Source organism: Paenibacillus sp. MMO-58 (assembly GCF_037146255.1).
In the GTDB taxonomy this organism is placed as follows: domain Bacteria; phylum Bacillota; class Bacilli; order Paenibacillales; family Paenibacillaceae; genus Pristimantibacillus.
The window spans coordinates 921,447-978,245 of the sequence record NZ_JBBCVY010000001.1; the positions used below are offsets into that span (position 1 = coordinate 921,447).

A 56,799-nucleotide genomic window follows, 5' to 3' on the forward strand; every position below is an offset into this window, starting at 1 on the left:
ATCGATTATAAGGCGATGAACAAAAAGGCGCCGGAGCTGCGCAGCGATTATTCCTTCCAGACGATTGCGGCAATTATGGACGAGTCCGGCCGCGTGTATACGGATTACGGGATCGACATTATGCAAGCCATGCAAAAGAAGGGCGATACGGGCATTGCGGCAGACACCGATCTGCGTACCGTTCTGGTTGACTCCGATATGTTTGTACCGGTCAAGGCGCCGGTCTATCACTGGGTGAATAAAGAACCGCAGGCCGTTTCGGAGCAAGGCAAATAAGCGGAAAACACGAATCCTCATTACCATCCTATACGGACCGGTAGTGAGGATTTTTTGGTATAGAAATCTTTACATCTTCATATAACTCAATCTTGGAAGGGCAAGAGCGTGACTGACTTAAGGGAAAAATTGTGAAAGGAATCGGAATATTCGGTAGGCTAGGACAATATGATATTACTAGTCCAACAAGCTGTACGAGTTGCGTCGCTGGCCTGCCCTCTGAGTCCGGTGGAAGGCGGCGAACCGGAAAATCAATTGGGAGGGGATATTCAGTGGAGAAAGTGGACATTTTCAAGGATATAGCCGAACGTACCGGCGGGGATATTTACCTCGGGGTAGTAGGGGCTGTCCGTACGGGCAAATCAACGTTTATCAAGCGGTTTATGGAAACGGTTGTGCTTCCGAATATTGCAAGCGAAGCCGAGCGTGTGAGAGCCGTTGATGAACTTCCTCAAAGCGCCGCGGGTAAAACAATCATGACAACTGAACCGAAGTTTGTACCGAATCAAGCGGTACAATTACGCGTCAGTGAAGGACTTGATGTAAACGTCAGGCTTGTGGACTGCGTTGGTTACGCCGTCGAAGGGGCGAAAGGTTATGAGGATGAGAACGGCCCTCGCATGATTACTACGCCTTGGTTCGACGAACCGATCCCATTCCAAGAGGCGGCGGAGATCGGCACCAGAAAAGTGATTCAAGAGCATTCGACTCTTGGCGTTGTAGTGACAACGGATGGCTCCATCGCCGAAATCCCGCGCGCATCCTATGTAGAGGCAGAAGAGCGCGTGATCGGCGAATTGAAGGAAGTCGGCAAACCGTTCGTACTTATCATTAACTCCACACGTCCTCGCAGTGAAGAAGCGATTCAGCTTCGCGGGGAGCTGCAGGCCAAATACGATATTCCGGTAATTACGATGAGCGTAGCGACTATGGGCGAAGAAGAAGTGATGTCCGTCCTGCGCGAAGTGCTCTACGAGTTCCCGGTTCACGAAGTCAACGTTAATCTGCCAAGCTGGGTAATGGTTCTGAACGAGAACCACTGGCTGCGCAGCAACTACGAAAATTCCGTACGCGATACCGTGAAAGATATTCGCAGACTGAGAGACGTCGATCGCGTTGTCTCGCAATTCTCCGATTATGATTTCATTGCCAGAGCCGGCCTCAGCGGCATGAACATGGGCCAAGGCGTAGCGGAGATCGATCTCTTCGCGCCGGATGAACTGTATGACCGCATCCTGATGGAAGTGGTCGGAGTTGAGATCCGCGGCAAGGATCATCTGCTCCAGCTGATGCAGGAGTTCTCGCATGCGAAGCGGGAATACGACCGATTCGCGGAAGCGCTTGAGATGGTTAAGGCTACAGGCTACGGGATTGCGGCACCTACGCTTGCGGAGATGGCTCTGGATGAGCCGGAACTCATCCGTCAGGGCTCCCGCTTTGGCGTTAGGCTGAAAGCGACTGCGCCTTCGATTCACATGATCCGCGTCGACGTCGAGTCCGAATTCGCGCCAATCATCGGGTCGGAGAAGCAGACCGAAGAGCTGGTCCGTTATTTGATGCAGGACTTCGAGGCAGATCCGATCAAGATCTGGGAGTCCGACATTTTCGGAAGATCGCTCCATTCCTTAGTGCGTGAAGGCATCCAGGGCAAAATCGCCATGATGCCGGACAATGCACGCTACAAGCTGCAGGAGACCCTCGGAAGAATTATTAACGAAGGTTCCGGAGGACTCATTGCCATTATCCTTTAAAGCTAGATTAAGAGGACGGTTGAACCGGTGTAACGCCGGATCAGCCGTTCTTTTTGCGCTGTGCGGCATTCCGTCGATGCTGTAACAAATTATTCATTGCAATTATTCGTTGTGGTTAATATAATGGCAATTGTTGAACGTTTCGATCTTTTTCGACATTTTCGTTCGTGTTTGTCGATCTTTTCCCATTTTTGTGAAAGTAATACTTAAATTCCGATTGACATACTTGGTAAAAATGATATGATTACAAATAGATCATTTCATCTATCATTTTGGTTAGATAAAAAGGGAGAGAAGAACATGAAAAAATGGGGTAAACTTTCTTTAACGCTGCTTGTTGCTATCGTTCTTGTCATTGCATCGGCATGCGGCAACAGCAAAAACAACAACAACTCTGCTAATTCCGAAGCTAGCAGCAATGCTGCGGCTAACGCATCGGAAGCGCCTGCGGCATCGGGCAACAGCGAGCTTGACGCACTGAAAGGCAAGAAAGTAGCACTCGTAATGCAGTTCAACACAGGCACATTTTCTTCGCAATACGTAGAAGGCGTGAAAGAGCAAGTTGAGAAGTTCGGCGGCTCTGTTCAAGTTTTCGCTTCCGATAATGACCTGGCTAAAATGTCTTCCAACCTTGACGCAGCTGTCAACCAAGGCTTCGACGGTATCCTGATCGACCACGGACAAGCTGGCGCTCTGGAACAAGGAATCAAGAAAGCACAAGAAAAAGGCATCAAAGTTGTCGTATTCGACGCAGACGTAAAAGTAGACGGCGTGCCTGTTCTGCAACAGGATGACCAATCGATGGCGAATCTTACGCTCGAGCAGTTGGCTAAAGACGCAGGCGGCAAAGGCAACATCGTTAAAGTATGGGTAGCTGGCTTTGCTCCAATGGAACGCCGCCAAGTGGCTTATAAAGCATTCCAAGAGAAATATCCTGACATCAAAGAAATCGCTGCATTCGGTAACGCTAACAACCCAGCAATGGACACGCAAGCGCAAATGGAAGCGATTCTGAAGCAATATCCGAACAAAGGCGACATTACGGCTGTATGGGCGGCATGGGATGAATTCGCAAAAGGCGCTGCACGCGCAATTCAGCAAGCAGGCCGTACTGAAATCAAAGTTTACGGCATCGATATGAGTGACGAGGATCTTCAAATGATCCAAGACAAGAACAGCCCTTGGATTGCTTCGGCTGCCGTAGATCCGAAAGATATCGGCCGCGTTCAAGTTCGCACCCTGTACAAAGAGTTTAAAGGCGAGGCAAACGATCCAATTACCGTGCTTAACGCCGTATACGTAAGCCGCGACGAGCTGCCAGCCGATAAAGTAAGCACGACTCAACTGTCCCAATATATCAATGGTTGGGGAAGCAGCACGCAAAACTATGAAGACTGGATGAAAGAGCTGGAAGGCTCGAAGTAATCTGGAGGCATAATGCTTACGAAGCTAGAATGGCTTCGCAATTCGTTTTAGCCTTTAACGAAACGCTGGAGAGGTGCACAACATGAGTGTTGCAAAGCAATTGCAAATGAAGGGGATCCGGAAAGCTTTTTCCGGCGTCCCCGCCCTCCGCGACGTCGAATTTAACCTGCTAAGCGGCGAGGTTCATGCGCTGCTTGGTGCCAACGGAGCAGGAAAGAGTACCCTGATGAAAATTTTATCGGGTGCTTACAGCCAGGACGAAGGCACGATTACAATCGACGGGCGGCAAGTTCATATTGGTTCACCTGGGGATGCCAAACATTTGGGCATCCATTGTGTTTATCAGGAAGTTGACACGGCTCTTGTTCCGCAGCTGAGCGTGGCGGAGAACGTTATGCTTGACAGCATTTCCAGCAAAGGCAGCAGCCTATGGCTGAACTGGCGCAAGCTGGAGAAGCAGGCGGAAGCAACACTGGCGCGGCTTGGCGCATCGATTCCGGTCAAGAAGAAGGCAGGGGAGCTGACGCTCGCCGAGAAGCAGCTTGTACTTATTGCCAGACTGCTGACGGAGAAAGCAAAATACGTTATTTTTGACGAACCGACCGCACCGCTGAGCCTAGAAGAAGCGGAGCGGTTATTCCGTGTTATCGGGCAGCTCAAAGAGGAAGGAATCGGAATCGTATTTATTTCCCACCGGCTTCCGGAAGTATTCCAGCTCTGCGATCGCATTACGGTTATGCGCGACGGTGAGCGCGTGTTGACCGAGTCCACATCATCGTTAACGATTGACGACGTTGTACAAGCTATGCTGGGCCGGGTATTCGAGGAAGAATTTCCGAAAACGGAGGTTCCGATCGGTGATCCGCTTCTTGAGGTGTCCGGGGTTACGCGCGGACATCATGTCCGCAATGTAAGCTTTAATGCCCGCAGCGGTGAAGTCGTTGCCATTGTTGGTCTGGTCGGAGCCGGCAAGACAGAGCTTTCCAGAGTTTTGTTCGGCGCCGATAAGGCAGAGACGGGTAAAGTGACCATCGCCAAGAGAGCGGTTAACAACAGCGAACCGGCGGATGCCATAGCCGGCGGCATTGTGCTGGTGCCGGAGGAACGGCGTAAGCAGGGCATTCTTGTAGGAGAATCGGTTCAGAACAACTTAAGCCTGCCGATTCTGAAGCTGCTGACGAGAAGCGGCTTCCTGTCAGGAAAGAAAGAGTCGAACAACGCTGCCGCGATTATCGGGAAGCTGGGGATCAAGACCTCCTCTCCCAATCAGAAAACCGGTCAGCTGAGCGGTGGCAACCAACAGAAGGTATCCATCGGTAAGTGGCTTCCAACCGGAGCGGAGGTCTACCTGTTCGATGAGCCGACAAAAGGCGTGGATATCGGCGCAAAAAGCGATATTTTCCGGATTATCGGATCGCTCGCCGAGCAAGGGAAAGTAATTGTTTACTTAACATGTGAATTTGCAGAAGCGATGGGCATCGCCGACCGAATCCTCGTCATGTGCGACGGCGCACTAGTGAAGGAATTTGGCCGGGGCGAAGCCACGCAGGAGCTGCTGATGCTTTACGCAAGCGGCGGCAAGGAGGAGCAGGCATGAGAGAGAAGTCACTAGATTTCATTTTTAAATTCGGATCATTACTTGTTATTGCCTTAGTCATCCTATTCTTCTCGATGTGGGATGAGCATTTCTTTACGTACGCGAATTTATCGGATATTTTGCGGTCTATTTCGATTACGACCTTTGTTGCGATTGGCGTAACCTTCTCTCTGACGGTTGACGGCTTCGACTTGTCGGTAGGCTCTACCGTATCGTTAACGACGGTTGTCACGGCCGCATTCATGGTCTGGTACGAGCAGCCGGTTGTCGTCGTTATCATTGTTGCTCTATTGATTGGCGCATTGGTAGGTTTGTTGAACGCGCTTCTGATCGTCAAAGTCCGCATTCCGGACATGCTGGCCACATTGGCGGTCATGTACATCGTTGGCGGTATCCATAAGACCTATACAAAAGGTTATTCGATCTACAACAACATGCCGATGCCTGACGGATCTACCGCTCCGGGCAAGTTCAGCGATTCGTTCCTGTGGCTTGGCCAAGGCAAGCTGCTTGGCATCCCGGTTCCGGTGGTGCTCATGATCATTGCTGTTATCGCGGTGCACCTGTTCTTCAAATACACCCGCTGGGGACGCCAGATGTATACAACGGGCGGCAACGAAGAGGCTGCGCGGCTGTCGGGCGTTCGTGTGCGCCGTATCCGTACGTTTGCTTACATCGCTTCCGGTATTTTTGCGGCTATCGGCGGTATTCTGTATGCGGCGCGTGTCGGAACGGGCCAGATTGATGCCGGCGCTCCAATGATGATGGAATCGGTCGCTGCCGTCTTTATCGGTTATTCCGTGCTTGGCGCGGGACGCCCTAACGTAATCGGTACGTTCTTTGGCGCGATCCTGATCGGCGTGCTCCTGAACGGCATGACGATGATGAAAGTGCAGTACTATGCCAACGACATTGTCAAGGGCGTTGTCCTTGTCCTCGCGCTTGCCGTTACTTTCATTCATTTGTCCAGAAGACGAAGCGGATAAAATGAAAAATTGATGAAAGTACGCGGAACCTCTATAGGCCACTTGAAATTGGAAATCGGCTGTATTACTATAAGTTTGTTTGAGGTCGAGGTATATTTTTCAAGTTTTCAGTAAATAAGAGGGATAAGATGACTCTTCATTTACCTTTAGGGGAGGTGAAACAAATGAACAAAACCGATTTGATTAACAAAGTGGCTGAACTGTCCGATCTGTCGAAAAAGGATGCAACGAAAGCGGTTGATGCTGTATTCGAAGCCATTTCCGATGCCCTTCAAAGCGGAGACAAAGTACAACTAGTTGGCTTCGGTAACTTTGAAGTTCGCGAACGCCAAGCCCGTAAAGGACGCAATCCGCAAACAGGCGAAGAGATTGATATCGCTGCAAGCAAAATGCCTGCATTCAAGCCTGGCAAATCTCTTAAAGACCTCGTTTCCAATTAATTGCTTTTGTATAGCGCCCGAACGCCAACGCGTTCGGGCGCTTTCGTTTTCGGTCGTGCTGCCAAGTCTTGCATGTCAGAGCCGGTCTATAGTATAATCGAGCCCGATGCTAGAGCAGTCATCGTGCTGCGAGGCGAGTGCTTACGAAGTAAGAATTACCACAATTGGCTGAAAGACGGCCTATTGTGTGACAATTCTTTTTAGGAGGGTTAAGATGGAGCCGAATCAAGGCGATTACATCGTTATCAAAGCGAAGGATCAAGGCGTTCAGGTGATCGGCCTCACGCGTGGTCAGGATACCAAGTTCCATCATACGGAGAAGCTGGACAAGAATGAAATCTTGGTTGTTCAATTTACGGATCATACATCGGCAGTCAAAATCCGCGGCAAAGCTTCCGTCATGACCAAGCACGGTACGGTGGATACAGACCAGTAAAACATTGTTCGGACAAACTCCCTCACGCAGAATATGCGTGTTGGGAGTTTTTTTGTGCATAGCTTGGCATCATCGGTTGTAAAATGGGATATAAGGGATTTTTGGAGCGTTTACTAGGATCGGAGGGAACCCGTTATGCGAAAGGCCTATTTGACGGCGCTGGGAGCGGCGCTTGCGGTAACGGCGGTAATTGGCCTAATGCCTCATTCCGGAATCGGTAAGGGGAAAGGCGAGGTGGCCGTCTTTCATCCCTCCGAGATGAAAAGGCTGACAAGCAGTAATCTGGTTGATGCCATCGTTGGCCTGCAGCTGACTGGAAGAGTAGGCAAAGTGCAGTGGACCCAGGCAGTGCTAACCGTTGAAATGCGCGCAGACGACGAGAAGCAGACGGAGCGTTGGTATAGGGATATGGAGAAACTGATCAGACTGTCATTCACCCAGATGGAAAATGTAAATCGGCTGCTGATCCGCTACGTCGACGCCAAATCGGACGGCCAGCTGCTGTTTGCGGCAGATGTCCGCAGAAATGACAATTGGCTTGGCGAGGACTTTAACGAGTTAAGCGACGCCGATCCTCTGCATGACGAGCTGTGGAGGAAGCGGCTGAGAATCGCGTATACCTCCTTGCTCGAAGAGAGGTTGGGACCAATTGATACCTATTCTGCCGAGCCCCTTCCATCTTCCTGACGCAGTTGTAGCTAAATCATGAACAATTTGACCTTGGCGGCTTGTTTCGTATGCTCATGACCTAAAGTTGTGCTATAATAGTTTAGATTATTTAGCGGCAATATCTGTTCGGAGGCTTACCCCATGAAACCTTATCGTATCAACGAACTCGCATCCAAGTATGTCGAGTATGACATGATTCAAACTTACACCGAGCTGCCTGCTTTCCCCGACCCGAGGCTAAGGCTGCTTCATGCCGTGTTAAGCGAGCATGAAAACCTTGAGCCGAAGAGCGAGCTCTACTCGCTGGTTGTATCGCTGGTGCAGCTGGGTATGGATACGCATGACCTGATAGACACGGAGGAGACCCGGCGCTCAGAGGACGAGATGAGGTCAAGGCAGCTGAAGGTACTGGCCGGCGATTATTTCAGCAGCCGTTTCTATCAGCTATTGTCTCAAGCCGGGCAGATCGGCATGGTATCCAAGATCAGCGCTGCGGTATGCGAAGTAAACCGATTGAAGATGGATCTTTATATCAAAATGCAGCAATCCCAGTTGAAGGCCGAAGAGTATTTGAACAGACTGACGGAGCTCAAGAGCGAGATGTTCCAGCTGTTTAGCGGCATGATGGAAGGCGCGTTCGCGAAGCTTTGGCCGGAGTTGCTGCAGGATGTGAGCCGTTGCGAGACGGTCTTGGATGAAATGAATCGCTTTGATTCGCCATCCCGGTTTTATCAAAGCTGGGCTTATTGGCATGTCATGCAGGAAGGCACGCCGGAAGAACAGCAAAGCCTCTCCCGGAAGACGGAGCATTCCTTTATTTATGACCTGCGGGGCAAATACGAGCTTCAAAGCAGCCTTGTCTCCAAGCTGAAAGCCGCTTCTGACAGTTTGCGAAGTACGGCAGCAAAGCTGGAGTCCGACCGGCTGAAGAACGTCATTCAGGAATTGGCGGATTCCTTCCTGGAGAAGATGGCAGCCCACACCAGGGCTTAACGAAACGAGGGATATGACAGATGAATGCAAACACAGGCTCTGAATCAAGTTCAGGCTCCAGCTCGAAAGAACATGTGCATGCGCTATTCGAGAACATAGCGCCGAAATACGATATGATGAACGATCTGCTCAGCTTCCGCAGACATAAGGCGTGGCGGAAATTTACGATGCGCAAGATGAGCGTGCAGCAAGGTCAAACCGCATTGGATTTGTGCTGCGGTACTTGCGACTGGACGATAGCGCTTGCGAAAGCAAGCGGTACCGGTCAGGTTACGGGACTCGACTTCAGCCAGAACATGCTGGACGTTGGTGCCGTCAAGGTGAAGGACGAAGGCTTGAATAAGCAGATCACCCTTGTGCAGGGCAACGCGATGGAGCTGCCTTTTGCCGATAATTCCTTCGACTTTGTTACGATCGGTTTTGGACTGCGCAACGTTCCGGATTACCTGCAGGTGCTTAAGGAAATGGAACGGGTCGTGAAGCCGGGCGGCAAGGTGGTATGCCTCGAGCTTTCCAAACCATTGTGGCAGCCATTCAAAGGCATGTATTATCTATACTTTGAACGGATGCTGCCGATGATCGGCAAATGGGTGGCGAAGCGCTTTGACGAATACAAGTGGCTTCCGGATTCCTTGAAGCTGTTCCCCGACGCTAACCAGTTATCCGAACTATTCCGGCAAGCCGGGCTTCGTGAAGTACAAGCTTATCCGCTTACGGGCGGGATTGCGGCACTTCACATCGGTACAAAGGAGAAATCGCAGCAATGATTCGCAAACTACGCATTATTTTGGAAATGATAAAATTTGAACATTCCGTATTTGCTCTACCATTCGCCTTTTTGGGAGCTGTTCTCGGTACGTTAGCAGTTGAGAAGCGGTTGCCTTCCTGGGGCGAGATTGGCTGGATTGCACTTGCGATGGTTGGTGCCCGCAGCGCGGCCATGAGCCTGAACAGGGTTATCGACAAAGCGATCGACAAAGCCAACCCAAGAACGGCGCAGCGGGCATTGCCGGCAGGCTTATTGAAATCGTTCGAGGTCATCTTATTTATTATCGTCTCCTTTGCTTTGTTGTTTATAGCAGCGGCAAACCTGGATCCCATTGCAATGAAGCTGATGCCAATTGCGGTTGTGATGCTGGTTCTGTATTCTTATATGAAAAGAGTGACCTGGCTCTGCCATGTATTCCTTGGCCTTACGATCGGCTTGTCTCCGCTTGGAGGCTGGGTTGCAGTAACGGGGTCGCTGAATGCCGCGGCATGGGTGCTGTATTTCACCGTTGCCCTTTGGATCGCGGGCTTCGATATCGTATACGCAACGCAGGATTACGAATATGACCGGGATAGCGGACTTCATTCGATTCCTGCGCGCTTTGGTCTCTCCGGTGCTTTGTGGATCGCTAGAGGCTTCCATGTAATAACGGCAATAGGGTTCTTCGCTTTGTTCTGGATGACGGAATTGAGCTGGGTGTACCTCATTGGCACGATCGCATCGATTCTGATGCTCTTCTATCAGCACTGGCTGGTAAGACCAAATGATCTCTCCCGCGTGCAAATTGCCTTCTTCGGCATGAACGGAACGCTTAGCGTTGTGTTGTTCGTATTTGCGATGTTTGATCTGCTGGTGGTGCACCAATGGTAGAAGCAAGCGGTGCAACAAGACCAAAACGCTGGGTAGTCGGAATTACCGGGGCTAGCGGGGCTATCTACGGAATCCGGTTGATCGAAGAACTGCTTCAGGCTGATTACCTGGTTCATGTCGTCGTGACGGAAGCGGGATGGCGGGTATTGAAAGAAGAACTTGGCTGGGATACATCTCGCCGTCAAGCTGCATTGGAGCAGCGGTTCGGTGAAGCCGTAACGGCAGGCAGGCTGGTCTTCCATCCGAATGCCGATATCGGCGCCAGCATCGCAAGCGGCTCCTTCCAGGTTGAAGGCATGGCGATTGTGCCTTGCTCGATGGGCTCACTCGCCTCGATGGCGCGAGGAATTTCGGACGACTTGCTGACACGCGCGGCGGATGTCATGTTGAAGGAAGGGCGCAAGCTTATTATTGTTCCGCGCGAGACACCTCTGCATGCTATACATTTGGAGAACATGCTTACACTAGCTCGGCTTGGGGTAAGAATCATTCCGGCAATGCCGGCGTTTTATTATAAACCGCAATCGATGGATGAAATGATTAATTTCCTTGTCGGCAAAGTGCTCGATAGCATGTCGATCGAGCATCAATTATTCAGAAGATGGGGAGATGACCTTACATGACGGGCAGACTGAATCCGATTCGCGTCGGCCGGATTGATTATGCGAACGCATGGCCGCTTTTTCACTATTTAGAGGATTATACAGAGCAATCCGGCATTGATATCGTGCTGAAGGTGCCGGCTGAACTTAACCGGTTGTTGCGTGAAGGGGAGATACAAGTTGCGGCTGTATCTTCCTTTGCTTACGGGATGAACGACAAGGATTATGTCCTTCTCCCGCATTTATCGGTAGGGTCGGAGGGAAAAGTAAACTCAATCCTTCTATTCCTTAAACAACCGATCGAGCAGTCGTCCCCGCAGCGAATTGCTGTTACGACAACGTCGGCAACGTCGGTTAACCTGCTTAAAATATTAATGAAAAAGTATTACGAGCTTGATCCGGTATACGAGCCGGCCGAGCCGGATCTTGACCGGATGCTGGAACAGGCCGATGGCGCTCTTCTGATCGGCGATCCTGCCATCCGGGAATCTTGGGAAGACAAAGGCTTGACCGTTATTGATCTCGGTGAAGTGTGGAATCAGTGGACGGGTCTGGCAATGACTTACGCCGTTGTAGCTGCGCGCAAGGAAGCGGTGGAACAGTCACCGGAAGCTTTCGAGCGTTTGTTCCGGGCATTTACGGCCAGCAAGGAAAAAAGCTTAGGCGATCTTACGCCGCTTATCCAGAAGGCTATGGAGCAGCTTGGCGGCGATCCGGCTTATTGGCAAATGTACTTCACTTGCCTAAATTACGACTTTGGACCAAAGCAGCAGGAAGGCCTTACGTTGTATTTCCGGTATGCCAGTGAGCTTGGCTTGCTCGATCACGACGTGAACCTGCACTTTTATAAAGAAGAATCTCTGCCGAACAGGTGAATGAATGAAACTATTAGACATTTTTGCAAAGTTAAAAGGCGATATGTCCCGAATCGAGCAAGAGCTGGAACGAAGCATTTCGTTCGGCGACGAGCTGCTTAGCGAGACGTCTCTTCACCTGCTGAAGGCAGGGGGGAAACGGCTTCGCCCCGTATTTGTGCTTCTTGCGGGCAAATTCGGCCAATACGACCTTGATAAACTGACGAAGGTAGCCGTGCCGCTTGAACTCATCCATATGTCTTCCCTGGTGCATGACGATGTCATTGACGATGCATCCACGCGGCGCGGTCAGCTAACCGTCAAATCCAAATGGGATAACCGGATTGCCATGTATACGGGCGATTATATTTTCGGCAGGGCGCTCACGATAGTAACAGAGCTGGATGATCCGTTTATCCATCAGATGCTCTCGAAATCTCTTGTGCAGATGAGCATTGGCGAGATGGAGCAAATCCGGTATTTCTTCAATACCGAACAAACGATCCGCGATTATTTGCTGCGCATACGCCGCAAGACGGCGCTGCTTATTGCAATCAGCTGTCAGCTTGGCGCGGCTGCGGCAGGCGCGGACCGGGCTACGCTCAACCGGCTGTACCGTTACGGTTATAATGTCGGGATGACCTTCCAGATCCGTGACGATATGCTGGATTTGTTCGGCACGGAGAAGCAGATCGGCAAGCCTCCGGGCTCGGATATCCGGCAAGGAAACATTACGCTGCCTGTCATTCTCGCTTTGAAAGATGACAAGGTGCGCGAACCTTTGCTGGAGCAAATTCGGATTATCCGCGAGCATAACGGGAATGTTGATACCAAACCGGCTATTTCGCTGATCAAAAGCAGTAAAGGCATTCAGCTAGCTGATCAGTTGGCGAATGATTACATCAAAAAAGCTTTGGCGGCTTTAGAGGGATTACCGGGTATTGGGGCGAAGAAGAATCTGATTGACATTGCGCATTTCGTAGGTAAGCGTAATTACTAGGGGATGTAGTGCTTACGAAGCAAGAATTGTTTCACACTCGTTAAGCAGAGCTTACGAAAATGTTCCACAATTCTTTAAGTGGATGCTTACGAAGCAAGAATTGTTTCACACTCGTTAAGCAGAGCTTACGAAAATGTTCCACAATTCTTTAAGTGGATGCTTACGAAGCAAGAATTGTTTCACACTCGGTAAGCAGAGCTTACGAAAATGTTCCACAATTCTTTTTAGGAGGTAGCGTTATGGAAAGAACCTTTTTGATGATTAAACCGGATGGTGTACAACGCGGCCTTATCGGAGAGATTGTGTCGCGGTTTGAACGTAAAGGCTTGAAGCTGGTTGCTGCCAAATTTATGGTTGTGAGCAGAGAGCTTGCGGAAACCCATTACGCCGAACATCAAGGAAAGCCCTTTTACGAGCCGTTGCTGAACTTTATTACTGCCGGCCCAGTTTTTGCCATGGTATGGCAGGGGGATAATGTTATCGCCCTCACTCGTGCCATGATAGGCAAGACGGATGCGGTAGATGCGCTGCCAGGCACAATTCGTTCGGATTTTGCCGTACATACGAATTTGAATTTGATTCATGGTTCGGATTCCCCGGAAAGCGCCGCAAGGGAGATCGCTAATTTCTTCTCGCCCGAGCAGCTAGTGGAATACGAACATACCGTGCAGCGTTGGATCTAAGCCATACATAACGCTGTAGTTACAACAGGAGGCGTCCATGTCGGAGGATCTTGATTTCGATCTTTTTATCCAAAGAATGAAGGCTAAGACCAATATCGATTTGTCGCAGTATAAAGAAGCCCAAATGAAGCGTCGTCTGACGACGCTTCGCCAGAAGCACGGCTATCAGACCTTTGAGGCCTATTGGAAAGCTATTGAACAGGACCGGAGTCTGCTGAATGAATTTTTGGATCGGATGACGATTAACGTTTCCGAATTCTGGAGGAACCCCAACCGGTGGGAAGTGCTGCAAAACCGCTTCCTGCCGGAAATGCTTCAGCGGGGCGAGAGGCTAAAGGTATGGAGTGCCGCTTGTTCGACGGGGGAAGAGCCTTACACGATCGCGATGATTCTGTCGGAGCTTAACGCTCTTTCCAAAACGTCTTTATTGGCGACTGACCTGGATTCGGTTGTATTGCAAAAAGCGAAGGAAGGGCAGTATCTGGAACGTTCCTTGCGGGACGTCCCGGCTGCCTACAGGCGGAAGTATTTCGAGCCGGATCATGGGATGTACGCGGTGTCGGATAAGCTTAAAAACGCGATTACGTTTAAACAGCAGAATCTGCTCCACGATACCTTTGAGCAGTCCTTCGATCTGATCGTCTGCCGTAACGTCATGATTTATTTCACCGAAGAAGCCAAGCACTTATTATATCAAAAATTTGCAAGCGCGCTTCGGCCCGGCGGGCTCCTGTTCGTTGGAAGCACGGAGCAGATTTTTTCTCCTTCGCAATACGGATTTGAATCGGCCGACACCTTCTTCTACAGAAGAATTACCGGCTAATGTATACCGAATTCCATCCGCTCCAATACTAAGGACAACCGATCTTTAATTGGAGGATGAAGATGGACAAGCGACAAGTGATTCATGCTTACCGAAGCGGGATCATATCCATTCAAGAATGCGCTCAAATTCTCGGTCTGGACAGCCGTCAGCTTCCTAATCTGTTGAGTCAGATGGCAGTGAAGGCAGAACGGGAAACAAGCAAGCGCTTTGTGAACAGCTAACGCTTTTCCATAGCCGCCCGAAAGGCGGATGCCGAGGCCAGAAATGGCTTTGGCATCCGCCTTTTCACGCATTTAAGAGGTGTCTCATTTCTTGTCAAAGACTGAAGCCTGTACTATAATGAGCAAAGATGTTTACATAAAAAGCCCGGAATATGAACAGTTAGGATGGTAGAGATCATGCGCGAACTGAAAGTTGAGCTAGGCGAACGCTCTTATCCCATTTATATCGGTGAAGGTCTTTTGCAGGAGGCGGCAGTGTATTTCAAGAAGCATCAGATCAGCCTGAAATCGCCGCTGCTTATTATTACGGATGAACGTGTTGCCCCTCATTATCTGAAGCCGCTCGAGGGCACTCTTCGTGAAGCGGGTTTTACAGTAGCTAGTGCGGTTGTTCCTGCGGGTGAAAGCTCCAAATCGCTCTCGATGCTGGAAAGTCTCGTGACAAAAGCGCTTGAAGCCGGCTTGGACCGGAAATCAACGATTGTAGCTTTGGGCGGCGGTGTAGTGGGCGATCTTGCCGGGTTTGTCGCGGCATCCTACATGCGCGGCGTGAAGTTTGTGCAAATTCCAACGACGATCCTGGCGCATGACTCCAGTGTTGGCGGCAAAGTTGCGGTTAATCATCCGCTTGCCAAAAACATTATTGGCGCATTCCATCAGCCCGAGATGGTGCTTTACGATCTGAATACGCTGCAGTCGCTGCCTCCGAGGGAAGTAAGCGCGGGCTTGTCGGAAGTTGTGAAGCACGGGTTAATCTGGGATGCGGAATTTACGGCCTGGTGCGAAGAAAATGCGGACCGATTGCTTGCGCTTGAACCGGATGCGCTTGGATATGCCCTTTATAAAGGCTGCAGCGTAAAGGCAGCCGTTGTGTCTCAAGATGAGCGCGAGAATGACCTTCGCGCGATTCTGAACCTGGGCCATACGATCGGCCACGCGCTGGAAGCGGTAGCCGGCTATGGCGAGCTTTTGCATGGGGAGGCCATCTCTATAGGCATGATTGGCTCGGCGAGACTGGGATTGCGTTACGGCGCGCCTGAAGAGGTTTATACGACCACGAAGCGCGTGTTGTCCAAGGTAGGACTTCCGGTGAAGCTTCCTGCGCATTTTCACGTCGATGCCATTATGGATGCGATGATGCATGACAAAAAATTCAGCGAGAGCACGATGGTATTTGTAGTGCCAACCGAGATCGGCAAAGTGGAAATAAAGAAGGATGTACAGTCCGCATGGGTACGGGACATCGTTGAGCAATTGAAACTGGAGGCGTAAAAGGGATGACAGTTAGAGGGATTCGCGGTGCCATTACCGTCGACGTAAATGAAAAAGAGCCAATTTTGCAGGCAACGCTTGAGCTGCTGCAAGAAGTTGTGAAACAAAACGATATCGTCCCGGATGATATTGCGAGCGTGTTTATTACCGTTACGCAAGACCTGGACGCTACATTCCCGGCCATTGCGATCCGTCAGATGAGCGGCTGGGATCTTGTGCCATTAATGTGCGCGCTGGAAGTGCCGGTGAAAGGCAGCCTTGAGCGCTGTGTCCGTTTTATGATTCATCTGAATACGGACAAAACCCAGGCCGAGATTAACCATGTTTATCTTGGAGGCGCGCGCGTGCTTCGTCCGGATTTGTCAAAATCCTGATTGACGAAGGGCCTAATCGGTAGTATATTGATTACTAACAATAGTTAGGCAAGAGAAGAGTAGCAAGTTGAGAGACAGGTTTTACAGGAAACGCGAACATCATCACAGGATGGCGTTGCCGTTTCAACTTAGGTAGCAGGCTTTTAGTTGAGTTGAGATGAGTTAAGCAGAGACGAGTGCAGGACAGTTGAGAATAGAAGGCTTGTTTACCGTAGCTAAGCGCAAGAGATAGAATCGCTATCGTGCGCCTTAGGTCTATTCTTTATTTTGTTCGCAATCTTTTTTGTCATCATCTATACATTCAACGCCCCTGCTCCCGGCAGGGGCTTTTTTAATGCCCTTCTAACCCATACGCGAGTACCAAGAGGAGGAACCCCCCCATGACAAATGAATTGCAGCAAGTAACGAAACTGGCCGACCAATACAATATTATTCCGATCGTACGCTATATGCTTGCGGATACGGAAACACCAATCAGGCTGTTCCAGCATTTTGCGAAGGAGCAGCACGCGTTCCTGCTTGAGAGCGTAGAGGGCGGAGTGAAATGGGCGAGATATTCATTCATCGGGACGGATCCTTTCATGATGCTCTATGGGAAGAACGGGAAGATGGTACTGGAGCATAACGGCGAGAAGCAAGTGTTCGACGAGAGGCCTATTGAGCTCCTGAAGGCTCAGCTGCGCGGCTTCCGCAGTCCGTCGATGCCGGAGCTTCCGCCGTTTACGGGCGGTGCGATCGGATATTTCGGATATGATTTGCTCCAATATTACGAGAACCTCCCGGCACACCGCGTCGATGACTTGCAAATGAATGATTTGCAATTTATGTTCTGCGATCAGGTTATCGTATTTGACCACTTCAAGCAGCAGCTGCAAATTATCGGGAATGTTCATATTCCTCATAAAGCTACTAACGCGGATATCGAGAAGGCTTATAACCGTGCGGTAGCCAAGATCGAGGCAACAATCGAACGCGTGCAGCAGCCGATTACGGTTCCGGTAACATCGGGTTCTTCGATTCCTGTTGATCCCGAGCTTGGCGATGTACAGTCCAACCTGACGAAGGAACAGTTTATATCGAACGTTGACCAGGCGAAGGAATATATCCGCGCCGGCGATATTTTCCAAGTCGTCCTATCTCAGCGCTTCAGCATCGAGACCGAGGTTGATCCGCTTCATGTATACCGCGTGCTTCGCACAATGAACCCGTCTCCTTATATGTATTATCTGAAGATGGGGGATGAAGTAATCGTAGGTACATCGCCTGAAGCGCTCGTTAAGGTTAACGGCGACCGCAAAGTCGAGACCCGCCCGATTGCCGGAACTAGACCACGCGGAAAGACGCCGGAGGAAGACAAGGCGCTTGAGACGGAATTGCTCGCCGACGAGAAGGAACGGGCGGAGCATCTGATGCTGGTTGACCTTGGACGCAACGATATCGGCCGCGTGTCGGAATTCGGCACGGTGCGCTGCGACGCTTATATGGAGATTGAGCGTTACTCGCATGTCATGCACATCGTGTCCAATGTATCCGGCAAGCTTCGCGAGGACAAAGATTTCTTCGACGCTTTCCTGTCCTGTCTGCCGGCTGGCACGGTATCCGGCGCTCCCAAGCTTCGGGCGATGGAAATTATCGCTGAGCTCGAGAACGAAGCGCGCGGCGCTTACGCAGGGGCAATCGGCTATCTCGGATTTGGCGGATCGCTGGATACATGCATTACGATTCGAACCATTGTGTTCAAGAACGGCAAAGCCTATGTTCAGAGCGGAGCAGGGATCGTATGGGATTCCGTTCCGGAGAGCGAATATATGGAGACGGTTAATAAAGCAAAAGCGTGCCTTAAGGCGATCCGCGCGGCGGAAGCGGTTTTTGGCAAACGGAAGAGTTCGGCTGAACAGGCAGTTAACGCGGACTACTATGTAACAAGCGGAGAGGTGTTGTAAAATGAGTTTGGTGACAGAACAGGTAACGATGCAAGGAGCTTTAAACAAGCTGATGAGCAGCACCGATCTGACGCGCGAAGAAGCCCGGTCAGTAATGGATATTATTATGAGCGGCAACGCTACTCCTTCGCAAATCGCGGGCGTGGCGACAGCTCTGCGCATGAAGGGCGAGACGAAGGACGAGATTACGGGGTTTGCGGAAGTGATGCGCCAGCATTCCAGCCACGTGCAGACGAAGCAGGAAGGCCTGCTTGATACTTGCGGGACGGGCGGCTCCGGTATTCATAAATTCAATATTTCCACTGCTTCAGCTATTATCGCTTCGGCTGCCGGCATTCGCGTAGCGAAGCACGGCAACCGGGCAATGTCTGGCAAAGCAGGCAGCGCGGATGTACTCGAGGCACTAGGCGTGAACATTACGCTAACTCCGGAGCAAGCATCCGAATGTCTGAATCAGATCGGCATCTGCTTCATGTTCGCTCAGCTGTATCATCCCTCTCTCCGCCATGCGGCAGCGCCGCGCCGCGAGCTTGGCGTCCGTACGATCTTTAATATGCTTGGTCCATTAACGAATCCGGCAGGCGCCGACCGTCAGCTGATCGGTTTGTATGACCGTACCAAAACGTCCACGATCGCAGCCGTATTAAACGAGCTTGGCGTGAAGCGGGCAATGGTTGTCAGCAGCGTGGACGGATTGGATGAGATCAGCATTTCGGCGCCAACCCAAATTTCCGAGCTGCGAAACGGCGAAGTGGTGACTTACGAGCTGACTCCGGAAGAACTGGGACTATCCCGCTATCCGATATCCGAAGTGATCGGCGGAGATCCGGAGACGAATGCGGCTTTGATCCGCGGGATCTTCAGCGGCGAACAACGCGGTGCGTACCGCGATATCGTGCTTGCTAACGCGGGGGCATGCATTTATGTAGGCGGCTATGCGGATTCTCTGCGAGAAGGTGTTGCGCTGGCTGCCGAGATGATTGATTCCGGCATGGCATATCAGCAATTGCAAAAGCTTATTCAGACGACAGGAGAGTTGACTCATGTTTCTTGATAAAATCGTAGTAACGAAGCGGGAAGAGGTTGCTCATCTCGCTTCGGGCTTCCAGCTATCCGAGTATGAACGCGAAATCGCTTCGCTTCCCGAATGCCGCGGCTTCGAACGAGCACTGACAGCAGGTCGCAAACGGGATGTCGGTCTGATTGCGGAAGTGAAGAAAGCATCCCCTTCCAAAGGACTTATCCGTCCTGATTTTCATCCTGCCGAGCTTGCGGCAGCTTATGAGCGCGCAGGCACAGATTGTATTTCGGTGCTGACGGACCGTGATTATTTCCAAGGCTCCAATGATTACTTAACCCTGATCAAGGAGACGGTCAGCAATCCGCTTCTCCGCAAAGATTTTATAATCGATTACCGTCAGGTATACGAGGCTCGTGTTATTGGAGCGGATGCGGTACTATTAATAGCAGCAATTCTTACATCTTCCGAGCTGTCGGAATTGTATGACACGGCAAAATCGCTTGGCATGGACGTTCTCGTTGAAGTTCATGACCGTGAGGAGCTTGAGCGGGTTCTGGAGCTTGATAAAGCGACACTGATTGGCGTTAACAACCGTGACCTGAAGTCCTTCGTAACCGATCTCCGTACGACTGAAGCTCTTATCGATCTCATGCCCAAAGGGGTTACGGTTATAAGCGAAAGCGGCATTGCTGGACGAAAAGATATGGATTATCTGCAATCAGTTGGCGCGCAAGGCGTCCTTATCGGCGAACATTTCATGCGCCAGCCGGATGCCGGACAGGCTGTTGTCGACCTGATGGGTCCGGTGACGCGGGCATGACGGCATCGCCAAGAATCAAGATTTGCGGATTGAGGGATACCGCTACCATTGCGGAGATGAACGGGCTTCCTTTTCATGAGATCGGCTTCGTGTTTGCGCCAAGCAAACGCCAGGTCGATGCGGAAACCGCTGCAATCCTAATACGGACAGCCAAGCAGCTTCAGGCAGCGGAGGGTAAAGCCCCTCAAACGGTAGGCGTTTTCGTTAATCCCGGGATAGAGGAACTAACAGCAATTGTTGCGAAAGCGCCTCTAGACGTCGTGCAGCTGCATGGACAGGAGACGCCGGAATTTTGCCTTTTGGTTAAGAACCGCTTGGATAAGAAGGTATGGAAAGTACTTTCTATCGGTAAAGACGGTAAAGATGCTCAGGAACTTGTATCTGCTTATGAAGGAGCCGTAGACGCTATTCTGATCGATACAGCCGGCGGCGGTACGGGTCAAACCTTTGACTGGCAGCACATAGCGGACTATCAGAATGCGGCAGCAGCCATTAATGTTCCTTTATACGTAGCGGGAGGACTTCATCCCGGCAATGTTGGAGAGCTTCTGGCGGGCCATCCGGTTGACGGTATTGACGTATCGAGCGGTGTCGAGACGGACGGCCGCAAAGACATCGAGAAGATTAGACTATTCGTTGGAAAGGTGATAGAACGATGAACCAAGTACCAGACGAGAACGGGCGCTTTGGCAAATTCGGAGGCCGGTATGTACCGGAGACGCTGATGAACGCTTTGCTGGAGCTCGAAGAGGCTTATAAACATTATTCGCAGGACGAATCCTTCAAGCAGGAGGTTCATGATCTTCTGCACAAATATTCGGGACGTCCAACGCCCCTTTATTACGCGGAACGGTTGAGCCAGCACCTTGGCGGTGCAAAAATTTATCTGAAGCGCGAAGATTTGAACCACACCGGCGCGCACAAAATCAATAATACGATCGGTCAGGCCGTACTTGCCAAGCGCATGGGCAAAACAAAGGTCATTGCCGAAACCGGCGCAGGCCAGCACGGCGTTGCATCGGCAACCGTTGCCGCTTTGCTTGGACTGGAATGCAAAGTATTCATGGGCGAAGAAGACATGAAGCGCCAGCAGCTGAACGTATTCCGCATGCAGCTGCTTGGAGCGGAGGTAGTTCCCGTTATGTCGGGCACCCGTACGCTTAAGGATGCCTGCAACGAGACGCTCCGCTACTGGGTCAGCCATGTAGACGATACGTTCTACATTCTGGGATCGGCAACAGGTCCGCATCCTTATCCGATGATGGTCCGCGACTTCCAGCGTATTATCGGGGACGAATCCCGCAAGCAGATTGTCGAAGCGGAAGAGCGCCTTCCGGACTATGTGGTTGCGGCGGTTGGCGGCGGCAGCAATGCCATCGGTATTTTCTATCCGTTTATTAAAGATGAATCCGTCCGTCTTGTTGGGGTAGAAGCAGCAGGACGCGGTATTGATACGGAAGAGCACGCAGCGACGATGACCATGGGCAGCCACGGCGTTTTCCAAGGCTCGATGAGCTACTTGCTGCAGGATAAATACGGTCAGGTTCAGCCTGCGCATTCCATCTCGGCGGGACTTGACTATCCGGGCATCGGACCGGAGCATGCTTATTTGAAGGATTCCGGACGAGCGGAATACTTCCCGATTACCGATGCGGAAGCGCTTGACGCACTTCAACTGCTGTCCCGTACGGAAGGCATTATTCCGGCATTGGAATCCGCCCATGCGATTGCCCAGACGATTAAGCTGGCTCCAACGCTTGATCAAGACAAAATTGTCGTTGTCAGCTTGTCCGGACGCGGCGATAAAGACGTGGAAGCGATCATGGGTTACCTGGGAGGTGCAGAGGCATGAATTTGATCGATGCTGCTTTTGCCAAATTGAAGCAAGAAGGAAAGACGGCACTTATTCCGTTTCTGACGATTGGGGATCCGGATATTCCTACGTCAATCGCTATTATTAAAGAGCTTGAACAAGCGGGCGCGGATCTCGTGGAGCTTGGTGTCCCTTATTCCGATCCGCTTGCGGACGGACCGGTTATTCAACGGGCATCCGAACGCGCTCTCAAGAATCGTATTTCGATTCTGGACTGCATCGAGACGGCTGCGCAAGCCCGCGAAGCCGGCGTCAAACTGCCGTTTATTTTGTTTACTTATTTCAATCCGGTGCTGCAATTCGGCCTGGAGGACTTTATGAATCTTGTTGTGGAAAAGGGGATCAGCGGACTTATCATTCCGGATCTTCCGATTGAAGAGGATGAGGAGGTCCGTACGCTGGCTGAAGCGAAAGGCGTTCACCTTATTCCGCTGGTGGCTCCAACCTCGAAGGACCGCGTTGTCCGCATTTCCAAGAAAGCACGCGGCTTTGTCTACTGCGTATCCTCGCTTGGCGTAACGGGAGTCCGTGCCGAATTCCACAGCGGCATTGACGACTTTCTTGCAACGGTTCGCGAAGCAACGGATCTGCCAATTGCCGTGGGCTTTGGTATTTCCAGCCGCGAGCAGGTGGAGCGCTTTGAGAAAACCTGCGACGGCGTAGTCGTAGGCAGCGCGATTGTGCGCAAAATCGAAGAAACGCTTCCACTATTAAGCGATTCTTCGAAGCGGGAAGAGGGATTTGCCGAAATCCGCAGCTTTGTTGCCGGATTGAAGGGCTAATGCGAAAGGACAGAGCTTGCCGGCTCTGTCCTTTTTTATTCAAAGCGGTTGCGCCCCTGCCAACGGACGGTTAGGCGTTTTCCTTGTGTGCTCCAGTTCCTATTTTACAAGACGACTCTTTAAAACCTTGACAAGATGTGAGACAATAGAAAACATGCGGTTAGCCAATAAGGCCAATATGACAAAGAGGTGAATGGCGATGCAGCCAAAAAGCAATATCGTGCATCTCCCTGTTTATCAGCCGGGAAAACCGGTTGAAGACGTTAAGAGAGAGCTTGGATTAGACGAGGTTATCAAGCTTGCTTCCAACGAGAACCCGTTTGGTTATTCGGAACAGGCGAAAGCAGCTATCATAAATGAATTAGGCGAAATTTCAACCTATCCGGACGGTGCCAGCTTTGAGCTTACTGCAGCTGTAGCAGAAAAATACGGGGTAGAGTCCAATCAGATTATTTTCGGCACGGGCTCAAGCGACATTATCCTTATGCTGGCGAGAACCTATCTTGCCCCGGGCGACGAAACGGTTATGGCCGACGAAACGTTCTCCCAATACAAACATAACGCTGAAATCGAAAATGCCCGCATTATCGAAGTGCCATTGAAGGACGGTAAACATGATCTCCCGGCGATGCTTGCCAAGATTACGGACCGTACGAAGCTGGTGTGGGTATGCAATCCGAATAATCCGACCGGCACAATCGTCACGGAAGAAGAGCTTACCGCTTTCCTCGATCAGGTCCCTAAGGATGTTCTGGTCGTATTGGATGAAGCGTATTGCGAATTTGTGGACGAGCCTGGTTTCCCGGACGGCATTAAGCTGCTGAAGAAATACCGGAATTTGATCGTTCTTCGCACTTTCTCGAAAATTTACGGTCTGGCATCGCTGCGTATCGGTTACGGAATCGGCCACGCGGATGTCATTCAATATATGAATCAAATCCGTGAGCCGTTTAATACGACCCGGCTAGGACAAGTAGCGGCAAAAGCCTCTCTTGCCGACGATGATTTTATTACGTTCTGCCGCAAGCAGAACCGTGCGGGAATTGAGTACCTGTCCAGTCAATTCGACCGTCTCGGCTTAAGCTACTTCCCGGCGTACGGCAACTTCGTTATGGTTGATACGAAGCTCCCATCTGCTGACGTATTCCAATCGCTCCTTCGCAAAGGGATTATTGTTAGACCGCGCTGGACGTATTATCCGACTCACATCCGCGTCTCCGTGGGCACTCCGGAGCAAAACGAAAAGTTCATCGCGGCTCTTGAGCTAGTTCTGCAGGAAGCGGCGGTGCGCGGATAGCCTTATGACGAAGATCGCGATATTTGGGGTAGGATTGATTGGCGGTTCTTTGGCGCTTTGCTTCAAAGGCAAGCCGGAGCTTACCGTTGTAGGATACTCGAACCGTCAGTCCTCCGTTGAAAAATATATGAAGCGGGGAGTTGTCGATTATGCGACAACTTCCTTGCGCGAAGCAGCCGAAGGTGCCGATTTTATATTCCTGTGCGTGCCTGTCGGCAAGCTAGAAGAGTATGTAACGGAGCTCGGCAGGCTAGATTTGAAGCCAGGCTGCATCGTAACGGATGTAGGCAGTACGAAAGCTTCGGTTGCCCAGTGCGGTAGAAGACTGGAGCAGAATGGCGTGTCGTTTATCGGCGGCCATCCAATGGCCGGTTCTGAACGCTCGGGCGTTGAAGCAGCCTCCACGAATCTGTTCGAGAACGCATTCTATGTATTAACGCCGGAAGAAACTACACCGCCGGAAGCTTTGGAACGGTTGAAAAACCTTCTGGTTCATACAAGAGCGCATCTTGTCAGCGTTGACGCGAACTCGCATGACGAGATTGTAGGCGCAATCAGCCATCTGCCGCATATTATCGCGGTAGCGCTCGTGAATCAGGTCCGCGGTTACAATGAGAATAACGGCTTGTACGAATTGCTGGCTGCCGGAGGCTTCCGGGATATTACGAGAATCGCGGCCAGCGATCCAATCGTCTGGCGGGATATTCTAATTAATAACCGCGAGGTTCTGCTGAAACTTCTGAAGGATTGGAATTCGGAAGTGGAGAAGTTTGCGGTGATGCTGGAAGCCTTGAATGGCGATGAGATTGAGGAAGCATTCCAGACAGCAGGAGAGTTCCGCAGCAAGCTGCCTGAGCGCCGGAAAGGCATGATTCATTCTTTATACGATTGTTATGTGGATGTTCCCGATCATCCCGGCATTATCGGCAATATTGCCAGCGAGCTGGGCAGTGCCCGGATTAACCTTAGCAACATTAACATTATCGAGAGCAGGGAAGATGTTCCCGGCGTGCTTCGTTTATCGTTCCGGACTCAGGAAGATCTGGATCAAGCGATGGAGCTGCTCGGCAAAACCGGATATACCGTTCGCCAATAAAACCTCGAAAGAGGTTTTTTTGTTTGTTGGCGAATGAGATATTTGATGGGCAAAAAAAGTTTAAGCGTTTTCAAAAAAACCGTTGACATTGTGGAAGCGTATACATATAATAAAAGTACAGTATGGTTTCTCTCCACTCCTATCCAAAACTATAGCGTTCAACATGAATGCTGACCACTCTTCGGAGTGGTTTTTTTTTATTCTTTTTTAGTGGACATGTCGTTTGCTCCAATTCCGACAAAATCCTGCATACTGGAAATTAGAGTTTATTTATTTTTTGAGACTAAAGCGAAGAGGTATGTTACAATATCGAAGGACAGTGGGTATTGTTAAAATATGGTTTAAAATCCTTTTTGTCGAAACAAGAAGGATTTTGGCTATTGCGACTCGAAATACATACATCGTATTTATTGAAATTTTTTATGATAATGACCGCAACTTTTCGCTTCCGGTTCGGTATAAGGATACATAATCGAACTGGGAAGAAGAATTCGCAGGTGAGGAGGTTCGCCTGTCATGACTGATTCCCAATTAATACGTGAGATTAAGGACGGTAACATCGAGCTCTATTCGGAGCTGATGCGCCGTTATCAACGCAAGATACTAGCATTTATCTATCATATGTTGAAGAGTGCCAAGCTGGAGCTGCTCGCTGAGGATTTGTGCTCGGAAACGTTTTATAAAGCATATCGCAGCCTCCATTCCTTCCGCGAAGTGGATGCTTCTTTTTCGACGTGGCTGTATACGATTGCACGAAATACCGTGCTTAGCGAAATGCGCAAGCAGAAGTCGGCCCACGTTCCTCTCGACGAGTCGAATATGATGCCTGCCGCCCCGCCAGATCAGGTCCCAGAGCAGCATGTGCTGCGCAACGAACGGATGGCGATGGTCCGCGAAGCAATTAACAATTTACCTGAAAAACAACGCTCAGCACTCATTCTGCGGGAATATGACCAGTTAGACTATCAGGAGATCGCAAATATCCTGGGCCAAACGGTAAGTTCCGTAAAATCGTTGTTATTCCGGGCACGAGCCAGCGTAAAGTCGCAGCTTGAGCCTTACTTTGGCGAGACGCCGATGATGGAAGAATACGAAGGGATGAACACACGATGAAATGCGATGACGTACAAGACAAGTTCGATATCTTCGGATTCTTATCAGAGGAAGATGCCGAACGGGAAGCGATGGAAGCCCATTTGCTCGACTGCGAGCATTGTGCGGAACAATACCGTCTGTGGGAAGAAAGCGAAGAAATGATCATTAAGCTTTCGGAAGAGGATGAAGTTGTTACCGCCCAGATGGAGCATGTCAATCGCAGCGTTATGGATCGCATTTATGCTGAACAATCGTGGTTGATGCCGGTTTCTCAGAAAAGCTATTATTTCTCGCCTTCTTTCAGGCGTAACCTTGCTATTGTGCTGTCTGCTTGTTTAGCCATATTCGCGTGTTCGCTTATTTTTTTCATCAAAGGCAATGAACATGGCACACCGGAGGAAAAGATGGCTCAACTGACCGGATTAATGGATACGGCTAATGCATCTGGCAGCGAATTTGTCATTAGTGCAGAATTTGAAGTTCCCGTGGCAAGCGTAAGCGATCCGTTCGTTCTGCAGGTCGTTCCAACCTTCCCGCAATATTGGGTAGCTCTTTCGCTTCTTGGGGTTGTGATGACGTTGTTAATTCTGAACTGGTTGTCTAGAACGCGAAGCTAATGCGCAAGCTTAACTAAAGTGTTGTTTATATATCCAACCTCTAACCGCGGCCTTTTATATTCGGTGCCGCGGTAGAGGTTTTCTCATTTATATTTCGGAAAGGCAGGAATCACAATTGATCATTGGTATGGTACGACACGGCAATACCGATTGGAATGCGCTAGGGAAGATTCAAGGCCAGACTGATATTCCGTTAAATGAGCTTGGGAAAAAGCAGGCGAATGCACTAGCCGAGCGATTGAGCCAAGATGAGAAGCTGTGGGATGCGGTTATATCGAGTGATCTGCAGCGCGCTCGCCAGACGGCTGCCGTTATTGCGGACAAGCTGGATATTCCGCTGCTGGACGGCGATCCACGGCTGCGCGAACGTAATTTCGGCGAAGTCGAAGGCCTGACCTTGCCCGAGAGAGTGGAACGCTGGGGCGAGAACTGGCGTGAAGTCGCGCAAGGATTGGAGACGGATGAGGAGGTTCGTGCCCGCGGCTTGGCATTCCTTCAGGATTGGCAGAAGCAGCGGCCGGAAGGCGGGCTGCTCGTGGTATCCCATGGCGGGTTCCTGGCGCAAATGTTTGACACGCTTTGCGTCGACCTTGAGAAGCAGCATCTGGGCAATCTTTCTTATTCGATTCTCCAGTTTAAGGATGAACAATGGGCTCCGCTTCTATATAATTGCACTCGTCACCTAGAGGAGGCGAATTCGAGAGTTTGACGTAATAGGTCACTCTCGGGAATGTATCTCTTTCCGGCCGCTGTTGTCATTTTGAATATGGATTAGATTTTATAAGGTGTATTCAGAAGTGACAAAGGCGAGCGCTACGCTCCTCCAAGAGATACATTCGCCGCTCGCTCCTCGTCAATTTATTTTTTTTACAACAGCTAGGGCTGCCGTTCACATGGCCGCCTTTTTTTAATGAAGAACAATTCTGCTTGCCTTGAGGCAAGCAGAAGCAAAAAGGGCTGCCAATTTTAATGGCAGCCCTATTTGCCATTCCTGCTTTTGAATTTTAATTGGCTTTTTGTGTGGAAAACCGAGCGAGCGGAAGCGGAGCAAGCAAATGTTCATTGAGAAGCTAGCGTTCGCTTTTGACATCCGGATTCCCCTCCAAACAATTTCGAATCGAAGGGAATCCGGTATCAACGGCGATCGAAAGAACATTTGCTTGCGCAGCGCCTCCTAATCGCGAAATGTGAAGCTTTTTCACACAACTAGTTTTAAAATTCAAAATTCTTCCCATAATGGTACTAATTATTGCTAGCGAATCAAATAAGCTCGCGATCGAGACACAAACGGCGGGCAGTTACGGAAAGGAGAGATACCATGAATTTGTCGGATATGTTGGGCTATGCAGATATTCAGCAGTTGAGCCGGATCGCCTCCGTGTATCAATGTGAGTGCAATGGCCACTCAAAAAATGATTTGATTCAGTCGATTCTCTCAACCGTCAGCCGGAAAGATGTATTTGAGGCGCAGATCAGCAGTATGAAACTGGACGAAATGCGGTTCTTGAACTCCCTGCTGTTCGAATCGAGAGATTCCTTCAGTCTGGAAGAGCTGATTGCAAGGGTTCAGCAAAGCAAGTTTGGCGAGCTAGAGCCCCCAGCGGAAGAACCGCCGCAGAAGAAAACGAAACGCACAAAAAAGAAGCAGGCGGAAGCAGAAGTGCCAAAGGAATCCGGACCACGCGAGATGATCTCCAGATTCAAGCATCAGGGATGGCTGTTTAACGGAGTAACCGGAACCAATCGTTATATGTTCCAGGTACCGCAGGATCTGAGAACGAGATTCCGTGAAACGCTTCGCAAAAAGTTTACAGCCGAGCTTCACTATACGGATGAGCCGCATATGTACCGGGACGAACAAATGCTCCTGCAAGAAGACGTTTATCAGCTGCTTCATTATATTTATCACAATGAGGTTCAATTGACGGGTGACGGCTCTATGTACAAGCGGTTCAGCGGTCAGATTTTGGAAAAGCTGGCTATCTCGGAAGAGCTGCCGGGCAAAGGCGAATGGCGATTCGGGTACGGCAGGCATTTTCACCATTATCCGAACCGGATGTCTCTCCTAGTTGACTATTGCAGCTATATGAAGTATTTCGTGGACGATAATCTGCTATTGGCTTTATCGCCGAGCGGCGAAGAGCGGTTGCGCAGCAAGCACGCCAATGAAATGGAGCAGATCTACAAATTCTGGCTGAAGCTGTACAAAGGGGCAATCCCCAATATTCATGCGCTTGTGCATTGGATGAACAGTCTGGCGGAGCAATGGGTGACGGTTGATTCACTTCGCAAAGTGCTTATCCCTTTCGTCAAACCGTTCTATTACGATTCAGCCGACAGGGTGCTGGATGTCCGGTTAATTGGAATGATGGTTCACTTGGGGATGCTTCGGATCGGCGAGCATCAGGAGCATGGAACGGTGGTGCGGATGACCAAATTGGGAAGAGCGCTTGTCGCGGGAGTAAATCTCGAAGATCAGGATCGGATGTTTCTCTATTAGTTTTTCTATGAAACCAACTAGGCGATGGCATATTAATTGGAATGGGGGCAATCGTACTTATCGGCGCGCAGAATGGTGAATATGCTTAAAGTAGGAGCCGGTTCGATTGTGACTGAGAATGACGAGTTGACCTATACTCTTTCACTTGAATCACCGCGTGACGATAGTCGAAGACGATAGGATCTCTTTAACGCCGGTTTGGAGGTGTATCCTATGGACAAAATGAAAGTTGCTTATGAAGCAATGCTAGGATTAGCAGCGGAGATGGTATTAGATGAAGCCGTTCACAAGTTTCGCTCGGATCAGATCTACAAAGCGATCGATCAAGCGTTGGCCGTTGGAGACGAGGATACGTTCTACCGTTTAGCCGCTCAATTAAATCAATTAAAGAGCTAATTTACGCGAATAGAAACTTCCGCCCTATGATGGAGGACTTAAGGATCCGTCATAGCAGCGGGAGTTTTTTTGTTGTTTGGATTGGCAAAATCCCCCTTTATGGGTAACATAGAGATTACGGACGATTCTCAACAGGAAAGGGAGCAGGAAATGAAATTTAGCGAAATTGCCGAGCAACAATGGGACGAGCTTAAGCCTTACCTCGATACATGCTTGCTGCCGGTCACCGGAATGACGGGATTGGAGCAGCCGTTTGAAGCAACACTTGCACTTGAGCAGTTAAGGGACGTAATGGACCTAATAGAAATTCCGTTTAAAGGAAGAATAGTGACCTATCCGGCGATGCACTACATCAACGAAGACACCGCGGGGGCACTCGTTTCGAAAACTTGCCGATCGTTAAAGGAATCCGGATTCCGGTTTGTCATCGTTATCTCCGCTAAGAATCAGGACGGTCTGGAGTGCCCGGATGCCGATCTTGTGGTCTGCCCGGACGGGGATGGGGAAGCGCCAACCGCCGCAAATGTGTCGAAAGCCGTGCAGGCTTTGTGGAACCGCGGCGACTCCTAAACGACAATAAAGCGCTGTCATCTTCAAAACGGGGGTATTTTTGAATAAAAAAAATGGGTTTTGGGGAAACAAAAGTTAAGGCAAGGTTAAATGTGACAAATTGCCAACAAATTTGTGAATGGCATTTTATAGGTAAATAAAACGCGAGCCATATTCTTGACGCTCCCAAGCGCCTAGGCTATTATAGTTTATGTCCTAGTTCGTCAAGCGTTTTGCCGTGTGGCTAAACGCGAGAAATGGTTGGCAAAGGGGGTTAGAACAGAAGATGAGTAACCACGAACATCAAGAAACCGCGCATCGTCCGGTTCAACGCAAAGAGATGTCCCGGCGTCAATTTTTGTCGTATACACTCGGCGGTACGACTGCATTTATGGTTGGTGGCGCGGTTTTGCCTATGGTCCGTTTTGCGGTTGATCCTCTCTTGGTGAAAAAAGCCAAGGGAACATGGGTTAAAGTAGTTGAAGAGAGCAAAATAACAACTGAGCCTCAAGAATTCAAGTTCCAAATTCATCAGGTCGATGGCTGGTATGTAAGCGATCCCGAACTTTCTGCCTGGATTACGAAGGACGCAAATAATCAGATTTTTGCGCTTTCTCCGGTATGTAAGCACCTCGGTTGTACGATCGGTTGGAATACGCTTGGCCATCACGAGTATGATTGTCCTTGCCACGGTGCACGTTATACCGTTGACGGGAAAAACCTTGCAGTTGCCCCACATCCATTAGATGAATACGAAGTGAAAGTTGAAAACGGTTTTGTGTACGTAGGTCCGATTAAAGCGAACTCTCGTGTATAGGAGGCTAATAGCAGATGTTTAAATCGATGTATAACTGGATTGACGAACGTCTTGATATTACGCCGCTTTGGCGGGATGTAGCGGATCATGAAGTACCGGAGCACGTTAACCCTGCTCACCACTTCTCGGCATTCGTTTACTGCTTCGGCGGTTTGACGTTCTTTATCACCGTGATTCAAATTTTGTCCGGCATGTTCCTTACCATGTACTATGTACCGGACATTATCAATGCTTATGCAAGCGTTGACTACTTGAACCATAAGGTTGCATTTGGCGGCATTGTTCGCGGCATGCATCACTTTGGCGCAAGTTTGGTTATCGTAATGATGTTTTTACATACCTTGCGTGTATTCTTCACGGGTTCCTACAAAGCGCCTCGTGAAATGAACTGGGTCGTAGGGATGCTGATCTTCTTCATCATGTTAGGCCTTGGCTTCACGGGTTACCTGTTGCCTTGGGATAACAAAGCTTACTTCGCAACGAAGGTAGGCGTGCAGATCGCAGAATCCGTACCGTATATCGGTCCTTACATCGGTCAGTTCCTGTACGGCGGCGACATTGTAGGCGCGCAAACGCTAACACGCTTCTTCGCAATTCACGTATTCTTCCTGCCTGGCGCTCTGATTGCAATGCTTGCAGCGCACTTCCTGATGATTCGGAAGCAAGGCATTTCGGGACCACTTTAAGCGAAGGGAGGATTTATTATGGCGCACGGTCATAAATCGAACGAGAAGGTCGTTTATGTTGGGGACTCGCGGGTGAAGAAAAGCAATCATCCAAACATTCCGCCAGATTATACGTCCTACCCCGGTAAATCGGAAGCGTTCATACCGAACTTCCTGCTTAAGGAATGGATGGTGGGCTGCGTAGTCCTGGTTGGTTTCCTGACCTGGACCATTGCGGAAGGTGCACCGCTTGGTTATCCGGCGGACCCTACGAACGCATCCTTTATTCCGATGCCGGACTGGTACTTCTTGTTCCTGTATCAGTTTTTGAAATATCCATGGGTTTCTGGTGACTATATCGTACTTGGTACGATGGGGGTTCCAGCTGTTATGTTTGGCGGCTTGCTGCTTGCTCCGTTCCTGGACACAGGTAAAGAGCGCCGGTTCTACCGCCGTCCGATTGCTTCATCGCTCATGTTCTTGTCTTTGATCGCCTGTGTGTATTTGACGGTTATCTCCTGGAGTCATTACACGCATGAGATGGAAGCTACGAACTCGATTCCGGAGCATAAGGTCCGCGAAGAGAAAGCCCGCGAAGCACATGAGAAAGGTCAAGAAGCTCCTAGCGCATCGAAGCCGGCAAAAACGGTTGCACTGGTTGACGCCAATGACCCGGCAATGGACATTGTCAAGAAAGCGCAATGCGTTGCCTGCCATGCTAACGATCTGAAGGGCAATCCGCCGCAAGTACCGGCTTTGACTGGCGTAGGCGACCGGTTGTCGAAGGAAGAACTGGTTGAAACGGTGACCAATGGCCGCGGTGGCATGCCAGCTTTCAAAGATCAGTTGTCAGCTGCAGAGATTGACCAATTAACAACTTGGCTTGCGAAGCAAAAAGCGCCGGCTGAATAATAGCACCATTTAAAAACCTGATCGTATTTATGCGGTCAGGTTTTTTCAAATCTAAACGACGAAACAGGAGGCGTATATTTCTATGGGCGTACCGATATCTTGGTTCTGGAGCCGATCTTTTTTATTAAGCCGCCTCTTTTTATGGGTCATGTTTATCTTTAATTTCCTGGGCACCGTGTACGGTTACATCTGGTACGGCAATCAGATTGAAGATACGGTAAGCAATCATCCGTTATGGCAGGTTGTATTTGTCCCGGATAGTCCAACAGCAAGCTTGTTCTTTACCCTTACCTTGCTGTATTGGCTGTTCCCGCCGCAAGGCAACTCCCGCTTTGTCAACGGAGCGCGAATGATTATTGAAGGTCTCGCGGTCGTTACTTCTATTAAATATGGCATCTGGGCGGTTTCTATGATCGTTGCGGGAAGCATGCAGGGGGATCCGCTTCAATGGGAGCATTGGATGCTGATGGCCTCGCATACGGCAATGGCCGTAGAAGTGCTGTTATATGCCCGTTTCATGAGAGCTGGCGTATGGGCAGCCGTAATTGGTACGTTATGGCTTTTGCTTAATGACACCGTAGACTATACGTATGATGTGTTTCCATGGCTTTCGGATAGGCTTATGGATGATTTGACGGCTGTCAAATGGTTTACATACAGCTTAACAATCTTCAGCTTTATTGTCGGCGGACTTGCGCTAAGGGCAAGAAAAGAGACATAAGTATGGACATCCCTTCATAAAGTGGTCATAGCAATTCTTTTTGAGGGGGATGACCATGAAGATACGGATTGTACTGCCTTTGTTCTTATGTATCGTCATGACCGTCTGTTCGGTATCGGCTGCCAAAGCCTTTCCTGCGGACCTGCTTAGGACAGGCAATGCAAACGAGTCCAGGAACGAGCTGCTTCGCTTAGACGAGACGGCCGCAGCTTTATACGAAGCTGCTTACATGAACAATCGCCAAGCCGGCTATAAATATGTCCAGCAGCTGGAAAAGCTTGTGAACAAGAACGATATCAGACAAGCGGGACAAGCTGCCGGATGGAAGCTGATGGAGGAGAGCATCAATTCGATTACCTACACGCTTAAAAACGGGAAGGTAACGTCCGATTGGCTGACGGCAGCGGCACGTATTCATCTCACGACGGATGCATTGCTGCGCCCGGATCACGCTTTATGGCTGCAGTATGAGAAAGTGATGCTGGAGGATTTGGAGAGAGTGAACCGTTCCTGGAATAGGCAGACGGATGACGGCGCGATAGCGGCGAGAGCCGCGATGAATAGCTTTAATCAACATTTATCGCGGATAGAAGCCGCTGCTTCCATGCAGCGGCCAACGGAACGGATTAACGAATTGCGTGATCGGATGCATTACACGAACGTACTGCTTGAAGCGGGGATGAAAGGGCAGACCAAACAGGACTGGACGGACAATTCGATATCGGATCTTGAGTTTTCGGTAAACCGGTTATTCGATAACGGTCATCCGCAGGACGAAGAACCGGTTGTGGCACCAGTTGGAGAGGCACATCCCATTAGTTGGATTTTGCTTCTTGGCGCCATTATCATGGCCGTTCTTACTTATACGGGCTGGAGAAAGTACAAGCAGCAGCCCTATGGCGTAAAGCCGTTGTCGTAACTTTATTCTTCTTTGAATCCTTCACCAAGCACATCGTGAACTTCGCTAATAACGGTAAACGCTTTGGGGTCGATACGGCGTATGATGTTCTTAAGACGGCGCATTTCTTGCCGCTGAACAACGCAGTAGACGACCTCTTTTGATTGTCCGGAAAAAGCGCCCCTTGCCGGCATTAAAGTTACGCCTCGGTCCAGCTCGGAAGTGATTTGGGCAGCCATCTCCCTGCCTTGCTCGGTAATAATGGAGAAGGACTTGGCTGAATAAGCGCCATCTTGGATGAAATCAATCAGCCTGGAGGCGACAAACACCGTGACTAACGTGTATAACACCTTCTCGATCGGTATGTACAATAAGGAAATCCCGATAATAACGGCGTCCGAGATTAATATAAATTGCCCCATGCTGAACGCTTTGCGTCTTGATGCGATCCTCGCGATAATGTCCACGCCGCCGGTAGTTCCCCCAGCACGGAATACAATGCCTAATCCGCCTCCCAGGGTAACACCGGCATAAAGCGCGGCAAGCAGATAATCATGGGAGTTATGAAAGGTGACAATCCAACCTTTGTCGATCATCCATTCCATAAGCGCGAGGAAGCCGGATAAGGATACGACACCAATCAATGTATAGGCCATCTCGCCAAGGCCTAATTTCCTCCAGCCGATCAAGAAAAGCGGTATGTTCAAAATCAGCGTGGAAAGAGACAATGGAATTGCGGCTGCGTAATTAAGCAATACGCCTATACCGGTTACGCCGCCTTCCATCAGCTGATTCGGAATAACGAAATAATGAAGACCAAAAGCATAGATGGCTGTACCAACCAAAATGGGGAGTACGGTTTGAAGTTGAAGCATGAATTTCCGGGACATAAAATAAACTCCTTTTAAGTTCTTGAACGGGCTATTTATGTATTATAGCTTAACAGACGGTTCAAAAAACATTGTTTTCATTGCTTCTTTACGTTAACATAGGTGATATTAGTGTTATACATAAGGGAGAAAGGGTCATTCACACATGGCAGAGAAAACTTTAGCCGATATCCAACGTGAGGTGGATGCTTATATCGGTCAATTTAAGGAAGGCTACTTCAGCCCGTTAGCGCTTATGGCGCGAATGAGCGAAGAGGTTGGCGAGCTCGCTAGAGAAGTGAATCACTATTACGGCGAGAAACCAAAAAAGCCGAATGAAGAAGAAAACTCCATTGAGATGGAGCTTGGCGATATTTTGTTTATTTTGTCCTGTTTTGCGAATTCGCTCAACATTGACTTGACTGAAGCGCATAACAAGGTCATGAATAAATTCAATACCCGGGACGCTAACCGCTGGACGAGAAAAAACGGCGAACAGTAGAACGCACCTTTACATATGCTGTACCATCAACCTGTGTACAAGGAGGATGGGCAGATGGACGGGGAAAGCTTCGTGAAGAAGGCGTATGAGTTTATTCTTAACAGTGATTTTGAACAAGCGATTTATTGGTTCGAGCAAGCGATAGCGGCAGAACCTCTAAATGCGAGCTATCAACATATATGCGCGGTTTCATGCGCCAGAAGCGGGAAATGGACCAAGGCGCATCAATATGCGAAGCAAGCAGTAGAGCTTGATGGAAATCATCCCGAATATCAATACCATTTACAAACGATTGAATCGAGACTACTCGTGGCTGCGGCGGAGCAAAAACTAGCTGAAGAGCCATCGCAGTATACGGATGCAATACCTTTGCTGCAGCAGGCTGCAGATCTGGATCCGCTTAGCTTCGAGGCGTTTTATTTGCTTGCGTTAACCTACTCGGAGATGGGGCGGTTCGAGGATTCCGTTATAAACGCCAGGGAAGCAATCAGATTAGATCCCGGTCATTCCGCGGCGCGCCGCTTATTCGCTGATGTGAATCGGAAGCGCAGAATGCTGCGCAAACGGGTGATGGGCAAACAACAACAGAAGGAATAGGTGATCTTGGTGGCAATTAAGGTAGCAGTAATCGGAGCAAGCGGCCGAATGGGCCGTGAAGTTGTGAAAATGGTGCTGGAGGACGAGGCGCTCGAGCTCGTTGCTGCCGTCGCTCCTTCAGCAGGTCCTGTGGACGCAGGCGTATTTGCGGGCAAAGCGAATACGGGAGTTACCGTTAGCGCAACGATCGAGGAAGCTTTAAGCCATGCAAAGGCAGATGTTATGGTTGATTTCACCGTGCCGGCGCTTGCTTATCAACATACCAAAGTTGCGATTGAGCATGGCGTCCGTCCCATCATGGGCACAACCGGTTTTACGCCGGAACAAATCGAAGAGCTGGACAAGCTTTGCCAGGAAAAAGGAATTGGCGGGCTTATTGCTCCAAACTTCTCGATTGGCGCCATTCTGATGATGAAATTCGCTGCGGAAGCATCCAAATATATGCCGCATGTTGAAATTATCGAATATCACGGTGATCAAAAGCTGGATGCCCCGTCGGGCACTTCGATCAAAACGGCAGAATTGATCTCTCAAGTTCGCCAGGAGCTTCGTCAAGGCAACCCGAATGAGGAAGAAGTCATTGAAGGCGCGCGTGGCGGCTATTATAACGGCTTCCGTATACATAGCGTTAGACTTCCAGGCGTATTTGCACAGCAAGAAGTCGTGTTTGGCGGTTATGGCCAAACGTTGAAGATCCGTCATGATTCCTATGACCGTGCCGGTTATATGCCTGGCGTTAACGTAGCGGTTAAGAAAGTGATGGACTACAGCGGTTTGATTTATGGCTTTGAACATTTGATGGACTAATCTATATACAGCCTAGAAAGAGTGGGGATTATAGGATGTTGAAAATTTCCTTTATCGCGCATGACCGTAAAAAAGAAGAGATGGTTAACTTTGTAACCGCCTATGAGAGTGTCTTTGCGCCGCATGAATTATATTCTACCGGTACAACGGGTACCCGCATTATGGAGAAAACGAATTTGCAGATCCAACGCTTTATGTCCGGTCCGCTTGGCGGAGACCAGCAGATTGGCGCTATGGTTGCCCAAAACGAGATGGATCTCATTATTTTCCTTCGGGATCCGTTAATGGCACAGCCTCACGAGCCGGACATTATCGCTTTGCTCCGTCTTTGCGACGTACAAGGCATTCCGGTTGCAACTAACGTAGCTACCGCGGAGCTGCTTGTCCGTGCGCTGGCACGCGGCGACTTCGCATGGCGTGAGCTTGTACACAAATATAAGCCGGGTGTGGATGCACCATGAGCGACCCGTTAGATATTCTCGTCTTTGGCGCGCATGCGGATGATGCGGAGATCGGAATGGGCGGTACGATTGCGAAGTATACGGCTGCCGGGAAACGGGTAGGCATCTGTGATTTAACCGAAGCGGAAATGTCTTCAAACGGCACCGTGGAGCTAAGGAAGCAGGAAGCTTCCGTGGCTTCCTCGGTGCTTGGTTTATATTCCCGTACCAACCTTGGATTGCCGGACCGCGGACTCGAAATCAACAAGCCGCACATCGATGCGATTGTTGCTGAAATTCGCCGTTCCCGTCCGCGTATCGTATTCGCCCCGTATTGGGTGGACCGCCATCCGGATCATATCGCCTGCAGCAAGCTGGTTGAAGAGGCCGTATTTAACGCAAAGCTTCGCCGGTATATGCCGGAGCTGCCGGCCGTACAGGTGGAACAATTCATCTATTATTACATAAACGATGTCGATAATGTCTCGCTAATGGTTAACGTATCGGACTTTTACGACCAGAAGAGACAATCTTTGATGGCTTACCAATCTCAATTCCAAACGGCTGCACCCGGTGAAGACCGAGTGGCGACTCCTCTTACGGATCGTTACGTCGAGCGGGTTGAGGCACGGGATAGTCTGCTTGGCCAGAATAGAGGCTGGAAATATGCGGAGGGCTTTGCCATCAAACGCCCGCATGCCATCGAGTGGTTTTAACAAAGATAAAAAAATCTCATAATCAAAATGATGTCGAATATATAGAATATCAGCATGTTACACGAGAGGGTGGACTTACGATATGGCACGTAAATTAAAAATCGGAATCACGTGTTATCCTACCCTGGGCGGTTCCGGCGTAGTAGCTACGGAGCTTGGCAAGTTGATGGCCGAACGCGGCCATGAAATTCATTTTATTACCCATAGCATACCGTTCCGTCTTGGGAAATTTCATAAAAACATCTTTTTCCATGAAGTTGAAGTTAACGATTATTACGTATTTCGTTATCCGCCGTATGATTTATCGCTAGCAAGCAAAATGGCCCAAGTAGCCAAAATGGAGAAGCTGGATCTTCTTCACGTGCATTACGCGGTTCCGCATGCCGTATGCGCGCATCTGGCCAAACAAATGCTTGGCGACGGCTTCAAAACCGTTACGACGCTGCATGGCACGGACATTACCGTGCTTGCTCAGGATGAATCGCTTAAGGATTTGATCCGTCTGGCCATTAACGAAAGCGATGCGGTGACGGCCGTATCGCAGGACCTCATTAACGAAACAAGACAGCTCCTGGATATTACGCGTCCGATTGATCTGACATACAATTTCGTAGACAAACGTGTTTATTATCCGCGCGAAGCTGCATCTCTGCGGGCAGATTACGCGCAGCCGCATGAAAAAATACTTATGCATATTTCGAATTTCCGTCCCGTGAAAAGAGTTAGTGACGTTGTGGATGTTTTTGAGCGCGTGTCGTCTCAAATTACTGCTAAGCTGCTGCTTGTTGGCGAAGGTCCGGAATTGTCCAAAATCCAATGCAAAATCCGCCAAATGGGTCTGGAAGACCGTGTCCATTTCCTCGGCAAACAAGAAGACGTCGCACAGGTTATTTCGATGGCCGATCTATTGCTTTTGCCTTCGGAGAAGGAGAGTTTCGGCCTTGTTGCGCTAGAGGCGATGGCATGCGGCGTACCGACCGTTGGTTCTAATGCCGGAGGCATCCCTGAGCTCGTCACGCATGGCGAGACCGGTTATTTGTGCCCAATCGGGGATGTTGAAGGAATGGCCGCTTACGCCACTCAATTGCTCAAGGACGAGAAGCTTCATCAGTCGTTTAAGGAAGCCTGCTTGTTCCGTGCGCGCAACGAATTCTGCAATGATGTGATTACCACGCAATACGAACAAATTTATTATCGGGTTCTCGGAATGGAAGCCGATTTGCCTATGCCGGTATGTGAGGCATAATACAGGAAGGAAGTGCCGTATCGAATGGAAATACGCTTCGCTTTGCCAAACCTCATGCTGCAGGCATTACCTGTGCTTGAAGCGCTTGTTCAGCAGGGCTTTGAAGCGGTATTTGTCGGAGGCTGCGTAAGAGATACCGCAATGGGACTGCCGATTAAGGATGTTGATATTGCAACTTCGGCCAGACCCGAGCAGGTGATGTCGATTTTTCCGCGCTGCATTCCCACTGGGCTGCAGCACGGGACGGTGACTGTTCTGCATGATGGCGGCTCTTACGAAGTGACGACCTTCCGTACGGAATCGGAATACGAGAAGCATCGCCGCCCATTGCAGGTCGAGTTCATCGACCGCTTGGACGGCGATTTGCTGCGCCGTGATTTAACCATAAACGCAATGGCGATGAATGCAGCCGGAGTATTGTACGATCCATTTTGCGGATTGGATGATCTCAATAAAAGAACGGTGCGCTGCGTAGGCGATGCGGATGCCAGGTTCCAGGAGGATGCGCTAAGAATGCTGCGGACGATCAGGTTTGCCTCGCAGTTTGAGTTCGCGATTGCTCACACTACCTGGAGAGCGCTTATCAAGCATCGTGAGCTGCTTGGATATATTGCAATGGAGCGGGTACAAGCCGAATTAGACCGCATGATTGGCGGAGCTCATCCAGGAAAGGCATTGCATCTTCTCTCAGCTAGTAAATTGCTAAGCTACACGGGTACGGTCCTGCCTGCAGCAAATAAGCTTGCACAAGACGACACCCTTTATAGCGGTTTAGACAAGCTTGCTGACCCGAATACCCGTTACGCCGCGCTTCTAATGGCAGGAGGGATCACGTTCCACGATGCGGAAGAAACCTTAAAGGCGCTTCGGCTGCCTACGCAGAAGATGAACGACATACTGTCCGTTCTATCCGTGCAATTCGCTATGAAAAAGCAGAATATGGAGTCCGAATTGCGGCTTGTCTGGACAAGCGCTGTCCTCCAATATGGGGAAGAAGCATCTCGCAGATGGCTTTCGATCGTCGCTTGGAATCAAAAGCATCATCTTCATGATCAGACTCATTTGTTTGGTAAATGGCTGGACGAAATGCCCGCCATGACGTTAAAGCAACTGAAGCTGAATGGCAAACAGCTTGCGGAAGGACTGCGGAGAGTACCTGGAACTTGGACAGGACAGCTGCTTAAGCGGCTCCTGCTAGAGGTTGCGCTGGATAAGCTGCCAAACGAGAAGGATTTATTACTTAAGCAAGCTCAAATATGGAATACCGAGGACCGATAACGATGTCAACTAACCGATTGCTTGAATTGTTTGAACAAAATCCCGGCGCGTACGTTTCGGGAGAAATGATCAGCCATGAGCTTGGCGTCAGCCGGACAGCCGTATGGAAGCAGATCAAGAAGCTGGAATCGCTCGGCTATGTCTTCGAAGCGTCCAGACGGCTTGGCTATAAACTGGTGTCACCGCCGGATACCTTGTCAGTACCTAAGCTGATAAGCGAATTGAAGTCCAAGGTGTTCGGCAGCTCGATTGAGTGGCATGAAGCGGTTGACTCTACTCAAAATCTGGCACAAAAGCTGGCGGAAGAAGGTGCGCCTGAAGGGACGCTTGTTATCGCGGAGCAGCAGCATAACGGACGCGGCCGAATGGGGCGCGGATGGGTATCGCCGCAAGGGAAGGGCATTTGGATGAGCATGGTGCTCCGTCCGTCCGTGCCGATTCATTTTGCCCCTCAGCTGACGCTTCTTACAGCGGTAGCCTTATGCCGGAGCTTGCGGCGAATCACTTCGCTGCCTATTGGGATCAAATGGCCGAATGACCTGCTGATCGAAGGTAAGAAGATTAGCGGTATTTTGCTGGAATCCACTGCGGAAGAGGAACGTCTCCGTTATGTAATTGCCGGAATCGGCATCAGCGTAAATTTGGAGAAAACGGATTATCCGGAGGAAATCCTCGAGAAGGTTACATCCCTTCGTATTGCTAATGGTGGAGAAGGTTTTGACCGTATTACGGTTATATCCGATTTCTTGCAGGAGTGGGAGCAGTTATACAACCTCTATTTGGACAAAGGATTCGCGCCGATTATTACCCTTTGGGAAGCGCTATCGGTATCCCTTAACCGGCCGGCGCGACTGATCACCCCGCAAGGAACAATCGACGGCGTGCCGATTGGCCTCGACGCAAGCGGTGCATTAACCGTTCGCAAGGACGACGGAAGCACGGTTGTCGTGTTCTCCGCCGAAATGGGCGAGCCCGTACGCTAAAGGCGTTTACGGGCACGCCTTTTTTTGCTACTATAAAGGAAGCAGGCGGTATCTGGTAAGAGCTGCACTGCAAAGGGTAATAGATGTTGTAAGCAAGCAAGGCACACTCTGCTCTGAGCCGTAGGGACCGAGACAGAAGGAAGCAATTATTTAGCATACGTTTCCTTTTTCGTTCGGGAACCTTTTTAGCAGCGGCTAAAAGGTTTTTTTGTGTTTATCCTAAAACTTAAAAGGGGATGAAGCGTAATGAGGAAACGTTTGACGATTACCAACCTCAAGAAGATGAAGCAGGACAAAAATCCAATCTCGATGCTGACCGCTTACGATTATCCGTCTGCCGTACTGGCAGAGGAGGCCGGACTGGATGTTATTCTGGTCGGCGATTCGCTGGGTAACGTTGTACTTGGTTATGACACCACGATACCGGTCACGCTCGACGATATGATTTATCATACACGCGCCGTTGCGCGCGGTGCGAAGAACACCTTTATCGTAACCGACATGCCGTTTATGACTTATGGCATCGGCCGGGAAACAACTCTCCGCAATGCAGCCCGTCTCATGCAGGAGGGCGGAGCCCAGGCGCTTAAGCTGGAGGGCGGAACGGAGATAGCGTCTGAGGTCGAAGCGCTTGTCAAAGCAGGCATTCCGGTGATGGGGCATATCGGACTGACGCCGCAATCGGTGCACCAGCTTGGCGGCTACAAAGTGCAGGGCAAGCTGGACAAGGAAGCTCAGAAGCTGATGGAGGATGCCAAGGCGCTCGAGGCTGCGGGAGCATTTGCGATTGTGCTTGAACTTGTCACAGAGCCAATTGCGGAAGCGATCAGCAAAGAACTGACGATTCCAACGATAGGGATCGGAGCAGGCCGCGGCTGCGATGGCCAGGTTCTCGTGTATCATGATATTTTGCAGTACTCATCTCCTTATATCGAGAAAAAAATGGTCAAAACCTATGCGGATATCGGCTCCACGATCCGGAGCGCCATTAGCAGCTATGTGAATGAAGTGAAAGCGGGAGCCTTCCCGGCTGAAGAGCATACGTTTGGCGCCAAGCCGGCAGCGATCAATCATCTGTATGGAGCAGGAGAAGCTACAAATACAAACAACAGTCAGGCAAGCAGAGAGGAGTCTCCCAAGCGTGATTTTGTGTCGAACCATAGCTGAACTAAAAAACGAACTCATTTCAATAAAAAAAACTAACGACAATGCTACAATCGGTTTAGTGCCAACAATGGGATTCCTGCATGAAGGCCATGCAAGTCTGATGCGCCAATCGGTGTCCGAGAATACCGCTTCAGTCTTATCCATTTTTGTTAACCCGATGCAGTTCGGTCCTAACGAAGACTTCGATCGTTATCCGCGCGATGAGGCAAGGGATCTTGCGCTTGCGAAGGAGAACGGCATCGATATCGTCTTTATGCCGGATGTAAAGGAGATGTACCCTTCGACGCCGCGCACTTCGGTAATAATAAGCCAACTGACAGACCGTCTGTGCGGCGCCTCCAGACCGGGGCATTTCGACGGGGTGGGTCTTGTCGTCAGCAAGCTGTTTAATCTGGTTCAGCCCGACCGGGCGTACTTCGGAATGAAGGATGCCCAGCAGCTTGCCGTTATTCAGCAAATGACGGATGATCTGAACATTCCGGTTGAGATCGTGCCATGTACGATTGTAAGGGAGCCGGACGGTCTTGCGCTCAGCTCGCGCAATGTCTATTTGTCGGCGGAACAGCGCCAGCAGGCAGTCGTCTTATCCCAATCGCTGACGCTTGCGAAACAATGGATGAACGAGAAAGGGATAACTCCCGAGGAACTGCTTGCAAGGGTAAAAGCGAAAATCAACGAAGCAAGCCAAGCTGACATTGACTACGTGGAATGGCTGACTTATCCTTCTCTGGAGCTGCCGGCTTGGAATGAGCCAATTGCTTCCCAGAGCGGTAAATTTATTTTGGCGCTTGCCGTCAAATTTGGCTCTACGCGCCTGATTGACAATGCCTTATTCGTACCAATTACCGAGGTGAATGATCATGTATAGAACGATGATGAAATCGAAGCTGCACCGGGCAACCGTCACGGAAGCGAACCTGAACTATGTCGGCAGCATTACCATTGACGAGGATTTAATGGATGCGGCCGATATCTGGGAAAATGAAAAAGTGCAAATCGTAAATAACAACAACGGCGCGCGTTTTGAAACGTATGTCATTACGGGTAAACGCGGCTCTGGCGTTATCTGCCTGAACGGAGCGGCGGCGCGCCAGGTTCAGCCGGGAGATCAGGTCATTATTATTTCTTATGCGTCCATGTCCAACGAAGAAGCGCGCGTTCACAAGCCGATTGTAACGATTCTGGACAGCGATAACCGTCCGCTGAAAAGCTTGTCCGAGGAAATTCACGCAACGGTTTTGTAAAGCTCCGGTTCCAGCGCTATGTAACGAATGGCATGGGGTATGAAAAGCACCCCCGAAACAAAGAATGAGCATAACACTCCTCAATTCTTTGGTGAAGGCGGGATGCGTAATGTTCCAACAAATGTTCGAAGCCATGAATGAAATACTGGATCATCTGATTGAAGCCTATCCAACCGCAAGCGGCGAGCAGAAAGCCCAATTCGATGAGCAGCTTGTGATGCTTAAGAAAATGAGCGATTCCCTTGTCGAGCATTGGATTGATTTCGAAGAAAAGTTTTCTTATTTTGTGGAACAGCATGCAGCAGCCTTGGATAGCACTGTGACGCAAATGATCCCGCCGCCTATGCTGGCGATGGAGAGCAGTACGGAGCTTGGCGAGCCTCCTGCTAAGCCGTCGCCGGCAGCAGAATCGGCTACGCCGTTACCATCCAAGAAGCCAACTGCGCCGCCGCAGGCTATGCATTCTGCCAAGCAGGCAGAGAAACATGAACCGGTATCGGCCGAGGATGCTTACAATGCGGAGCTCGATATGGAAGTACCGTACGAGTACGCGATGATGATCTCGAAGGGGCAAGGGTATTATAAATTATTTATGTTTTCCGACGCTGCCGATCATTTTCAGTCCGCGGTTTCTTATCTTCCGGAATGTAATCTAGCCCGGCTTTATCTGGCAATGACGCATATGCATCTGCAAAATTGGAGTGAGGCGCAGCGGCATTTCCAATTGCTGGTTTCATTAACGGACTATCCGAAGTGGCGTGCTTTAGGCTATAATGCCCTTGGGTGCATTCAAGCGATTTACATGAATTTAGAGCAGGCGGAGCAATTTTTCCTGAAGGCATACGAAACCTGCCCGAGCTTCAAGGACCCGTTAAACAATTTGAAATGTTGTAAAGAAACGCCGCAGCAATTATCCTTATTTTTCGGCAGTACCGAGCTTTGCTGCTTATGAGGGGATAGAAACGTAATGAAATTCGCAGTATTGGATCTGGAAACGACAGGACATAGCGTCAGCGACGATATCTTGCAGGTTGGTTTGGCCGTGCTGAACGATAACCTCGAAATCGTTGAAACCTATAGTTCCTTTGTACGCCCTACAATAGAAATTCCGGCATTTATTACGCAGCTGACCGGGATCGACGCCGCTACGGTGGCGGATGCTCCAGAATTGGATGAGGTGCTTCTGCAGCTCATCCCTCATCTGGAGGATGCCGTGCTGGTCGCTCATAACGTTAACTTCGACGCCGGATTTTTGAATCAGGCTCTTGACCGTTGCGGCTACCATCCGTTTATCGGACGGCGGCTGGATACGATTGAGCTGCTAAGAATTTTGTACCCGTCGATAACGACGTATCAGCTGGGCGCCGTAACCGAGCTGTTCGGCATTGCTCATGATCAGCATCACCGGGCCGACAGCGACGCGATAGCGACAGCCGAATTATTCGCTCAATCCGTACAAAAGCTCAGACAGTTGCCGCTGCTTACATTGCAGCGGCTATCCTTTCTTTTAGACAACGGAAGCGATCTGAGCTGGTTTATGGCCGAGACGTTGAAATATGCCGAGCTTCATACCTCTATCGATATGAATGCTTTCCAATATTTCAACCAATTTGCGCTCAAAGCCGGGGAATGGACAGATGAACAGCCCGCCCGCGCCGATCATGAGGAGGATCCGCTTAAGGATGTGTCCTTCGAGCAATATTTGGACGGTATCCGGCAGCGGTTTATGGAGAAGTATCCGAATTACGAAGAGCGTGAAGCGCAAACAACGATGTTCCGCGAGGTTTACGATTCCTTGTGCAATGACCGCCATCTGCTGATTGAAGCGGGAACGGGCACAGGCAAATCACTTGGCTATCTGATTCCGGCGCTCTATTACGGCATTCAACAGGAAAGCAAAATCGTGGTCAGCACTCATACGATCAATCTGCAGGAACAGCTTCGTCAGCGGGATGTACCGCTGCTTCGCGAGATTTTACCTTTTGATTTCCGTGCTTCGATCTTCAAAGGCAGGGGCAATTATTTGTGCCTGCGGAAATTTGAAAGTAAAATCAATGCGAAGGATCTAGTTGCTCCCATTGACGATGCCATTACGGCATCGCAAATGGTCGTTTGGCTCAGCGAAACGGAAACCGGCGATCAAGAGGAGCTGAATTTCGGCAATAAAGGCGCCGATTTCTGGTCTACCGTAGCAAGCGACGCGGACTCTTGCCTTAACCGTCAATGTCCGTGGTTTAAGCGCTGCTATTACCATCGCGCCAAGCATGAATCAAATATTGCCGATGTATGCATTACGAATCATTCCATGCTGTTTACGGATGTTCAAGCGGATCACCGTCTGTTGCCAAGCTACAGCCACCTGATTATTGATGAAGCACATCACGTGGAAGAAGTAGCGGGCAAGCATCTTGGCATGCAATTAAACTATTTCTCCTTGACGCATCAGACAACAAGGCTGTTTAAAGATGCCCGTTCCGGTCTGCTTCCGGCGCTTAGACTTCGACTTCAACAGGAGGATGACGAGCGGGTTCAGGCATGGACGGAGACGATCGATACGGTTATTCCCGTGTTCCAGGACGTAAAGGAGCATTGGGATAAGCTGTTTGAGCTGCTGTATGCCTTTGTGGGAGAGTCGGGAGAGGCCGGCAATGATAACGGTCAGGCCGTATGCCGTTTGCGCAGCGATACCCCGCCAAAGGGCTGGGACGACGTTCTGACGATTGAGAACAATGTGCATACCGAGCTAAGCCGCGTTGTAAAGACGGTTGACAAGATGGCATCGGATATCAAGGACCGTCTTGATGATCAATCGATTCAGGGCTTGATTACGGATTTGAACGGCGTAGTCCGCGATTTGACCCGGGTAAAGGATGATCTCCGCACGTTCCTTAAGATGGAGCAGAATTCGGAAGTCTATTGGATTGAGGCAAGCACGACATACCGTTACCGTTCCGTTCATTTGTACGCGGTGCCGGTCGACGTAAGCAAGCAGCTTCAACAATATTTCTTCGACGTGAAGGACAGCATTATTCTTACATCCGCTACCTTGTCCGTTCATAAATCGTTCCAATATGCGGAAGAGCAGCTTGGATTGGAAGGCTTTGAAGACAATAACCGGCTGAAGACCGTGCAGCTTCCGTCGCCCTTTAATTACCGGGAACAAGCTCTGGTTATTATCCCGCGTAATTTCCCTACTCTTAAGGGCTCGGCAGGCGACCCTCAATTCATCTCCATGCTGGTAAGCTCGCTTGCGGACTCAGCAGTTGAGACAAAAGGCCGCATGCTTGTGCTGTTCACTTCTTACCGGATGCTGAAGCAGGTCTACGAACCGCTTAAGGAAGCTTTGGCGGGTTCCGGCATTCAAGTGCTTGGCCAAGGCATTGACAGCGGCAACCGGACGAAGCTGACAAGACGTTTTACCCAGCAGCCGGAGACGGTTCTGCTTGGCACAAGCAGCTTCTGGGAAGGGGTAGACATTCCGGGCGAAGCTCTGACTTGTCTGGCTATCGTCCGCCTCCCGTTCCAGCCGCCGAATCATCCGCTTGTCGAAGCGAAGTCGGAGCTCTTGCAGAAGCAGAAGCAGAATCCTTTCATGAAGCTGTCGATTCCGCAAGCGGTTATCCGCTTTAAGCAAGGCTTCGGAAGACTTGTACGCACGGCGAAGGACAAAGGAATTGTTATTATCTACGACACGCGCGTCATTGATACGTATTACGGCAAGCACTTCCTCTATTCGCTGCCTGGTCCAAAGATCGAAACGATGCATATCGACCAGATGGTACCGCGGATGCGTGAATGGCTGCAAACGGAAGAGGAGGAAATCGGGTGAAGCAGGCGAAAATTTCGGAGGCCGTTGTGAGACGGCTTCCCATCTACCTGCAGGTGCTGAACGAATTGTACAACCGTGAAGTGCAGACGGTTTCGTCGCAGGAGCTAGGACTCAAGCTGGATCTTAATCCAGCTCAAATCCGAAAGGATCTTGCCTATTTCGGGGATTTCGGCCGTAAAGGCATCGGGTACGACGTCTCTTACCTGATCGAGAAAATTCAGCAGATTCTGAAGCTCGACCAGCGGATTAACGTTGCGCTAGTTGGCGCCGGCAATCTCGGACATGCCTTGTGCAATTACAATAAGTACTCCAAGGACAACATGAAAATTGTCGCGGTCTTCGATGATCATCAGAACAAGATTGGCACGATGATCAACAATTTGACCATCCTGCCGATGGATAAGCTGAAGGAAACCGTTCAGGAGAACAATATCCGGATTGGCATTATTACGGTTCCGGGGCCGGAAGCGCAAAACGTGGCTAATCAATTCGTGGAGGCCGGGATCGAGGGTATCCTGAATTTTGCTCCGGCGATTTTGCGTTTGCCCGAGCATATCCGCATTCACCACGCGGACTTTACGAGAGAGTTGCTGAGCTTGGCTTATTATTTGGAGAAGGAAAGGAATGAGCAGGAGAATGGCGCAGTTGTGGATTGAGAACGGATTGTTTGTAACAATGAACGATGCTAATGAGGTTTTCCGCGGCCATATGGTCGTTACGGACAACCAAATTACATATATCGGAGCGGAGGCTCCAACAGGACTGGATGAGCAGGTTGAGCGTGTTGACGGCAGCAAGCTGGCATTTATGCCGGGACTTATTAATACTCATGGCCATGCTGCCATGTCGCTGCTTCGCGGTTATTCGGACGATCAGAATCTGCAGGTATGGCTGGAGCAGAAGATGTGGCCGATGGAAGCCAAATACGTCGACCAGGATACGCGTGCAGGCAGCGCGCTTGCGATTGTAGAGATGCTGAAGACGGGAACGACTGCTTTTGTTGATATGTACGATCGGATGGACCAGGTTGCGCAAATGGTGGAGCAATCGGGGATCCGTGGCGCTTTGACCCGCGGCGTAATCGGATTATGCTCGGAGGAGATTCAACAGGCGAAGCTGAAGGAAGCGATCGCTTTTGCCCGTGACTGGAACGGTAAGGCGGATGGCCGGATCACAACGTTGATCTCTCCGCATGCTCCATACACTTGCCCTCCCGATTATATTGAGAAGTTTGTACAGGCAGCCCATGATTACGATCTGCCGGTTCATACCCATATGTCCGAGACGCTTGCCGAAGTGGAGCAAAATGTCCGCGATTACGGCTCCCGTCCGGTCGAACATCTGGATAAGCTTGGTTTCTTCTCTCGTCCGGCGCTTGTTGCGCATGCCGTGCATCTGAACGATGAAGAGATTGCCCTGCTTGCTGAACGCAATGTTGCCGTATCCCATAACCCTGTCAGCAATCTCAAGCTGGCGAGCGGCGTAGCCCGCGTCCCTGAGCTTCTCCGCGCAGGGGTAACAGTGTCGCTTGGTACGGACAGCGTAGCAAGCAATAACAACCTGGACCTATTCAAAGAAATTAAATTTGCGGCGTTGCTGCATAAAGGAATATCCGGAGATCCGACAGTTATTCCGGCGATGGAAGCTTTGCGCATGGGAACGGTCTACGGGGCACGTTCGATCTGGCAGGAAGACAGCATCGGACAGCTCGCGGCGGGAATGAAGGCCGATTTTATCGCGATTGATCTGGATCAGCCTCATTACTATCCGCTTACGGATATCGTATCCCACCTTGTTTATTCCGGATCCGGCAGGGACGTTAAGCATGTATGGGTAGACGGCAAGAAGGTTGTTCATAACGGCGAATGCACGATGATGGACGAGGAAAAAATCCGCTTTGAAGCGCAGGCCAGCTTTGAACGGCTGCTTAACGCATAATGAGAGCGACTACAAGAAAACGTCAGTCGGTGATGAGTCCGAAGCGCTGGCTGGCTGTTTTCCTTGTTGCCCTGGTTGCTGTAATCGCGGTAGTCATTATGTACTATAATACGATTCAGCAGCCGTTCTGGAATTCGGAGAATCCGATTCGGAAAGAGGCAAAGGAAGCAGCCGGTCTGACCGAGGTATCATCCATCACGAAGCAGGTTTGGGATACGACATCGTGGATCGTGAAGGGCGAGAATGACGCGAATGAAGAAATTTACGTATGGTTGATTGGTCCTGACAAAGCCGTTCAAACGGTTAAAGCCTCCGAAGCAACAGATACGGCTGTGATTAAGCAAGCCGTCTTGCAGAAGAAACCGGATGCGGCGATTAAACGCATTCAGCCGGGAACTTTAAACGGGCAGCTTGTTTGGGAAGTGTTCTATTCGCAAGGCAAGAATCCCGAGAAATACAGCTACGATTTCTATGATTTCCGCAGCGGTACGTATGTGACCGAATATCATCTTCCTGCCAAAACAGCGAGCTAGCCGCAATTAAGCGGCTGGCTCCGCTTCCTGTTTTTACACCGCCTCTTTGATGTCGTTATATGATATACTTTCGTATGGCAGAGTTGATATACGTTAGTGTTGCTATATAACAGATTTAGAGGAGGAAACCAACTATGAAACTTCGTATTGTCCCTTTCGTGCTTTCCGCTGTAGCTACAGCCTTGCTGCTATTCGGTGGATGGATGTTATATAAGCAGTTTGCCGTTGTTTCTCCTTTTCAGAAGTCTATCGGACAAATTGAAGGCATCGCTTCGGCGAATGCCCCTACTATAGATCAAGACCGCGTTTCGGTGCAGGTAACTCTTAAGCCGGATGCGAATTTGAAAGACGTCTATGAATCCATTTCCAAAGAAGGCAAAGAGGCGATTGGCAACCGCGAACTATCGCTAGATATTGCGAATCAAGCGCCAAGCGAGCAATTAGAGAAGGTGTGGTCTTCGGTACTGTTTAATGTTGCCGAAGCGATGGAAAAGAAAAACTATTCGGAAATTCCGAATGCTCTTCAGAAAGCAACCGCAGATCATGCGGGCATTAAATACGAAACCGCGCTTGACGATAACAATGTGTATATTACGCTGAAGGATGGTAACTCGACGAAGTATGTAGTGCTTCCACGTACTCCTGCAATGCTGGAGGTGTCGGCTAATGCGTAAGTATTGGATTGAAATTACGGCAGGTTTTGTGCTAATGACTGTTGTTTTCCTTGCTTTCAGAGGAGTTAATATTGTTCCTGTCTTGCTTCTTGCCTGTTTGGCGGGAGGGGTCTGGTTTACATCGCGCGGAGGCAAAGGACGTATGACCGCTCTGCCGGGGTCAAAGCGCAGCAAGCAGATTCACGCGGTATCCATCAGTTTTGATCAGATTGGCGGTCAAGACAGAGCCAAGCAAGAGCTTACGGAAGCTTTGGACTTCCTGGTTAAACAAGACGAGATTGCGAAGCTTGGCATCCGCCCGATGAAAGGGATTCTTCTTACAGGCCCTCCGGGCACTGGTAAGACGCTGCTTGCGAAGGCAGCTGCCCATTATACGGATTCCATCTACCTGGCTGCATCGGGCAGTGAATTCGTCGAGATGTATGTGGGCGTAGGTGCGGGACGTATCCGCGACTTGTTCAAAGAAGCTCGAGAGAAAGCAAGAAAAGCAGGCAAGAAAAGCGCCGTTATCTTTATTGACGAAATCGATGTTATCGGAGGCAAGCGGGACGGCGGGCAGCATCGGGAATACGATCAGACGCTGAACCAGCTGCTTACCGAAATGGACGGCATTCATTCCGACGAGGCTCCGCGTATCCTTATTATTGCCGCAACGAACCGCAAGGAGATGCTGGACAGCGCGCTTCTCCGTCCGGGCCGTTTCGACCGCCATATCGGCGTTGATCTGCCGGACAAGAAAGGACGCCTTCATATCTTGCGTCTGCATGCGGCCAACAAACCGCTTGATCAGTCTGTCGATCTGGAACGAATCGCATCCGAATCGTTTGGTTTCTCCGGTGCCCAGCTGGAGAGCGTTATGAATGAAGGCGCGATCTACGCGATGCGCGAGCAGAGCGGGACTATTATGGAGCAGCATCTAGCGATGGCCATCGATAAAGTGATGATGGGCGAGAAAACGGACCGCGAGGCTACGGCTGAAGAGCGTGAACGTGTTGCCCTGCATGAACTTGGTCATGCTATATCTGCAGAGCTCGTTCGGCCGGGCAGCGTATCGCAGGTGGCTTTGTCGCCGCGTGGTCAAGCGCTTGGTTATGTGCGTCATAATCCGCAGCAGGACCGCTACCTGTACACGAAAGAGTTCTTGGAAAGCCAGATTATGATCGCGCTTGGCGGCGCCGCTGCCGAGGAGATTTTCTACGGCGGACGCAGCACCGGCTCCCGAGGCGACTTCGATCAGGCGATGAACATCGTTCGCACGATGGTGGAATCGGGACTTACCGAGCTTGGTATCATTGACGCCAACATGATGACGCCGGATAAATGGGCAAACATTACCCGTTCCATTCTGGATGAGCTGATGGGCAAGACAAAAGCGATGCTGGAAGCAAAACGCGAAGTATTTGTTCAGTCCCTGGATGTTTTGATCAAGGAAGAAACGCTTGGCGGCGATGATTTCCGCGCTCTTCTGAGCCAGTTGTCCCAAAGCGCATAATAGTGGTATACCACAATGAACGGCAGTTCATGATAAGCTGCCGTTCATTTTTTGGTGTAAAGACAACAAAATCGAAAAGCGCATATATCGTTCATCGGTTGTTCATGAGGTGTTCAAGATCCGTTCATCCTTCTGCCTTCATTCTTTGTCTAAAAAAGGGTATAATGGATGCGAGGTAGAGAGAATTGTTCTCAATAATACTTAAAAAGAGAGAAAAACATACGAGGAGAGAACTTACAGAATTATGGCAATTAAAAAAGTTGGCGTTATAGGCGCCGGTACAATGGGGCAAGGAATTGCGGAAATGCTCGCATCTAAAGGGCTGGATGTGTATGTAATCGAAAGCTCGGAGGAACGCTTAACATACGGTATGCAGATGATCGAGCTCAACCTGGATAAGCAGATTGAGAAATGGGCTCTGACGCAGGCTGAGAAAAAACTGATTCTGAATCGTATCCATACATGCAAGAACTATGAAGACTTGACTACCTGCGAGCTGGTTATCGAATCCATCACCGAGGATTTGGAAAGCAAAAAACGGGTATTCAAGAAGCTTGACGAGATTTGCGACGATAACGTTATTATTGCAAGCAATACCTCCACGCTTAGCTTAACCGAGCTGGCAAGCGTAACCGTCCATCCGGAGCGCGTGATCGGCCTTCACTTTATTTATCCGGTATCCAAGATCGATCTGGTTGAAATTGTCCGCGGCTTGAAAACCTCCGATGCCACGTTTGACGCAACGAAGGAATTTGTGGATGAGGTTATTCAGAAAAAAGGCATCATGGTGTTCGAGTCGCCAGGCTTTGTAACAACGCGTCTGATCTGCCTATTCATTAATGAAGCGCTGCATGTTCTCGAGGAAGGCGTCGCTTCGGCCGAGGATATCGATAATGCGATGCGTATCGGCTATTCGTTCCAGAACGGACCTTTCGAGATGGCTGACCGCTTTGGCCTGGACTCCGTCCTTGCTGCCCTTGACCGGATGTTCCGCGAGTACGGGGAGTTGAAATATCGTCCGTCTATCGTCCTCAAGAAGATGGTGCGAGGAGGACATCTCGGCGTGAAGTCGGGCGTCGGATTTTTCAAATATGACAAGGATGGGGACCGTATCTAGATGAAAGTACTCGTAATCAATGCAGGAAGCTCTTCGCTGAAATATCAGCTTTACAGTATGGAGAATGAGTCGGTGCTTGCGAGCGGACGCGTAGAGAGAATCGGCATGGATTCGTCGATCGTGACCCATGAACCTCCAGGCAAGCCGGACGTGACGCAAGTAAGCGAGATTCTTGACCACATCACGGCGGTTAAAAAAGTCATCGACATGCTGACGCATCCCGAGCATGGCGTAGTTGCTTCGATGGGAGAGATCGACGCTGTTGGGCACAGGATCGTGCACGGCGGCGAAGTGTTCAAGAGCTCGGCCCTTGTAACGGCTGAAGTAAAGCAGGAAATCAAAAAGCTGTTTGATCTAGCTCCGCTGCATAATCCGGCACATATGATGGGCATCAATGCGGTAGAAGCGAATATGCCTAATGTTCCGCAGGTGGTCGTATTCGATACCGCCTTCCATCAGACCATGCCTAATACTTCCTACTTATATCCTATTCCTAGAGTGTTGTACCGCCGCCATAAAGTGCGTCGTTACGGCTTCCACGGAACATCGCATCAATATGTCAGCCGGAAGGCTGCCAAGTACCTTGGCAAGCCGCTGGAGTCGCTGAAGATGATCTCCTGCCATATCGGCAACGGGGCAAGCGCAACGGCCATTTTGGACGGCAAGTCGTTTGACACCAGCATGGGGATGACGCCGCTGGAGGGCTTGATGATGGGTACGCGCAGCGGTGACCTGGACCCGGCCATCGTGCCGTATGTTATGAACAAAGAAGAACTGACGCTAAGCGAAGTGAATTCGATGCTGAATAAGCACAGCGGCATGCTTGCGATCTCCGGCATCAGCAGCGATATGCGCGAAATCGTAGAGGCAATGGACGAAGGCGACGCCAATGCCAAGCTGGCCTTTGATATGTATACGTACCGCGTCCGCAAATATATCGGAGCTTATGCGGCAGCGATGAATGGGGTTGACGTTATCCTGTTTACGGCAGGGGTTGGCGAGAACTCGAACGTTCTGCGCAAGGCGGTATGCGAAGGCATCTCGTTCTTGGGCGTTGAGCTTGACGAAGAACGCAACAATATCCGCAGCAAGGAAGTCCGCGAGATTTCGACGGATGCTTCGCGCGTGAAGGTGCTGGTGGTTCCTACAAACGAGGAATTGCTAATCGCCCGCGACACGTACGCGATTGTGAAAGGCGAGTCGAACTAATCGAATAGTTGTAGTTAAGGTAGCGGAGGGATCGATTGCATGAGCAATGAGGACATGTGGAAGGCCTATTCGCGTGGGATGGCGGCCGTCATGAATGAAGGGGGAGTGCATGTATCCGCACTGCTTCTACGGTCTTACCGCCAATTGAATTTATCCGATACGGAAGCCATGCTGCTGTTGCAGCTGATGCTGTTCGGAGAATCGGAAGGGATCGAGTTCCCGACAATGGAGCAGCTGGCGGAACGTACCGGCTCAACGACGAGAAACATCGAGCAAACGATTGGCCGTCTGATGAAAGAAGGTTTCTTGACCATCGACGAGCGGATTGATCCGGTGACCGGAATTCAATCCGAGCAATATAATTGGAGCGGATGGCTTCTCAAGGCTGCCGAATGGGCGGCTGAAGAGAAGCGGGAGACACGGAGAGCGGAGCGGCGCACCGTGAAGCGTGTAACGGATCCGGGCAACATTTTCTCGGTATTCGAGCAGGAATTCGGACGTCTGTTATCGCCGATGGAATGCGAGACGATATCCGGATGGCTGGATCAGGACCGTTACGCGGATGAGCTAATCCGGTTTGCCTTGAAGGAAGCCGTCTTTGCAGGCAAGCTGAATTTCCGTTATATCGACCGGATTCTGATCGAGTGGGGCCGAAACCGGGTAACGAACGTGGATGAAGCAAGAGCCCATTCCCAGAAGTTCCGTGGACCACGAGGATAGCACTTATAGCGATTTTACAAAAGCCTTATACTTCCCAATGGGGGAGCATAAGGCTTTTTTCATTCCGTTATCGCGAGAATTGCTTCCTGTATTTCAACGGTGATGTGCCCGTGTATGCCCGAAAGCAATTGGAGAAGTACGGCGCATGGCGGAAGCCCGTCTTATCGGCGATAACCGCGATGGACCATTCGGTCTTTACGAGCAGCAGCTTGGCTTGTTCCAGCCGGTATTGGTGCAAATAGTCCATGGGAGAGCAGTGATAGATTTCTTTCATGCATCTGACAATGTAATTGGGATGAAAATGAAGCGCTTCTGCGAGCGCCGCGTTGGTCAGCTCCGATTGATAATGCTGCCGGATATAGGCTTCCGTCTTGCTGGCGAGCTTCATGGCCGGGGAATCCGTGCTCTCGCGATCCCTTCGTTCCTCCAGTAAGCCAAGAAGCTCGATAAAGAGCTGATGCTCCTGCCAATAAACGCCACGTTGATGCTCGCTTGAATAAGTTAAAAGCTGACCGAGATGCCGCTCGGCAAGGGGGAATTCAGGCGGCGCCGCATACTGGGGGATCTGAATAAAGTACGGGTTTTCCCAAACCTGTCGCAAGGGCATAGGTGGGGAAGAAGTATCCGCTGTATACTCCTTCCATTCCCCTTTGAAGTCGAAATGAATCCAATAAAACGACGTATCGCTGTCGCAAGGCTTAGTCGAATAATGATAGCGGTCCGGCAGAAGCAGCAGCGCCTCACCGGCTTTGACTTCCCACTGCTTGTCTTCTTCCCCGATAAATAAGGTGCCCTTCGTTACCCACAGGAGATCAAACAAGCCAAGGTTGCGGCGGTTAGGATGTTGTTCGCCGGGCTTATACACGGTCTGGCCGATTGCGATGTAGTATGGCATAGGAGGAAGCTGCAGGGATACGTAAGTCATGCGGTTAGCCCATCTCCTGTCAGTGTTATATTTTATAAAAAAGAAGGTCGTTTTGCTTGTAGTTTCCTTGTCTTTCCGAGAATAAACTAGAAATCAGCAATAATCAAATCTTTTATATTCGAGCAGGAGGAACGTTCATGGCGAAGCAACTTAACGGACAGCTGGGAAGTAGTAGGGTACATATTGAGGATGCTTTTTGGAACCGCTTTACGAGACTGGTTCGCGAGACCGTTATTCCTTATCAGTGGGAAGCGTTAAACGACCGGATCGCGGATGCGGAGCCAAGCTATGCCATTCGTAATTTCCGTGTAGCGGCAGGACTTGAGGAGCATCCTTACGGCGGCATGGTGTTCCAGGATAGCGACGTGGCAAAGTGGCTGGAGGCGGTTGGTTATTCCTTGGCGAATCATCCCGATGCCGTGCTGGAGCGCACCGCGGATGAAGTGATTGATCTCATCGCGATGGCT

The 56,799-nt window shown here is 50.2% G+C and carries 63 protein-coding genes (2 of these 63 running past the window's edge); 60 read left to right on the plus strand and 3 right to left on the minus strand.

Annotated elements, in window-relative coordinates:
• The 30 genes from WFJ73_RS04265 to WFJ73_RS04410 all read left to right on the plus strand — a co-directional run.
• Positions 1-276 carry the 3' end of a hypothetical protein gene (locus WFJ73_RS04265; RefSeq protein ID WP_336771844.1) on the plus strand. 444 nt of this gene lie to the left of the window's left edge, so only the last 276 of its 720 coding nucleotides appear in the window; the start codon falls outside the window, past its left edge; it ends in the stop codon at positions 274-276.
• A 272-nt stretch (positions 277-548) separates the two neighbouring features.
• Positions 549-2,027, plus strand: a complete 1,479-nt coding sequence (spoIVA, locus tag WFJ73_RS04270; protein ID WP_127494186.1) for a stage IV sporulation protein A — start codon at positions 549-551, stop codon at positions 2,025-2,027.
• Between the two features lie 300 nt (positions 2,028-2,327).
• Positions 2,328-3,452 (plus strand): sugar ABC transporter substrate-binding protein, encoded by a 1,125-nt coding sequence (locus WFJ73_RS04275; RefSeq protein WP_336771845.1) that lies wholly within the window; start codon positions 2,328-2,330, stop codon positions 3,450-3,452.
• An 82-nt stretch (positions 3,453-3,534) separates the two neighbouring features.
• Complete coding sequence (locus tag WFJ73_RS04280) at positions 3,535-5,049, plus strand: sugar ABC transporter ATP-binding protein (protein WP_336771846.1); 1,515 nt, start codon at positions 3,535-3,537, stop codon at positions 5,047-5,049.
• Positions 5,046-6,035, plus strand: coding sequence for an ABC transporter permease (locus WFJ73_RS04285; protein ID WP_336771847.1), 990 nt, complete (start codon positions 5,046-5,048; stop codon positions 6,033-6,035). The genes WFJ73_RS04280 and WFJ73_RS04285 overlap by 4 nt, the downstream gene beginning before the upstream one ends.
• Before the next feature lie 164 nt (positions 6,036-6,199).
• Positions 6,200-6,475, plus strand: coding sequence for an HU family DNA-binding protein (locus WFJ73_RS04290; RefSeq protein WP_127494178.1), 276 nt, complete (start codon positions 6,200-6,202; stop codon positions 6,473-6,475).
• 214 nt (positions 6,476-6,689) lie between these two features.
• Positions 6,690-6,911, plus strand: coding sequence for a trp RNA-binding attenuation protein MtrB (mtrB, locus tag WFJ73_RS04295; RefSeq protein WP_127494174.1), 222 nt, complete (start codon positions 6,690-6,692; stop codon positions 6,909-6,911).
• 135 nt (positions 6,912-7,046) lie between these two features.
• Positions 7,047-7,598 carry a hypothetical protein gene (locus WFJ73_RS04300; protein ID WP_336771848.1) on the plus strand — a complete coding sequence of 184 codons (552 nt, stop codon included), beginning with the start codon at positions 7,047-7,049 and terminating at the stop codon, positions 7,596-7,598.
• Between the two features lie 123 nt (positions 7,599-7,721).
• Positions 7,722-8,573 (plus strand): heptaprenyl diphosphate synthase component 1, encoded by an 852-nt coding sequence (locus WFJ73_RS04305; RefSeq protein ID WP_336771849.1) that lies wholly within the window; start codon positions 7,722-7,724, stop codon positions 8,571-8,573.
• A gap of 20 nt (positions 8,574-8,593) precedes the next feature.
• Complete coding sequence (locus tag WFJ73_RS04310) at positions 8,594-9,340, plus strand: demethylmenaquinone methyltransferase (protein WP_336771850.1); 747 nt, start codon at positions 8,594-8,596, stop codon at positions 9,338-9,340.
• Positions 9,337-10,212 carry a UbiA-like polyprenyltransferase gene (locus WFJ73_RS04315; protein ID WP_336771851.1) on the plus strand — a complete coding sequence of 292 codons (876 nt, stop codon included), beginning with the start codon at positions 9,337-9,339 and terminating at the stop codon, positions 10,210-10,212. Before WFJ73_RS04310 ends, WFJ73_RS04315 begins: the two co-directional genes overlap by 4 nt.
• The gene (locus WFJ73_RS04320; RefSeq protein WP_336771852.1) at positions 10,206-10,835 is read left to right on the plus strand and encodes a UbiX family flavin prenyltransferase; all 630 of its coding nucleotides are present in this window, start codon (positions 10,206-10,208) and stop codon (positions 10,833-10,835) included. The genes WFJ73_RS04315 and WFJ73_RS04320 overlap by 7 nt, the downstream gene beginning before the upstream one ends.
• Entirely contained in the window at positions 10,832-11,689 is an 858-nt protein-coding gene (locus WFJ73_RS04325; RefSeq protein WP_336771853.1) for a menaquinone biosynthesis protein, read from the plus strand. The genes WFJ73_RS04320 and WFJ73_RS04325 overlap by 4 nt, the downstream gene beginning before the upstream one ends.
• Before the next feature lie 4 nt (positions 11,690-11,693).
• Positions 11,694-12,668: a polyprenyl synthetase family protein gene (locus WFJ73_RS04330; protein WP_127494160.1), complete on the plus strand. Its 975-nt coding sequence runs from the start codon at positions 11,694-11,696 to the stop codon at positions 12,666-12,668.
• A gap of 239 nt (positions 12,669-12,907) precedes the next feature.
• Positions 12,908-13,351 carry a nucleoside-diphosphate kinase gene (gene ndk, locus WFJ73_RS04335; RefSeq protein WP_248756344.1) on the plus strand — a complete coding sequence of 148 codons (444 nt, stop codon included), beginning with the start codon at positions 12,908-12,910 and terminating at the stop codon, positions 13,349-13,351.
• A 37-nt stretch (positions 13,352-13,388) separates the two neighbouring features.
• Positions 13,389-14,174 carry a CheR family methyltransferase gene (locus tag WFJ73_RS04340; protein WP_336771854.1) on the plus strand — a complete coding sequence of 262 codons (786 nt, stop codon included), beginning with the start codon at positions 13,389-13,391 and terminating at the stop codon, positions 14,172-14,174.
• Between the two features lie 62 nt (positions 14,175-14,236).
• Positions 14,237-14,398, plus strand: a complete 162-nt coding sequence (locus tag WFJ73_RS04345) for a hypothetical protein (protein ID WP_336771855.1) — start codon at positions 14,237-14,239, stop codon at positions 14,396-14,398.
• 177 nt (positions 14,399-14,575) lie between these two features.
• Complete coding sequence (aroB, locus tag WFJ73_RS04350) at positions 14,576-15,670, plus strand: 3-dehydroquinate synthase (protein ID WP_336771856.1); 1,095 nt, start codon at positions 14,576-14,578, stop codon at positions 15,668-15,670.
• Between the two features lie 5 nt (positions 15,671-15,675).
• Positions 15,676-16,044: a chorismate mutase gene (gene aroH / locus WFJ73_RS04355; RefSeq protein ID WP_127494152.1), complete on the plus strand. Its 369-nt coding sequence runs from the start codon at positions 15,676-15,678 to the stop codon at positions 16,042-16,044.
• A gap of 380 nt (positions 16,045-16,424) precedes the next feature.
• Positions 16,425-17,987 carry an anthranilate synthase component I gene (gene trpE / locus WFJ73_RS04360; RefSeq protein WP_336771857.1) on the plus strand — a complete coding sequence of 521 codons (1,563 nt, stop codon included), beginning with the start codon at positions 16,425-16,427 and terminating at the stop codon, positions 17,985-17,987.
• A gap of 1 nt (position 17,988) precedes the next feature.
• Positions 17,989-19,041, plus strand: a complete 1,053-nt coding sequence (trpD, locus tag WFJ73_RS04365; protein ID WP_336771858.1) for an anthranilate phosphoribosyltransferase — start codon at positions 17,989-17,991, stop codon at positions 19,039-19,041.
• Positions 19,031-19,828, plus strand: coding sequence for an indole-3-glycerol phosphate synthase TrpC (trpC, locus tag WFJ73_RS04370; RefSeq protein WP_336771859.1), 798 nt, complete (start codon positions 19,031-19,033; stop codon positions 19,826-19,828). The genes trpD and trpC overlap by 11 nt, the downstream gene beginning before the upstream one ends.
• Positions 19,825-20,487 carry a phosphoribosylanthranilate isomerase gene (locus WFJ73_RS04375; RefSeq protein WP_336771860.1) on the plus strand — a complete coding sequence of 221 codons (663 nt, stop codon included), beginning with the start codon at positions 19,825-19,827 and terminating at the stop codon, positions 20,485-20,487. The genes trpC and WFJ73_RS04375 overlap by 4 nt, the downstream gene beginning before the upstream one ends.
• On the plus strand, positions 20,484-21,680 hold the full coding sequence (gene trpB, locus WFJ73_RS04380) for a tryptophan synthase subunit beta (protein WP_336771861.1): 1,197 nt from the start codon (positions 20,484-20,486) through the stop codon (positions 21,678-21,680). Before WFJ73_RS04375 ends, trpB begins: the two co-directional genes overlap by 4 nt.
• Positions 21,677-22,483: a tryptophan synthase subunit alpha gene (trpA, locus tag WFJ73_RS04385; protein ID WP_336771862.1), complete on the plus strand. Its 807-nt coding sequence runs from the start codon at positions 21,677-21,679 to the stop codon at positions 22,481-22,483. The genes trpB and trpA overlap by 4 nt, the downstream gene beginning before the upstream one ends.
• A gap of 199 nt (positions 22,484-22,682) precedes the next feature.
• Complete coding sequence (gene hisC, locus WFJ73_RS04390) at positions 22,683-23,780, plus strand: histidinol-phosphate transaminase (RefSeq protein WP_336771863.1); 1,098 nt, start codon at positions 22,683-22,685, stop codon at positions 23,778-23,780.
• Positions 23,781-23,784: 4 nt separating this feature from the next.
• Positions 23,785-24,876 (plus strand): prephenate dehydrogenase, encoded by a 1,092-nt coding sequence (locus WFJ73_RS04395; protein WP_336771864.1) that lies wholly within the window; start codon positions 23,785-23,787, stop codon positions 24,874-24,876.
• A 516-nt stretch (positions 24,877-25,392) separates the two neighbouring features.
• Positions 25,393-25,989: an RNA polymerase sigma factor gene (locus WFJ73_RS04400; protein WP_336771865.1), complete on the plus strand. Its 597-nt coding sequence runs from the start codon at positions 25,393-25,395 to the stop codon at positions 25,987-25,989.
• Positions 25,986-26,588 carry an anti-sigma factor gene (locus WFJ73_RS04405; protein WP_336771866.1) on the plus strand — a complete coding sequence of 201 codons (603 nt, stop codon included), beginning with the start codon at positions 25,986-25,988 and terminating at the stop codon, positions 26,586-26,588. The genes WFJ73_RS04400 and WFJ73_RS04405 overlap by 4 nt, the downstream gene beginning before the upstream one ends.
• Positions 26,589-26,703: 115 nt before the next feature.
• Positions 26,704-27,297, plus strand: a complete 594-nt coding sequence (locus WFJ73_RS04410) for a histidine phosphatase family protein (protein WP_336771867.1) — start codon at positions 26,704-26,706, stop codon at positions 27,295-27,297.
• 198 nt (positions 27,298-27,495) lie between these two features.
• Here the strand turns inward: WFJ73_RS04410 and WFJ73_RS04415 are convergent, their stop codons facing one another.
• Positions 27,496-27,678, minus strand: a complete 183-nt coding sequence (locus WFJ73_RS04415; RefSeq protein WP_336771868.1) for a hypothetical protein — start codon at positions 27,676-27,678, stop codon at positions 27,496-27,498.
• A gap of 228 nt (positions 27,679-27,906) precedes the next feature.
• Here WFJ73_RS04415 and WFJ73_RS04420 point away from each other — a divergent pair, with 228 nt between their 5' ends.
• The 8 genes from WFJ73_RS04420 (at position 27,907) to WFJ73_RS04455 (ending at position 34,067) form a co-directional block, all read left to right on the plus strand.
• Positions 27,907-29,088 (plus strand): hypothetical protein, encoded by a 1,182-nt coding sequence (locus WFJ73_RS04420; protein WP_336771869.1) that lies wholly within the window; start codon positions 27,907-27,909, stop codon positions 29,086-29,088.
• Positions 29,089-29,301: 213 nt separating this feature from the next.
• A complete protein-coding gene (locus WFJ73_RS04425) occupies positions 29,302-29,484 on the plus strand; it encodes an IDEAL domain-containing protein (protein ID WP_127494125.1) in 183 nt (60 codons plus the stop codon).
• Positions 29,485-29,634: 150 nt separating this feature from the next.
• Positions 29,635-30,054, plus strand: coding sequence for a DUF2487 family protein (locus tag WFJ73_RS04430; RefSeq protein WP_336771870.1), 420 nt, complete (start codon positions 29,635-29,637; stop codon positions 30,052-30,054).
• Between the two features lie 265 nt (positions 30,055-30,319).
• Entirely contained in the window at positions 30,320-30,850 is a 531-nt protein-coding gene (locus tag WFJ73_RS04435; RefSeq protein WP_336771871.1) for a ubiquinol-cytochrome c reductase iron-sulfur subunit, read from the plus strand.
• 14 nt (positions 30,851-30,864) lie between these two features.
• Complete coding sequence (gene qcrB / locus WFJ73_RS04440) at positions 30,865-31,536, plus strand: menaquinol-cytochrome c reductase cytochrome b subunit (RefSeq protein ID WP_127494112.1); 672 nt, start codon at positions 30,865-30,867, stop codon at positions 31,534-31,536.
• Between the two features lie 18 nt (positions 31,537-31,554).
• Positions 31,555-32,427 (plus strand): c-type cytochrome, encoded by an 873-nt coding sequence (locus WFJ73_RS04445; protein ID WP_336771872.1) that lies wholly within the window; start codon positions 31,555-31,557, stop codon positions 32,425-32,427.
• Between the two features lie 82 nt (positions 32,428-32,509).
• On the plus strand, positions 32,510-33,148 hold the full coding sequence (locus tag WFJ73_RS04450; protein ID WP_336771873.1) for a DUF1405 domain-containing protein: 639 nt from the start codon (positions 32,510-32,512) through the stop codon (positions 33,146-33,148).
• A 181-nt stretch (positions 33,149-33,329) separates the two neighbouring features.
• Positions 33,330-34,067, plus strand: a complete 738-nt coding sequence (locus tag WFJ73_RS04455; protein ID WP_442955924.1) for a sporulation protein YpjB — start codon at positions 33,330-33,332, stop codon at positions 34,065-34,067.
• A gap of 2 nt (positions 34,068-34,069) precedes the next feature.
• On the opposite strand, the gene WFJ73_RS04460 is transcribed toward WFJ73_RS04455, so the two are convergent.
• Complete coding sequence (locus WFJ73_RS04460; RefSeq protein ID WP_336771875.1) at positions 34,070-34,936, minus strand: YitT family protein; 867 nt, start codon at positions 34,934-34,936, stop codon at positions 34,070-34,072.
• Between the two features lie 145 nt (positions 34,937-35,081).
• On the opposite strand from WFJ73_RS04460, the gene WFJ73_RS04465 reads away from it, so the two are divergent.
• The 21 genes from WFJ73_RS04465 (at position 35,082) to WFJ73_RS04565 (ending at position 55,407) form a co-directional block, all read left to right on the plus strand.
• Positions 35,082-35,417, plus strand: a complete 336-nt coding sequence (locus WFJ73_RS04465; protein ID WP_336771876.1) for a nucleotide pyrophosphohydrolase — start codon at positions 35,082-35,084, stop codon at positions 35,415-35,417.
• A 54-nt stretch (positions 35,418-35,471) separates the two neighbouring features.
• The gene (locus tag WFJ73_RS04470; RefSeq protein ID WP_336771877.1) at positions 35,472-36,014 is read left to right on the plus strand and encodes a tetratricopeptide repeat protein; all 543 of its coding nucleotides are present in this window, start codon (positions 35,472-35,474) and stop codon (positions 36,012-36,014) included.
• Positions 36,015-36,017: 3 nt separating this feature from the next.
• Complete coding sequence (gene dapB, locus WFJ73_RS04475; RefSeq protein ID WP_336772129.1) at positions 36,018-36,821, plus strand: 4-hydroxy-tetrahydrodipicolinate reductase; 804 nt, start codon at positions 36,018-36,020, stop codon at positions 36,819-36,821.
• 35 nt (positions 36,822-36,856) lie between these two features.
• Positions 36,857-37,282 carry a methylglyoxal synthase gene (mgsA, locus tag WFJ73_RS04480; RefSeq protein ID WP_015844039.1) on the plus strand — a complete coding sequence of 142 codons (426 nt, stop codon included), beginning with the start codon at positions 36,857-36,859 and terminating at the stop codon, positions 37,280-37,282.
• On the plus strand, positions 37,279-37,977 hold the full coding sequence (bshB1, locus tag WFJ73_RS04485) for a bacillithiol biosynthesis deacetylase BshB1 (RefSeq protein ID WP_336771878.1): 699 nt from the start codon (positions 37,279-37,281) through the stop codon (positions 37,975-37,977). Before mgsA ends, bshB1 begins: the two co-directional genes overlap by 4 nt.
• 82 nt (positions 37,978-38,059) lie before the next feature.
• Positions 38,060-39,223, plus strand: coding sequence for an N-acetyl-alpha-D-glucosaminyl L-malate synthase BshA (gene bshA, locus WFJ73_RS04490; RefSeq protein ID WP_336771879.1), 1,164 nt, complete (start codon positions 38,060-38,062; stop codon positions 39,221-39,223).
• Positions 39,224-39,247: 24 nt separating this feature from the next.
• Positions 39,248-40,501 carry a CCA tRNA nucleotidyltransferase gene (locus WFJ73_RS04495; protein ID WP_336771880.1) on the plus strand — a complete coding sequence of 418 codons (1,254 nt, stop codon included), beginning with the start codon at positions 39,248-39,250 and terminating at the stop codon, positions 40,499-40,501.
• Between the two features lie 2 nt (positions 40,502-40,503).
• Complete coding sequence (locus tag WFJ73_RS04500; protein ID WP_336771881.1) at positions 40,504-41,484, plus strand: biotin--[acetyl-CoA-carboxylase] ligase; 981 nt, start codon at positions 40,504-40,506, stop codon at positions 41,482-41,484.
• Between the two features lie 246 nt (positions 41,485-41,730).
• Positions 41,731-42,651 (plus strand): 3-methyl-2-oxobutanoate hydroxymethyltransferase, encoded by a 921-nt coding sequence (gene panB, locus WFJ73_RS04505; protein WP_336771882.1) that lies wholly within the window; start codon positions 41,731-41,733, stop codon positions 42,649-42,651.
• Complete coding sequence (gene panC / locus WFJ73_RS04510; protein ID WP_336771883.1) at positions 42,626-43,519, plus strand: pantoate--beta-alanine ligase; 894 nt, start codon at positions 42,626-42,628, stop codon at positions 43,517-43,519. Before panB ends, panC begins: the two co-directional genes overlap by 26 nt.
• Positions 43,512-43,895 carry an aspartate 1-decarboxylase gene (gene panD / locus WFJ73_RS04515; protein ID WP_336771884.1) on the plus strand — a complete coding sequence of 128 codons (384 nt, stop codon included), beginning with the start codon at positions 43,512-43,514 and terminating at the stop codon, positions 43,893-43,895. The genes panC and panD overlap by 8 nt, the downstream gene beginning before the upstream one ends.
• Positions 43,896-44,004: 109 nt before the next feature.
• A complete protein-coding gene (locus WFJ73_RS04520) occupies positions 44,005-44,847 on the plus strand; it encodes a hypothetical protein (RefSeq protein WP_336771885.1) in 843 nt (280 codons plus the stop codon).
• Between the two features lie 15 nt (positions 44,848-44,862).
• Complete coding sequence (dinG, locus tag WFJ73_RS04525; RefSeq protein ID WP_336771886.1) at positions 44,863-47,724, plus strand: ATP-dependent DNA helicase DinG; 2,862 nt, start codon at positions 44,863-44,865, stop codon at positions 47,722-47,724.
• Positions 47,721-48,380 (plus strand): redox-sensing transcriptional repressor Rex, encoded by a 660-nt coding sequence (locus WFJ73_RS04530; protein WP_127494080.1) that lies wholly within the window; start codon positions 47,721-47,723, stop codon positions 48,378-48,380. Before dinG ends, WFJ73_RS04530 begins: the two co-directional genes overlap by 4 nt.
• The gene (locus tag WFJ73_RS04535; protein ID WP_442955917.1) at positions 48,349-49,662 is read left to right on the plus strand and encodes an amidohydrolase; all 1,314 of its coding nucleotides are present in this window, start codon (positions 48,349-48,351) and stop codon (positions 49,660-49,662) included. The genes WFJ73_RS04530 and WFJ73_RS04535 overlap by 32 nt, the downstream gene beginning before the upstream one ends.
• Positions 49,662-50,195: a cell wall elongation regulator TseB-like domain-containing protein gene (locus WFJ73_RS04540; RefSeq protein ID WP_336771887.1), complete on the plus strand. Its 534-nt coding sequence runs from the start codon at positions 49,662-49,664 to the stop codon at positions 50,193-50,195. Before WFJ73_RS04535 ends, WFJ73_RS04540 begins: the two co-directional genes overlap by 1 nt.
• Before the next feature lie 134 nt (positions 50,196-50,329).
• Positions 50,330-50,869 carry a hypothetical protein gene (locus WFJ73_RS04545; protein ID WP_336771888.1) on the plus strand — a complete coding sequence of 180 codons (540 nt, stop codon included), beginning with the start codon at positions 50,330-50,332 and terminating at the stop codon, positions 50,867-50,869.
• The gene (locus WFJ73_RS04550; protein ID WP_336771889.1) at positions 50,862-52,361 is read left to right on the plus strand and encodes an AAA family ATPase; all 1,500 of its coding nucleotides are present in this window, start codon (positions 50,862-50,864) and stop codon (positions 52,359-52,361) included. The genes WFJ73_RS04545 and WFJ73_RS04550 overlap by 8 nt, the downstream gene beginning before the upstream one ends.
• A 244-nt stretch (positions 52,362-52,605) precedes the next feature.
• Positions 52,606-53,478 (plus strand): 3-hydroxyacyl-CoA dehydrogenase family protein, encoded by an 873-nt coding sequence (locus WFJ73_RS04555; protein WP_336771890.1) that lies wholly within the window; start codon positions 52,606-52,608, stop codon positions 53,476-53,478.
• Positions 53,479-54,687 carry an acetate/propionate family kinase gene (locus WFJ73_RS04560; protein ID WP_336771891.1) on the plus strand — a complete coding sequence of 403 codons (1,209 nt, stop codon included), beginning with the start codon at positions 53,479-53,481 and terminating at the stop codon, positions 54,685-54,687.
• Between the two features lie 39 nt (positions 54,688-54,726).
• Positions 54,727-55,407 carry a DnaD domain-containing protein gene (locus tag WFJ73_RS04565; protein WP_336771892.1) on the plus strand — a complete coding sequence of 227 codons (681 nt, stop codon included), beginning with the start codon at positions 54,727-54,729 and terminating at the stop codon, positions 55,405-55,407.
• A 67-nt stretch (positions 55,408-55,474) separates the two neighbouring features.
• Here the strand turns inward: WFJ73_RS04565 and WFJ73_RS04570 are convergent, their stop codons facing one another.
• Positions 55,475-56,332: an AraC family transcriptional regulator gene (locus WFJ73_RS04570; RefSeq protein ID WP_336771893.1), complete on the minus strand. Its 858-nt coding sequence runs from the start codon at positions 56,330-56,332 to the stop codon at positions 55,475-55,477.
• Positions 56,333-56,469: 137 nt separating this feature from the next.
• On the opposite strand from WFJ73_RS04570, the gene WFJ73_RS04575 reads away from it, so the two are divergent.
• Positions 56,470-56,799: the 5' end (the start) of a glycoside hydrolase family 127 protein gene (locus WFJ73_RS04575; protein ID WP_336771894.1), read on the plus strand. 1,650 nt of this gene lie beyond the right edge of the window; only the first 330 of its 1,980 coding nucleotides appear in the window; it begins with the start codon at positions 56,470-56,472; the stop codon falls past the right edge of the window.

Coding starts and splice junctions, on each gene's coding strand:
- WFJ73_RS04275 (WP_336771845.1), top strand. CDS start 2,328: ATGAAAAAATGGGGTAAACTTTCTTTAACGCTGCTTGTTGCTATCGTT.
- WFJ73_RS04280 (WP_336771846.1), top strand. CDS start 3,535: ATGAGTGTTGCAAAGCAATTGCAAATGAAGGGGATCCGGAAAGCTTTT.
- WFJ73_RS04285 (WP_336771847.1), top strand. CDS start 5,046: ATGAGAGAGAAGTCACTAGATTTCATTTTTAAATTCGGATCATTACTT.
- WFJ73_RS04290 (WP_127494178.1), top strand. CDS start 6,200: ATGAACAAAACCGATTTGATTAACAAAGTGGCTGAACTGTCCGATCTG.
- mtrB (WP_127494174.1), top strand. CDS start 6,690: ATGGAGCCGAATCAAGGCGATTACATCGTTATCAAAGCGAAGGATCAA.
- WFJ73_RS04300 (WP_336771848.1), top strand. CDS start 7,047: ATGCGAAAGGCCTATTTGACGGCGCTGGGAGCGGCGCTTGCGGTAACG.
- WFJ73_RS04305 (WP_336771849.1), top strand. CDS start 7,722: ATGAAACCTTATCGTATCAACGAACTCGCATCCAAGTATGTCGAGTAT.
- WFJ73_RS04310 (WP_336771850.1), top strand. CDS start 8,594: ATGAATGCAAACACAGGCTCTGAATCAAGTTCAGGCTCCAGCTCGAAA.
- WFJ73_RS04315 (WP_336771851.1), top strand. CDS start 9,337: ATGATTCGCAAACTACGCATTATTTTGGAAATGATAAAATTTGAACAT.
- WFJ73_RS04320 (WP_336771852.1), top strand. CDS start 10,206: ATGGTAGAAGCAAGCGGTGCAACAAGACCAAAACGCTGGGTAGTCGGA.
- WFJ73_RS04325 (WP_336771853.1), top strand. CDS start 10,832: ATGACGGGCAGACTGAATCCGATTCGCGTCGGCCGGATTGATTATGCG.
- WFJ73_RS04330 (WP_127494160.1), top strand. CDS start 11,694: ATGAAACTATTAGACATTTTTGCAAAGTTAAAAGGCGATATGTCCCGA.
- ndk (WP_248756344.1), top strand. CDS start 12,908: ATGGAAAGAACCTTTTTGATGATTAAACCGGATGGTGTACAACGCGGC.
- WFJ73_RS04340 (WP_336771854.1), top strand. CDS start 13,389: ATGTCGGAGGATCTTGATTTCGATCTTTTTATCCAAAGAATGAAGGCT.
- WFJ73_RS04345 (WP_336771855.1), top strand. CDS start 14,237: ATGGACAAGCGACAAGTGATTCATGCTTACCGAAGCGGGATCATATCC.
- aroB (WP_336771856.1), top strand. CDS start 14,576: ATGCGCGAACTGAAAGTTGAGCTAGGCGAACGCTCTTATCCCATTTAT.
- aroH (WP_127494152.1), top strand. CDS start 15,676: ATGACAGTTAGAGGGATTCGCGGTGCCATTACCGTCGACGTAAATGAA.
- trpE (WP_336771857.1), top strand. CDS start 16,425: ATGACAAATGAATTGCAGCAAGTAACGAAACTGGCCGACCAATACAAT.
- trpD (WP_336771858.1), top strand. CDS start 17,989: ATGAGTTTGGTGACAGAACAGGTAACGATGCAAGGAGCTTTAAACAAG.
- trpC (WP_336771859.1), top strand. CDS start 19,031: ATGTTTCTTGATAAAATCGTAGTAACGAAGCGGGAAGAGGTTGCTCAT.
- WFJ73_RS04375 (WP_336771860.1), top strand. CDS start 19,825: ATGACGGCATCGCCAAGAATCAAGATTTGCGGATTGAGGGATACCGCT.
- trpB (WP_336771861.1), top strand. CDS start 20,484: ATGAACCAAGTACCAGACGAGAACGGGCGCTTTGGCAAATTCGGAGGC.
- trpA (WP_336771862.1), top strand. CDS start 21,677: ATGAATTTGATCGATGCTGCTTTTGCCAAATTGAAGCAAGAAGGAAAG.
- hisC (WP_336771863.1), top strand. CDS start 22,683: ATGCAGCCAAAAAGCAATATCGTGCATCTCCCTGTTTATCAGCCGGGA.
- WFJ73_RS04395 (WP_336771864.1), top strand. CDS start 23,785: ATGACGAAGATCGCGATATTTGGGGTAGGATTGATTGGCGGTTCTTTG.
- WFJ73_RS04400 (WP_336771865.1), top strand. CDS start 25,393: ATGACTGATTCCCAATTAATACGTGAGATTAAGGACGGTAACATCGAG.
- WFJ73_RS04405 (WP_336771866.1), top strand. CDS start 25,986: ATGAAATGCGATGACGTACAAGACAAGTTCGATATCTTCGGATTCTTA.
- WFJ73_RS04415 (WP_336771868.1), bottom strand. CDS start 27,678: ATGTCAAAAGCGAACGCTAGCTTCTCAATGAACATTTGCTTGCTCCGC.
- WFJ73_RS04420 (WP_336771869.1), top strand. CDS start 27,907: ATGAATTTGTCGGATATGTTGGGCTATGCAGATATTCAGCAGTTGAGC.
- WFJ73_RS04425 (WP_127494125.1), top strand. CDS start 29,302: ATGGACAAAATGAAAGTTGCTTATGAAGCAATGCTAGGATTAGCAGCG.
- WFJ73_RS04430 (WP_336771870.1), top strand. CDS start 29,635: ATGAAATTTAGCGAAATTGCCGAGCAACAATGGGACGAGCTTAAGCCT.
- WFJ73_RS04435 (WP_336771871.1), top strand. CDS start 30,320: ATGAGTAACCACGAACATCAAGAAACCGCGCATCGTCCGGTTCAACGC.
- qcrB (WP_127494112.1), top strand. CDS start 30,865: ATGTTTAAATCGATGTATAACTGGATTGACGAACGTCTTGATATTACG.
- WFJ73_RS04445 (WP_336771872.1), top strand. CDS start 31,555: ATGGCGCACGGTCATAAATCGAACGAGAAGGTCGTTTATGTTGGGGAC.
- WFJ73_RS04450 (WP_336771873.1), top strand. CDS start 32,510: ATGGGCGTACCGATATCTTGGTTCTGGAGCCGATCTTTTTTATTAAGC.
- WFJ73_RS04460 (WP_336771875.1), bottom strand. CDS start 34,936: ATGTCCCGGAAATTCATGCTTCAACTTCAAACCGTACTCCCCATTTTG.
- WFJ73_RS04465 (WP_336771876.1), top strand. CDS start 35,082: ATGGCAGAGAAAACTTTAGCCGATATCCAACGTGAGGTGGATGCTTAT.
- WFJ73_RS04470 (WP_336771877.1), top strand. CDS start 35,472: ATGGACGGGGAAAGCTTCGTGAAGAAGGCGTATGAGTTTATTCTTAAC.
- mgsA (WP_015844039.1), top strand. CDS start 36,857: ATGTTGAAAATTTCCTTTATCGCGCATGACCGTAAAAAAGAAGAGATG.
- bshB1 (WP_336771878.1), top strand. CDS start 37,279: ATGAGCGACCCGTTAGATATTCTCGTCTTTGGCGCGCATGCGGATGAT.
- bshA (WP_336771879.1), top strand. CDS start 38,060: ATGGCACGTAAATTAAAAATCGGAATCACGTGTTATCCTACCCTGGGC.
- WFJ73_RS04495 (WP_336771880.1), top strand. CDS start 39,248: ATGGAAATACGCTTCGCTTTGCCAAACCTCATGCTGCAGGCATTACCT.
- WFJ73_RS04500 (WP_336771881.1), top strand. CDS start 40,504: ATGTCAACTAACCGATTGCTTGAATTGTTTGAACAAAATCCCGGCGCG.
- panB (WP_336771882.1), top strand. CDS start 41,731: ATGAGGAAACGTTTGACGATTACCAACCTCAAGAAGATGAAGCAGGAC.
- panD (WP_336771884.1), top strand. CDS start 43,512: ATGTATAGAACGATGATGAAATCGAAGCTGCACCGGGCAACCGTCACG.
- WFJ73_RS04520 (WP_336771885.1), top strand. CDS start 44,005: ATGTTCCAACAAATGTTCGAAGCCATGAATGAAATACTGGATCATCTG.
- dinG (WP_336771886.1), top strand. CDS start 44,863: ATGAAATTCGCAGTATTGGATCTGGAAACGACAGGACATAGCGTCAGC.
- WFJ73_RS04535 (WP_442955917.1), top strand. CDS start 48,349: ATGAGCAGGAGAATGGCGCAGTTGTGGATTGAGAACGGATTGTTTGTA.
- WFJ73_RS04540 (WP_336771887.1), top strand. CDS start 49,662: ATGAGAGCGACTACAAGAAAACGTCAGTCGGTGATGAGTCCGAAGCGC.
- WFJ73_RS04545 (WP_336771888.1), top strand. CDS start 50,330: ATGAAACTTCGTATTGTCCCTTTCGTGCTTTCCGCTGTAGCTACAGCC.
- WFJ73_RS04550 (WP_336771889.1), top strand. CDS start 50,862: ATGCGTAAGTATTGGATTGAAATTACGGCAGGTTTTGTGCTAATGACT.
- WFJ73_RS04555 (WP_336771890.1), top strand. CDS start 52,606: ATGGCAATTAAAAAAGTTGGCGTTATAGGCGCCGGTACAATGGGGCAA.
- WFJ73_RS04560 (WP_336771891.1), top strand. CDS start 53,479: ATGAAAGTACTCGTAATCAATGCAGGAAGCTCTTCGCTGAAATATCAG.
- WFJ73_RS04565 (WP_336771892.1), top strand. CDS start 54,727: ATGAGCAATGAGGACATGTGGAAGGCCTATTCGCGTGGGATGGCGGCC.
- WFJ73_RS04570 (WP_336771893.1), bottom strand. CDS start 56,332: ATGACTTACGTATCCCTGCAGCTTCCTCCTATGCCATACTACATCGCA.